The organism is Streptomyces sp. PTY087I2, assembly GCF_001687325.1.
In the GTDB taxonomy this organism is placed as follows: domain Bacteria; phylum Actinomycetota; class Actinomycetes; order Streptomycetales; family Streptomycetaceae; genus Streptomyces.
Genome location: NZ_LZRD01000006.1, coordinates 113,904 through 171,574 on the forward strand (window position 1 = coordinate 113,904; position 57,671 = coordinate 171,574).

Annotated in this window: 25 protein-coding genes (2 of these 25 cut by a window edge); 12 read left to right on the forward strand and 13 right to left on the reverse strand. The window is 73.6% G+C overall.

The window, feature by feature from the left end:
- The 3 genes in view from A3Q37_RS08030 to A3Q37_RS08040 are tightly spaced (each overlapping or abutting the next) and all read left to right on the forward strand, a layout consistent with a single transcriptional unit that may run on beyond the window.
- A protein-coding gene (locus A3Q37_RS08030) for a non-ribosomal peptide synthetase (RefSeq protein WP_065479827.1) crosses the window boundary here: on the forward strand, positions 1 to 3,669 show its 3' portion. The gene continues 13,692 nt to the left of window position 1, outside the view; only the last 3,669 of its 17,361 coding nucleotides appear in the window; the start codon falls outside the window, past its left edge; its stop codon occupies positions 3,667 to 3,669.
- On the forward strand, positions 3,666 to 19,232 hold the full coding sequence (locus tag A3Q37_RS08035) for a non-ribosomal peptide synthetase (RefSeq protein WP_065479830.1): 15,567 nt from the start codon (positions 3,666 to 3,668) through the stop codon (positions 19,230 to 19,232). The genes A3Q37_RS08030 and A3Q37_RS08035 overlap by 4 nt, the downstream gene beginning before the upstream one ends.
- Complete coding sequence (locus A3Q37_RS08040) at positions 19,229 to 34,765, forward strand: non-ribosomal peptide synthetase (RefSeq protein ID WP_065480251.1); 15,537 nt, start codon at positions 19,229 to 19,231, stop codon at positions 34,763 to 34,765. The genes A3Q37_RS08035 and A3Q37_RS08040 overlap by 4 nt, the downstream gene beginning before the upstream one ends.
- Before the next feature lie 130 nt (positions 34,766 to 34,895).
- Here the strand turns inward: A3Q37_RS08040 and A3Q37_RS08045 are convergent, their stop codons facing one another.
- Positions 34,896 to 35,885: an ABC transporter substrate-binding protein gene (locus A3Q37_RS08045; RefSeq protein WP_079137700.1), complete on the reverse strand. Its 990-nt coding sequence runs from the start codon at positions 35,883 to 35,885 to the stop codon at positions 34,896 to 34,898.
- 140 nt (positions 35,886 to 36,025) lie between these two features.
- Here A3Q37_RS08045 and A3Q37_RS08050 point away from each other — a divergent pair, with 140 nt between their 5' ends.
- The 7 genes from A3Q37_RS08050 to A3Q37_RS08080 all read left to right on the forward strand — a co-directional run bounded on the left by A3Q37_RS08050 (position 36,026) and on the right by A3Q37_RS08080 (position 42,780).
- Positions 36,026 to 36,823, forward strand: coding sequence for a siderophore-interacting protein (locus A3Q37_RS08050; RefSeq protein ID WP_065479833.1), 798 nt, complete (start codon positions 36,026 to 36,028; stop codon positions 36,821 to 36,823).
- An 8-nt stretch (positions 36,824 to 36,831) separates the two neighbouring features.
- Positions 36,832 to 37,704: an alpha/beta fold hydrolase gene (locus tag A3Q37_RS08055; protein ID WP_065479836.1), complete on the forward strand. Its 873-nt coding sequence runs from the start codon at positions 36,832 to 36,834 to the stop codon at positions 37,702 to 37,704.
- Positions 37,701 to 39,416, forward strand: coding sequence for an ABC transporter ATP-binding protein (locus tag A3Q37_RS08060; RefSeq protein WP_065479840.1), 1,716 nt, complete (start codon positions 37,701 to 37,703; stop codon positions 39,414 to 39,416). The genes A3Q37_RS08055 and A3Q37_RS08060 overlap by 4 nt, the downstream gene beginning before the upstream one ends.
- Entirely contained in the window at positions 39,409 to 41,148 is a 1,740-nt protein-coding gene (locus A3Q37_RS08065) for an ABC transporter ATP-binding protein (RefSeq protein WP_065479842.1), read from the forward strand. The genes A3Q37_RS08060 and A3Q37_RS08065 overlap by 8 nt, the downstream gene beginning before the upstream one ends.
- A gap of 112 nt (positions 41,149 to 41,260) precedes the next feature.
- Positions 41,261 to 41,824 carry an FABP family protein gene (locus A3Q37_RS08070; RefSeq protein WP_065479845.1) on the forward strand — a complete coding sequence of 188 codons (564 nt, stop codon included), beginning with the start codon at positions 41,261 to 41,263 and terminating at the stop codon, positions 41,822 to 41,824.
- 88 nt (positions 41,825 to 41,912) lie between these two features.
- Positions 41,913 to 42,341 (forward strand): DUF4190 domain-containing protein, encoded by a 429-nt coding sequence (locus A3Q37_RS08075; RefSeq protein WP_065479848.1) that lies wholly within the window; start codon positions 41,913 to 41,915, stop codon positions 42,339 to 42,341.
- 52 nt (positions 42,342 to 42,393) lie between these two features.
- Entirely contained in the window at positions 42,394 to 42,780 is a 387-nt protein-coding gene (locus tag A3Q37_RS08080) for a VOC family protein (protein WP_065479851.1), read from the forward strand.
- On the opposite strand, the gene A3Q37_RS08085 is transcribed toward A3Q37_RS08080, so the two are convergent.
- Positions 42,768 to 43,652, reverse strand: a complete 885-nt coding sequence (locus A3Q37_RS08085; RefSeq protein ID WP_065479854.1) for an NAD(P)H-binding protein — start codon at positions 43,650 to 43,652, stop codon at positions 42,768 to 42,770. The two genes, A3Q37_RS08080 and A3Q37_RS08085, sit on opposite strands and share 13 nt — an antisense overlap.
- An 89-nt stretch (positions 43,653 to 43,741) precedes the next feature.
- On the opposite strand from A3Q37_RS08085, the gene A3Q37_RS08090 reads away from it, so the two are divergent.
- A complete protein-coding gene (locus A3Q37_RS08090) occupies positions 43,742 to 44,335 on the forward strand; it encodes a TetR/AcrR family transcriptional regulator (protein WP_065479857.1) in 594 nt (197 codons plus the stop codon).
- Between the two features lie 362 nt (positions 44,336 to 44,697).
- On the opposite strand, the gene A3Q37_RS08095 is transcribed toward A3Q37_RS08090, so the two are convergent.
- From A3Q37_RS08095 to A3Q37_RS08130, 8 genes are all read right to left on the reverse strand, one after another.
- A complete protein-coding gene (locus A3Q37_RS08095) occupies positions 44,698 to 45,642 on the reverse strand; it encodes a PfkB family carbohydrate kinase (RefSeq protein WP_065479860.1) in 945 nt (314 codons plus the stop codon).
- Positions 45,639 to 46,628 carry a zinc-dependent alcohol dehydrogenase family protein gene (locus A3Q37_RS08100; protein WP_065479863.1) on the reverse strand — a complete coding sequence of 330 codons (990 nt, stop codon included), beginning with the start codon at positions 46,626 to 46,628 and terminating at the stop codon, positions 45,639 to 45,641. Before A3Q37_RS08100 ends, A3Q37_RS08095 begins: the two co-directional genes overlap by 4 nt.
- The gene (locus A3Q37_RS08105) at positions 46,625 to 47,509 is read right to left on the reverse strand and encodes a carbohydrate ABC transporter permease (RefSeq protein WP_065479866.1); all 885 of its coding nucleotides are present in this window, start codon (positions 47,507 to 47,509) and stop codon (positions 46,625 to 46,627) included. The genes A3Q37_RS08100 and A3Q37_RS08105 overlap by 4 nt, the downstream gene beginning before the upstream one ends.
- Entirely contained in the window at positions 47,506 to 48,468 is a 963-nt protein-coding gene (locus A3Q37_RS08110) for a carbohydrate ABC transporter permease (RefSeq protein ID WP_065479868.1), read from the reverse strand. Before A3Q37_RS08110 ends, A3Q37_RS08105 begins: the two co-directional genes overlap by 4 nt.
- Positions 48,465 to 49,832, reverse strand: a complete 1,368-nt coding sequence (locus tag A3Q37_RS08115) for a sugar ABC transporter substrate-binding protein (RefSeq protein ID WP_065479871.1) — start codon at positions 49,830 to 49,832, stop codon at positions 48,465 to 48,467. The genes A3Q37_RS08110 and A3Q37_RS08115 overlap by 4 nt, the downstream gene beginning before the upstream one ends.
- Positions 49,833 to 49,952: 120 nt before the next feature.
- A complete protein-coding gene (locus A3Q37_RS08120; RefSeq protein ID WP_010059206.1) occupies positions 49,953 to 50,714 on the reverse strand; it encodes a DeoR/GlpR family DNA-binding transcription regulator in 762 nt (253 codons plus the stop codon).
- 262 nt (positions 50,715 to 50,976) lie between these two features.
- The gene (locus A3Q37_RS08125) at positions 50,977 to 51,876 is read right to left on the reverse strand and encodes a TIGR03620 family F420-dependent LLM class oxidoreductase (RefSeq protein ID WP_065479874.1); all 900 of its coding nucleotides are present in this window, start codon (positions 51,874 to 51,876) and stop codon (positions 50,977 to 50,979) included.
- Between the two features lie 101 nt (positions 51,877 to 51,977).
- On the reverse strand, positions 51,978 to 53,171 hold the full coding sequence (locus tag A3Q37_RS08130; protein ID WP_065479877.1) for an erythromycin esterase family protein: 1,194 nt from the start codon (positions 53,169 to 53,171) through the stop codon (positions 51,978 to 51,980).
- Positions 53,172 to 53,229: 58 nt separating this feature from the next.
- Between A3Q37_RS08130 and A3Q37_RS08135 the strand changes: the two genes are divergently transcribed.
- Positions 53,230 to 53,964, forward strand: coding sequence for a TioE family transcriptional regulator (locus A3Q37_RS08135; protein WP_065479880.1), 735 nt, complete (start codon positions 53,230 to 53,232; stop codon positions 53,962 to 53,964).
- Positions 53,965 to 54,117: 153 nt separating this feature from the next.
- Here the strand turns inward: A3Q37_RS08135 and A3Q37_RS08140 are convergent, their stop codons facing one another.
- The 3 genes from A3Q37_RS08140 to A3Q37_RS08150 all read right to left on the reverse strand — a co-directional run.
- Positions 54,118 to 55,776, reverse strand: coding sequence for an acyl-CoA dehydrogenase family protein (locus A3Q37_RS08140; protein WP_065479883.1), 1,659 nt, complete (start codon positions 55,774 to 55,776; stop codon positions 54,118 to 54,120).
- A gap of 73 nt (positions 55,777 to 55,849) precedes the next feature.
- Positions 55,850 to 56,455: a TetR/AcrR family transcriptional regulator gene (locus A3Q37_RS08145; RefSeq protein WP_065479885.1), complete on the reverse strand. Its 606-nt coding sequence runs from the start codon at positions 56,453 to 56,455 to the stop codon at positions 55,850 to 55,852.
- A gap of 55 nt (positions 56,456 to 56,510) precedes the next feature.
- On the reverse strand, positions 56,511 to 57,671 hold the 3' portion of the coding sequence (locus A3Q37_RS08150; RefSeq protein WP_065479888.1) for a metallophosphoesterase. 72 nt of this gene lie beyond the right edge of the window; 1,161 of the gene's 1,233 nt are visible here — the last part of the coding sequence; its start codon lies off the right edge, out of view; it ends in the stop codon at positions 56,511 to 56,513.

A 57,671-nucleotide genomic window follows, 5' to 3' on the forward strand; every position in this document is an offset into this window, starting at 1 on the left:
CCCGAGGAAACGCTCGCCGCTCTCGCGGCCCGCGTACAGGACGAGTTCGCCGCCCTGCTGCCCCACCACCATCTGGGCCTCGCCGCCATCCAGCGCGCCGCCGGACACGGCGTTCTCTTCGACACCCTCACCGCGCTGGAGAACTACCCGGCCGACGGCGTCCCCGCGCTCGCCGAGGCCACCGGGCTCAACCTGGAGGAGATCCGGGGCCGGGACGCCACCCACTACCCGCTGACCTTCGCCGCCGTGCCCGGCGAACGGCTCACCCTGCGCCTCACCTACCGCCCGGCGGCCGTCACCCCCGCACGCGCGGAGGAACTCGCCGCACGCGTCGAACACCTGCTGCGGACACTCGTCGCCGCCCCGGACACCCGCATCGCCGCGCTGGACCCGCTGACGGACCCGGAACGGGACGCGCTCGCCGCACACCGCGCCGGACCGCCGGCCCCGGCCGCCCGCAGCTGGGCGGAGCTCTTCGCCGAACAGTGCGCCCGCAGGCCGGACGCCGTGGCCGTGGACGCGCCGGACGAGTCTCTGACGTACGCCGAACTCAACGGGAGAGCATGGGAGTTGGGTGGCTCGCTCCATGACTCCGGGATCCGTCCCGGGGAGCTCGTCGCGGTGATCCTGCCGCGCTCCGTCGACCTGGTCGTGGCCCAGCTCGCCGTCCAGCAGGTCGGCGCCGCCCATCTGCCCATCGACCCGGACTACCCCGAGGACCGGATCGCCGCGATGCTCCAGGACGCCCGCCCGGCGGGGATCCTCACGCACGGTGCGCTCGCCGACCGTTATCCGGACGCGCTCCTGACCGACGCACCAATACGTCCTGGGGGCGTGCCGGCCCCGGACGCCGCCGTCACCCCCGACCACCCCGCGTACGTCATCTTCACCTCGGGCTCCACCGGCCGCCCCAAGGGGGTGATCACCCCGCACCGGGGCCTCGCCGCCCTCGCCACCGCGCAGGCGGAGCGGCTGGGCATCGACGACGGCAGCCGGGTCCTCCAGCTGGCCTCCCCGTCCTTCGACGCCTCCGTCATGGAGACGCTGATGGCCCTGGCGACCGGCGCGACCCTCGTCGTCCCCGAACCCGGACCGCTCGCCGGACCGCTCCTCGGCGAGACGATCGCCCGGCGTCGCGTCAGCCACGCCCTGATCCCGCCCACCGCCCTCACCGGGCTCGAACCGGACGGGCTCGACTGCCTGCGCACCCTGATCGTCGGCGGCGAGGCGTGCACCGCCCCGCTGACCGCCCGCTGGGCACCCGGCCGCCGCATGGTCAACGCCTACGGGCCCACCGAGGCCACCGCCTGCGTCACCATGAGCGCGCCCCTCCTACCCGGCGCGACCCCGCCCATCGGCACCCCGTTGCACGGCGTACGCGCGCATGTCCTGGACACCCTGCTCCGGCCCGTACCGCCCGGCGCGACCGGCGAACTGTATGTGGCCGGGCCCGGCGTCGCCCACGGCTACCTGGGCCGCCCGGGGCTGACCGCCGAACGCTTCACCGCCGAGCCCGGCGGCCCGCCCGGCAGCCGCATGTACCGCACCGGCGACCTGGTCTCCCGTACGCCGGACGGCTCCCTGCTGTACCACGGGCGCGCCGACGACCAGGTGAAGGTCCGGGGCTTCCGGGTCGAGCCCGGCGAGATCGTCGCCGCGCTCCAGGCCCGCCCGGAGATCCGCGCGGCGGCCGTCGTACTCCGCCAGGACGACCCGGCGGGGCCGCGCCGGCTGGTGGCCTACCTGGTCCCGGCGGGGGACTCGGCGGCCGGGGTCGACCCGGCCGACCTGCGCACCGCCCTCGCTCGCGTCCTGCCCGACCACATGGTGCCCAGCGCCTTCGTGACTGTTCCCGGGCTGCCCGTCACCGCCAACGGCAAGCTCGACCACGACGCCCTGCCCGCCCCCGACTTCGGCGCGGCCACCGGCGACACCGCCCTCGAAGGGCCGGTGGAGGAGACGTTGGCCGCGCTCTTCGCCGAGGTACTGGCCCTGCCCTCGGTGGGCGCGGAGGACAGCTTCTTCACCCTCGGCGGCGACAGCATCCTCTCCATGCAGCTGGTGGCCCGCGCCCGCGCCGCCGGGCTGCGCCTCACCCCGCGCGAGGTCTTCGAGCAGACCTCGGTCCGGGCCCTGGCCGCGCTCGTCTCCGGCCGGTCGTCGGACCCGGGGGTTGGCCCATCGGCCCCCGCCCTCCCGGACACCGGAACCGCGCCCCTCACGCCGATCATGCGCTGGATCGCCGAACGGCCCGGCCCCACCGGCAGGTTCAGCCAGTCCATGCTGCTGACCCTGCCGTCCGCCATCGCCCCGGCCGAGACGGCGGAGGTCCTGGGCGCGGTCCTGCGCCACCACTCCGTGCTGCGCGCCCGCATCGACCTGGACGCCGGGGCCTTCACGATCCCGGAGCCGGAGGCGGGAGCCGAGCCGGCGCTGGACGAAGGCCCGTCCGGTACGGGGGCGACCCCCGAGGCGCTGGCCCGCGAGGTCGACGAACTCGCCGCCCAACTCGACCCGGCAGCGGGACTGATGGTGAGGGCCCGCAGTTACCCCGGGCACGCCGGACAGCCCGGCAGGCTGCTGCTCGTCGTCCACCACCTGGCCGTCGATGGCGTCTCCTGGCGTATCCTCCTCGACGACCTGGCCCAGGCCTGGAGCGACATCGAGCAGGGCCGGACCCCTCAACTTCCGCCCGTCACCACCTCGTTCCGGAGCTGGGCCCACACGCTGCGACGGCAGACGGCCACCCGCACCGCCGAACTCCCGCTCTGGGACGACATTCTCGCCGCCCCCGACCGGCTGCCGACCCCGCCCGGTGCCCCTTCCGTTGAGCCGCACGGCCTGGGCACGGTCGCCCAGGCCCGCCACCTGGTCCGGACCCTGGAGAGCACGCCCACCCGCACCCTGCTCACCGGGGCGGCAGATCGCCACGGCGCCCGCGTCCAGGATCTCCTGCTCGCCGCGCTGGCCCGTGCCGTACGCGAGTGGAGCGGGCGCGACGGGGTGGACTTCGCCGCCCATGTGGAGGGCCACGGCCGGGAACAGCAGATCGAGGACGGCGCCGACCTCTCCCGTACCGTCGGCTGGTTCACCAGCCTCTACCCCGTACGGCTGACCGCGACGGCCACCGAACCGCCCGCCGACACCCTCGCGCGGACCCGTGACCACCTGGAACGTCTCCCCGACAACGGCATCGGCTACGGCCTGCTGCGCTATGGGGCGGACACGGCGCGGGAGCCGGAACCTGCCGGCGCACCCCTCGTCGCGTTCAACTACCTGGGGCGGTTCGGTACGTCACCGGCCGGCGGGGGAGCGGCCTGGACCCCGGCTCCCGAGGCGGGCGTGCTCGGGGGAGCGATCAACGACACGCTCGCCATGGCCCACGCGGTCGAGATCAACGCGCTCACGCGGGACACCCCCGAGGGCCCCCTGCTGGACACCCGGCTCACCTGGTCACCGGCCGCCCTCGACGACAGGTCAGCGCACCACCTCGCCGACTGCTGGCAGCGCGCGCTGACCACCCTGGCCGTGGACGGACCCGATCTCAGGGACGGACCGGAGCCCACCACCGGCCCCGCCGACCCGCCCACCGGCAGGCCCGCCCACGGCCTGTCCCCGCTCAGCCCCGAACAGACAGCCATGCTCGAAGCACGTTGGAGGAACCGGTGAGTGCGGACCACGGCCTGGAAGACATCCTTCCCCTGGCGCCCCTTCAGGAAGGCCTGCTCTTCCACGCGGACCTCTCCGACACCGGAGGAACCCCCGGTGCGACCGATGGGCTCGACGTCTACACTATGCGTCTCGTCTTCCGCCTCGACGGGGACCTCGACACCACTGCCCTCCGCCGCGCCGCCGACACCGTGCTGGACCGCCACCCCCACCTGCGGGCGGCGTTCCTCCAGGAAGGGCTGGACCGGGCGGTCCAGGTGATTCCCCGCACGGCGGAGGTGCCGTGGCGGGAGGTCGACCTGCGGGACGCCGACCCCGTACGGCAGCGGGCCGAGGAGCAGCGGATCCTGGACGAGGAGCGCGCCCACCGCTTCGATCTGACCCGGCCCCCGCTGCTGCGTCTCACCCTGCTGCGCCACGGCGACCAGGACCACACCCTCGTCCTGACGGCACATCACATCCTGCTGGACGGCTGGTCGGTTCCTCTGCTCGGCAAGGAACTGTTCGCCGCCTACGCCCAGCACACCAAGGCCCCCGCTGCTCCCGCCCTGCCCACGGTCCGCCCCTACCGGGACTTCCTGGCCTGGCTGGCCGCGCAGGACCGGCCCGCCGCCGAGACCGCCTGGCGCGAAGCCCTCGCCCCGCTGCCCGAGCCCACCCTCCTCGCCCCGACCGCCGCAGGCGGAGCCGCCGCCGTCCCCGAGCCGCCCGTCCAGCTCGATCTGCGGCTCTCCGTCCAAGTCGGCGAAGGGCTCGCCGCGTTCGCGGCCGCCCGGCAGGTCACCACGGCGACCGTCCACCAGGCGGCCTGGGGCGTCGCCCTGGCCCGGCTGACCGGCCGCGCGAACGTGGCGTTCGGCACCACCGTCTCCGGCCGGCCCGCCGACCTCGACGGTGCCGAGTCCATGATCGGCCTGTTCATCAACACCCTGCCCGTCGCCGTGCACGCACCGCCCCACGCCCCGCTCGCGGACATCGCCACCGCCCTCCAGGCCGGCCGCACGAAGCTCCTCGGACATGAACACCTCGGCTTGCCGCATATCCAGCAACTGGCCGGACTGGGCGAGCTGTTCGACACCTTGCTGGTGGTGGAGAACTTCGGCGTCGACAGTCAGGGCCTCGCCGAAGCCCAGGCGGCTGGCGGGCTCACCGTGCGGTCCGTGCGCGGCGAGGACGCCACCCACTACCCCGTCACCGTCGTCGTCCACCCCGGCCCCGAGACCCGCATCGCCCTGCGCTACCGGCCCGACCTCCTCACCGCCGACCGGGCCCGCGCCCTCGGCACCGCCTACGTCCGCGTCCTGGAGACCCTGGCGGCCGACTCCACCGCCCCGGCGGGGAGTGTGGGACTGCTCACCGCACAGGACCGCCGCCGCGTTCTGGAGGACGGCGAGGCCCTGGCCCCCGAGAGCGAAACCCCGTCCGGGTCCATCCCGGACCGCTTCGCGGCGGCCGCCGCTCTGGACCCCGACGCCATCGCCGTAACGGACGGCGACCGTGCGTTGAGCTACCGGGAACTCGACGCCCTGTCCGACCGGATCGCCCGCCTGCTGGACGCACAGGGCGCGGGCCCCGGGACCTTTGTCGCCCTTTCCGTTGAACCGTCCGCCGAGCAGATCGCCGCGATCCTCGGCGTCCTCAAGACCGGCGCGGCCTACCTGCCGCAGCCCGCCGACGCCCCCGCCGACCGGGTCGGCTTCCAACTCGCCTCCGCGCGACCGGTGGTGGGCCTGGCGACCTCGTCGGCGCACCGGGACAGCCTGCCCGCCACCGACGGGTCCGCCGACCGTCCCGGCGTGGGCTGGCTGACCCTCGACGACATCCCGGCGGCGGCCCCGGGCGACGCCGCGTACACCGCCCCCGGCATCTCCCCGCACGCCGCCGCCTACGTCATCCACACCTCCGGATCCACCGGGCGCCCCAAGGGTGTGGTCGTCGAACACCACAATGTGCTGCGGCTGTTGGACGCCACCAACGACGATTTCGGATTCGGCCCGGACGACGTCTGGACCCTCTTCCACTCCTACGCCTTCGACTTCTCCGTCTGGGAGATCTTCGGGGCGCTGCTGTACGGGGGACGCCTCGTCGTCGTCCCGCGCGCCACGACCCGCGCGCCCGAGGAGTTCGCCGCCCTTCTGCGCCGCGAACGCGTCACCGTGCTCAACCAGACCCCGTCCGCCTTCCATCAGCTCGCCGACGTCCTGCTCGGCCAGGAGGAGACCTCCGGCGAAGGCGAACTCGCCCTCCATACCGTCGTTTTCGGCGGCGAAGCGCTCGACCCGGCACGGCTCACCGGCTGGTTCGAGCGGTACGGGGACGACGGCCCCGAGCTCGTGAACATGTACGGCATCACCGAGACCACCGTGCACGTCACCCACCGGGTGCTGGAAGCCGACGAGGCGTCCGGGCCGGACGCCGCCCCGCTCAGTCCCGTCGGCCGGCCCCTCGACGACCTCTCCGCGCGGCTGCTCGACTCCGCCCTGCACCCCGTCGCCCCCGGTGCCACCGGCGAGCTGTACGTCGCCGGGCCCGGCCTGGCCCGCGGCTACCTCGGCCGGCACGCCCTCACCGCCATCCGCTTCGTCGCCGACCCGTACGGCCCGCCCGGCACCCGCATGTACCGCACCGGGGACCTGGCCCGCTGGACGGCCGACGGTGAACTCGACTACCTCGGGCGAGCCGACGAGCAGGTGCAGATCCGGGGCTTCCGCGTCGAACCCGGTGAGGCCCGCGCCGCACTCGCCGCCCTCGACGAGGTGGCCGACGCCGTCGTCCTGGCCCGCCCCGCACCCGGCGGCGGCACCCGCCTCCTCGCCTACGCCACCCCCGCCGCCGGCCCGCTCGCCCCGGACCGCCTCCGCGAGGCCCTGCGCGAACGGCTGCCCGACTACCTCGTCCCGGCCGCCGTCATCCCCGTCGACCACTGGCCGCTCACCGGCAACGGCAAGCTCGACCGCAACGCCCTGCCCGATCCCGAGGAAGCCACAACCCTCGGCGGGCGCGCCCCGGCGACCCCGCAGGAAGAGATCATCGCCCACCTCTTCGCGGCGGTCCTCGAACGCGAACACATCGGAGCCGACGACGACTTCTTTGCCCTCGGCGGCCACTCCCTGCTCGCGACCCGCATCGCCTCCCGGATCCGGGCAGCCCTGAACGTAACCCTGTCCGTACGCGACGTCTTCGAAGCCCCCACCGTTGCTGCTCTCGCCCGCCGCGTCCACCACGCGGGCCGGGCCCCGGAACCGCTCCGGCCACGGCCGCGCCCCACCACCCTGCCGCTCTCCCCGGCCCAACGCCGACTGTGGTTCCTCCAGCAGCTCCACGGCGTCGGCTCCGACTACACCATCCCCTTCGCCGCCCGGCTGACAGGACCCCTGGACGTTCCTGCCCTGCGCGCCGCCGTCCTCGACGTGATGGCCCGTCACGAAAGCCTGCGCACGGTGTTCCCCGCCACCGACGGGCAGCCGCGCCAGCACATCGTCGACGTATCCGACCTGCCCGATCCGCTCACGGTCACCGACGCCACCGGGGTGGAGGACGAACTCCGCCTGTACGTCGAGGAGATGGCCCGCACGTCCATCGACGTCGAGCGGGACGTACCGCTGCGCGCGGGTCTGCTGCGGATCGGCCCCGACCAGCACGTCGTCGTGCTGGTCGTCCACCACATCGCCGCCGACCAGTGGTCCGCCCGCCCGCTCCTCACCGACCTCGCCACCGCCTACGCCGCCCGCACCGGAGGCGAAGCCCCGGCCTGGCCGCCGCTGCCCGTCCAGTACGCCGACTTCACCCTGTGGCAGCGCGCCACCCTCGGCTGGGACGACGACGCACCGCACCCGGACGGCGTCGTCGCCGCCCAGCTCGACCACTGGCGGGAGGCCCTGCGCGACCTCCCCGCCGAACTTCCCCTGCCCACCGACCGGCCACGTCCGCCGGTCCCGAGCCACCGGGGCGGCTTCGCCCGGTTCACCGTGCCGCCCGCCGTGCACACCGCGATGCGCACCCTGGCCCGCACCGAGTCCACCTCGCTGTTCATGGTCGCCCACGCGGCGCTCGCCGCCCTGCTCGCCCGCACCGGGGCCGGCCAGGACATCGTTATCGGCACGCCGGTCGCAGGACGCCACGACAGCGCACTGGACGATCTCGTCGGCTTCTTCGTCAACAACCTCGTCCTGCGCACCGACCTGTCCGGCGACCCGTCCTTCCGCGACCTCCTGCACCGGGTCCGGGACACCGACCTCGCCGCCTACGCCCACGCGGATGTGCCCTTCGAGCACCTGGTCGACGCGCTCGCCCCGCACCGCTCCCTCTCCCGCCACCCGCTCTTCCAGGTGATGCTGGCGTACGAGAACCGGCAGGCGGGCGAGATCGGGCTGCCCGGACTCACCACCACGACCGTCCCGGCGTTCGGCCGTTCCGCCAAGTTCGACCTGACCTTCACCCTCGCCGAGCGCGACGGAGCGGACGGCATCGAAGGCGTCCTCGAATACGCCGAGGACCTCTTCGAACCCGCGACCGCGCGTGCTCTCGCCGACCGGCTCGTCCGTCTCCTGGCCGAGGCTGTCGCCGATCCCACGACACCCCTGCACCGGCTGGAGATCCTCAGCCCCGCCGAGCGCACCGCGCTCCTCGGCCGCCATGAGGACACCGCCGTACCGCACGGCGACGCCACCGCCACCCTGCCCGGCCTCTTCGCCGCCGCCGTCGCTGCCCACCCCGACGCCCCTGCCCTCGCCGGACCGGACCTCGCCACGGGAGACCGGACGGAACTGGACTACCGGCAGCTCGACGCCGCCGCGAACGCCCTGGCCCACGACCTCATCGCCCATGGGGTACGGCCGCAGGACCGGGTCGCGGTCATGCTGCCCCGCACCGTTGAGGCCGTCGTCGCCCTCCTCGCCGTCGCCAAGACCGGAGCCGTCTACCTCCCGGTCGACCCGGACTACCCGGCCGACCGGATCGCCCACATGCTCACCGACGCGGCCCCCGCTCTCGTCCTGACCGGCCCCGGGACAGGTCTCGGAACAGCCTCCGGAACAGCCGCCGCCGACGGCGTACCCCGGCTGGAGATCGACGGTTCCCTGCGCGTCCGGTCCGCCGACGACCCCGGCCTCTGGCGCACCCAGCGGCCCGACGCGGTGGCGTACATCATCTACACCTCCGGCTCCACCGGCCGCCCCAAGGGCGTGGCCGTCACCCACACCGGGCTGCCCGCGCTGGCCCGCACCCTCGCCGACGCCTTCGGGGCCGGGCCCGGCGACCGGGTCCTCCAGTTCGCCTCGCTGAGCTTCGACACGTCGGTGTGGGAGATCGTCATGGCGCTGTTCTCCGGCGCGGCCCTGGAGATCGTGCCCGCCGACCGACGCCTGGGCGAACCGCTCGCGGAATTCCTCACCGAACACCGCGTCACCCACCTCACCGTCCCGCCCGCCGTCCTCGCCGCACTCCCCGAGGACGCCATCGCCCCCGGCACTACGCTCATCGTCGCCGGAGAGGCCTGCACCCCCGCCCTCGTCCGCGCCTGGGCTCCCCGCACCCGCATGTTCAACTCCTACGGGCCCACGGAGACCACCGTCGACGCCACACTCTGGCGCTGCGACCCCGACCTCCTGCGCGCCGAGGACACCAGCCCCGTCCCCGTCGGCACCGCCGTCGCCGGGACAGCGGCCCTCGTCCTGGACGCGGCGCTGCGACCGGTCCCGCCCGGCACCCCGGGTGAGCTGTACGTCGCCGGGTCCGGGCTCGCCCGCGGCTACCTGGGCCGCCCCGGCCTCACCGCGACCCGTTTCGTCGCCGACCCGTACGGTCCGCCCGGCACCCGGATGTACCGCACCGGCGACCTGGCCCGCCGCCGCGCCGACGGTGAGCTGGAGTATCTGGGCCGCGCCGACCACCAGGTGAAGCTGCGCGGATTCCGTATCGAACTCGGCGAGATCGAGTCCGCCCTGACCGCCCTGGACGGCGTATGCCAAGCCGCCGCCGTGCTCCGCGAGGACCGGCCGGGCAACAAGCTCATCGCCGCCTACGCCGTCGCCCGGCCCGGAGCGGACCTCGACCCCGACCGGCTGCGTACAGAGCTGGCCCGTACCCTGCCCGACTACGCCGTCCCCGCCACCCTGACCGTGCTGCCCGCCCTGCCGCTCGGCCCCACCGGCAAGGTGGACCGCGCTGCCCTGCCCGTCCCGCTCGTCGCCACCGCCGACGACACCCCGCTGACGGGGACGGCCGCCACGCTGGCGGACCTGTTCGCGGACGTTCTGCGGCTGGACGGGCCGCCCGGCGGCGACGACTCCTTCTTCGCGCTCGGCGGCGACAGCATCTCCTCCATCCAACTCGTCTCCCGCGCACGGAAGTCGGGCCTCGCGCTCAGCGCCCGGCAGATCTTCGAGCACCCCACCCCGCGCGCCCTCGCCGATGTCGTCGCCCCGCACGCGGACACCGAGCCCGCACCGGACAGCGACGTTGACCGGAAAGCCGCGCCGGCCCTGTTCACCCCGCTCATGCACTGGCTGCGCCGGCAGCCCGACCACTGGCGCGGCTTCCATCAGTCGATGCTGGTCACCGTCGAGTCCACGCTCACCGAGGACCGCCTGCGGACCGCGCTCGGGCACCTCTTGGCCACCCACGACCTGCTGCGCGCCCGCGTCACCACCGACCACCCCGACGGCCGCCCCCGGCTCACCCCCTCCGATGCCGCACCCGACCCGGCGACCCTCCTCACCGTCGTCCCCGTCGACGGCGACGACACCGAACTACGCCGGGCCGTGGAGGCCCAGTCCCGTGCCCGTGCGGCCGAACTCGACCCGTCGCAGGGTGTGTTGATGCGGGCCGTCTGGTTCCCGCGCGGGCCCGGCCGGGACGGTCGGCTGCTGCTCCTCGTTCACCACCTGGCCGTGGACGGCGTGTCCTGGCGGATCCTGCTGCCCGACCTCGCGCACGCCGTCGCCACCGGCACCCCGCCGGCCCGGACCGGCACCTCCTTCGCCCACTGGTCGGGTGAGTTGTACGAGGACCCCGAGCGCTTCGCCGCCGAACGGCCCCACTGGGACGGCGTCCTGGCCGACCGGCCCACCCCGCTCGCCCCCGACGACGCGGCGAACACCCCGCACACCCCCGGCGAATTGCGCACCGAACTCGCCCCCGATCTCACCGCGCCGCTCCTTGCCGCCACCGCCGCCGCGTTCCACGCACGCCCCGACGAACTCCTCCTTGCCGCACTCGTCCACGCCGTCGGCGGCGACACTCCGGTCCTGGTCGACCTCGAATCCCACGGCCGCCATGAGGAGTTGGCTCCAGGAGCCGGTCTCTCCCGTACCGTGGGCTGGTTCACCACCCAGTACCCCGTCCGGCTGGACCCCGGCACCGGAGGAGTCGGCCAGGACGTCAAGCGGGTCCGGGACCGGCTCGCGGCCGTTCCCGGCCGGGGGACGGGGTACGGGGCGCTGTACGGGCAGGCCCCCAGCGGGGCCCAGGCCGCCTTCAACTACCTCGGCCGGTTCACCGCCGACACCCCGGACGGGCACTGGGTCCCCGCGTCCGAATCCGACGCGGTCCACCCGGGACCGCAGCCCGTGCTCCTCGACGGGCACGTCCTGGACCTCAACGCCTCGACTCTGGACGGCCCCGAGGGTCCCATCCTCACCGTCCGCTGGACGTACGCCACCGATGTCATCGATCTCGAGCGGATGCGGGCCCTCGCCGACCGGTTCACCTCCGCCCTCACCGAACTCGTCCACCGCCGCGACGAACCCGGCTTCGCGGGACACAGCCCGGGCGACTTCCCGGTGTCCCTCGACCAGCACGAGATCGCCGAGCTGGAAGCGGCGAGCCCCGCACTCGACGGCGTACTGCCACTGACGCCACTCCAACACGGTCTCGCCTACCACGCGTTGGCCGTGGAGCCCGGAGCTGATCCGTACGTCGTCCAGCTGGAGTTGGAGATCAGCGGACCGCTCGACCCCGGCCGTCTGCGCGACGCCGCGCGGGCCGTCGTGGACCGGCACGCCAACCTCCGCGCCGGATTCCGCCGCCTCAGCACCGGCCGCCTGGTCCAGTACACGACCGCCGACACCGCACCGGAGTGGACCGAACACGACCTGCGCGCGTGCCCGGGCGCCCCGGTGACGGATGCCCTGGCCGCCTTGGTTTCCGCAGACCGCGTCCGCCCCTTCGCCCCGGACCAGCCACCACTGCTCCGCTTCACCCTGATCCGCACCGCCGACGACCGGTGGCGGCTGCTGTTCACCAGTCACCACCTGCTGCTCGACGGCTGGTCCGCGCCGCTCCTGCTCACCGACCTGTTCGACGCCTATGCCGGACGCCCCCCGGTCCGCCGCCGCCCCTTCGCCGACTACGCGCGCTGGCTCGCCGACCGCGACCGCCCCGCCGCCGAAGCCGCATGGCGCACCGCGCTCGACGGAGTCACCGAGCCCACCCTCATCGCCCCCGGCGACACCCCGGCCGCCGCCCTGATCCCCGAGGAGACCGCCACCGTCCTCGACTCCGCCCTCACGGCCGCGCTCCAGAACCGCGCCCGCACCACCGGCACCACCCTGAACACCGTCGTCCAGACGGGCTGGGGGCTCGTCCTGTCCCGGCTCACCGGACGCGACGACGTCGTCTTCGGCGGTGCGGTCTCCGGCCGGCCCGCCGAACTCGACGGCGTGGAAGGGATGCTGGGACTCTTCGTCAACACCCTGCCCACTCGCGTACGTGCGGCTCCCGCCCGCACCCTGGGCGACGCGGTGGCCGATCTCCACGCCCGCCAGGTGGCCCTGCTCGACCACCAGCACCTCGGCCTCGCCGACATCCAGCAACTCGTCGGCCTGCCCGCACTGCTGGACACCATGACCGTCTTCGAGAACTACCCCTTCGACGACGACGCGCTCTCTGGAAGTGAACGCGCCGCAGGGCTCGACGTACGCGGCGTCGGCGGGCGCGACGCCACCCACTACCCGCTGACCCTCGCGATCACCCTCCAGGGCGGCCGGCTGCGGCTCGTCCTCAAGCACCGCCCCGACCTGTACGACAGCGCGGCAGCCCGTGCCGTCCTCGACTGGCTGACGCGCGCCCTGGACCTCCTCGCCCACCGGCCCGACCTCCCCGCCGGACAGGTGGACCTCGCCCCGGACGCCTCCGCCACACTCAGCGGCCGGCCGGGCATCCCCGCCGCCCTGGGCTGTGCCGGAACGGTCGCGGCCGTCGCCGCCGACACGCCCGACGCCATCGCCGTACGGCCCCTCGACGGCGGGCAGCAGCCGGTGACGTACGCGGAACTCGTCGCGCGAGCAGCCGAGTTCGCGGGGCGGCTGCGGGAGGTGGGGGCCGGACCCGAGTCCGTCGTGGCCCTCCTGCTGCCACGCTCGGTGGACCTCGTCGTCGCCGAACTCGCCGTGGCCTGGGCCGGAGCCGCCTACTTGCCCCTGCACCCCGACTGGCCCGCCGAACGCATCCGCACCGTCCTCGGCGCAGCCGACGCGGTCGCCCTGATCTGCCGCTCCGGCACCGGCACCGACGCCTTCGGACCGGTCCCGGTGCTCCACCCGTACGGCGGGAGCACGCCCTCAGCTCCTCGTACGCTCCCGGCACCTCCCGCCCCGCACCGGCTCGCCTACGTCATGTACACCTCCGGCTCCACCGGCGAGCCCAAGGGCGTCGCCGTCCCCGAGAGCGCCGTCCTCGCCCTTGCCGAGGACAGCCGGTTCGCGGGCGACGCCCACCGGCGGGTCCTCGTGCACTCCCCGCACTCCTTCGACGCGGCCACCCACGAGATCTGGGGCACCCTGCTGCGCGGCGGCGAACTCGTCCTGGCTCCCGACGCGCCCCTCGACCCGGCACGCTGGCGCGAGCTGCTGACCGGCGGCGCGGGCCGGGGCGGGGGAGTGGGCAGCGCCTGGTTCACCGCCGGACTGTTCGCGCTCCTCGCCCAGGACGCACCGGAGACCTTCACCGCCCTGCGCGAGGTGTGGACCGGCGGCGACGTCGTCTCCCCCGGGGCGGTGGCCGCCGCCCACGCCGCCGCTCCGCACCTCCGCGTCGTGAACGGCTACGGACCCACCGAGACCACCACGTTCGCCACCGCCCACCTCCTCGACCCCGAGGCATCCGACGCCGGCCCGCTGCCCATCGGACGGCCGCTCGACGGCATGACCCTGAGGGTGCTCGACACAGCCCTGCGCCCTGTGCTGCCCGGTGTCCCCGGCGAGCTGTACATCGGCGGGGCCGGCCTCGCCCGTGGCTACCACGGCCGACCCGGCCGCACAGCCGAACGCTTCGTCGCCGACCCGCACGGGAGCCCGGGGGAGCGGCTGTACCGCACCGGCGACCTGGTGCGCATCCGGCCGGACGGGGCCCTGGACTTCCTGGGCCGCACCGACGACCAGATCAAACTGCGCGGCCACCGCGTCGAGCCCGGAGAGACAGAGGCGGGCCTCCTCGCCGAACCGGGCGTCGCCCGCGCCGCCGTGACCCTGCGCACCGACCTCCCCGGCGGCCCCGCCCTCGTTGGATACGCGGTTCCCGCTCCGGGCACCACCCTGGACACCGAAGCGCTGCGCCGACGCCTCGCCGCTCGCCTCCCCGACTACCAGGTCCCCGCCCACCTCATCGCCGTCGACGCGCTCCCGCTCACCGAGAACGGCAAGGTCGACCGCGCCGCCCTGCCCGCCCCCGATTCCTCCGCCCCGGCGGGCCCCGACCACCGGCCACCGGCCGATCAGCGCACCGAACTCCTCTGCCACGCCTTCGCCGACGCCCTCGGGCTCCCCTCCTTCGGCCCGCACGAGGACTTCTTCGAACGCGGCGGTCACTCGCTGTCCGCGATGAGCCTGGTGGGCCGGGCCCGTACGCTCCTCGACGCGGACCTCTCCGTCGGCGACCTCTTTACCGCTCGCACCCCGGCCGCCACCGCAGCCCTGCTGCGCGCAGCACGTACGCCCGCCCGGCCCTCGGCGGCCGTCGACCGACCGCGCCCCGCCGAACCGCCGCTCTCCGCCGCCCAGCAGCGCCTCTGGTTCCTCCACCGGCTGGAGGAGGAACCCACCGCCGCGTACAACGTGCCCATCGCCCTCCGCCTCACCGGGACGCTTGACGAACGGGCGCTGGAGCGGGCACTCGCCGATCTCACCGCCCGCCACGAGGTGCTGCGCACGGTGTTCCCCGAGCGCGAGGGCCGCGCCGTGCAGCACATCCTCGCCCCGGGCGACGCCCCCGTACCCCTCACCGTCCGGACGACGACCCCCGACGCCCTGGACGCCGCGCTGGCCGAGGCCGCGAGCCTGCCCTTCGCCCTGGACCGGGAGACGCCGCTGCGCGCCGGCCTGTTCCGGGTGGCCGCCGAGGACGGGACGAGCGACGTGCTGCTTCTCGTCCTGCACCACATCGCCGGGGACGAGTGGTCCGTACGCCCCCTGCTCGACGACCTGTCGACCGCCCTCGCCGCCCGCTGCGACGGCCGGTCCCCACAGTGGACGCCGCTGCCCCTCCAGTACGCCGACCACACCCTGCGGCAACAGGAGCTGCTCGGCGACGAGACCGACGAGGACAGCGAGATCAGCCGGCAGGTCCGCTACTGGAAGGACCAACTCGCCGGACTCGCACCGGAACTGCCTCTCCCCATGGACCGGCCGCGCCGCCCGGACACCGGCCACGACGGAGGCATCGTCGAATTCGGGCTCTCCCCGCAGGTCACCGCCGGACTCCGCCGGCTCGCCTCCCGCACCGGCGCGACCCCGTTCATGGTCGCCCACGCGGCCCTCGCCGTTCTGCTCCACCGGATCGGCGGCACCGACGACGTCCCCGTGGGCACGCTCGTCGCCGGACGCGACGACGCGGCAGTGCACGACCTCGTCGGCTTCTTCGTCAACACCCTCGTCCTGCGCACCGACGTCGGCGGCGACCCGACCCCGGCCCAGCTCGTCGCCCGCGCCCGGGCCGCCACGCTCGACGCACTCGACCACGCCGACGTCCCCTTCGAGCGCCTCGTCGACCTGCTCGACGTCGAACGCTCCCTGGAACGCCACCCGTTGTTCCAGGTCATGCTGAACTACCAGACGCGCACCGCCGAAGGCCCGGAACTGGGCGGTCTGAACAGCGAGCCGGTCGCCGTCCACACCCGTACGGCCAAGTTCGACCTCACGTTCACCCTGGTCCAGGAACCGGGAGCCGACGGTCCGTTGAACGGCGGCATCACCTACCGCACCGGCCTCTTCGACGCGGCGACCGTACGCAGGATCGCCGACTGGTACGAACGGGTCCTGGTCGCCTTCGCGGACCACCCGGACCGGCCCGTCGGCGGCTGCCGTCTGCTCACCGACACCGAGCGGCACCAGCTCCTCACCACCTGGAACAGCGCCGAGGAGCCCGTCCAACCCGTCTCGCCCGCCCGGGAGTTCGCCGAGCGAGCCGGTCTCGCGCCCGATGCGCCCGCCGTGATCGACGGCGACCGCACCATCCCGTACGGCGAACTCCTCGCGGACGTCCGGTCGCTGGCCGCCCGCCTCCGCGAGCACGGAGTGCGGCGCGGCGAACCCGTCGCGGTCCTTCTGCCCCGGTCGGCGGAGCTGGTCACCGCCGTGCACGCCGTGCTCCAAGCGGGCGGAGCGTATCTGCCGCTGGACCCGGACCACCCGGCCGCACGCCTCTCCGTGATGCTCGGCGACAACCCGCCCCCCGTGCTCCTCACCGACCGCGCGCGGCTGGATCTGCTGCCCGACGGCTTCGACCGGCCGGTGGTGCTGCTCGACGACCCGCGCCCGGCGGCCCCCGCCGATTTCGCCCCTGCCGAACCCCACCCCGCGCAGCCCGCGTACATCCTGCACACCTCCGGCTCCACCTGCCGCCCCAAGGCCGTCTCCGTCCCCCACGGGGCGCTCGGCAACCGGCTCGCCTGGACACAGCGGCGGTTCCCGCTCGGGCCGGGGGACCGCATGCTGGCCAAGGCGGCCCCCGGGTTCGACGTCTCGGTCTGGGAGCTGACCGGCCCCCTCCTCGCCGGAGCCACCGTCGTCCTCGCCGGACCGGACGCGCACCGCGACCCCGCCCAACTCGCCCGGCTGATCAGCGAACACACCGTCCACGCGGTCCATTTCGTGCCGTCGATGCTCACCCTGTTCGCCGCCGAGCCGGAAGCGGCGCGCTGCACCTCGCTGCGGTGGATCTTCAGCGGCGGCGAAGCCCTCACCGACACCCTCGTACGACGCTGCGCGGAGGTGTTCACGGCCCCCGTCGTCAACCAGTACGGGCCGACGGAGGCGGCCGTCGACGTCACCGCCCGTACCGCCGTTCCCGGCGAACAGCCCCTCGCCCCGCTCGGAGCCCCGGGAGCGGGAACCCGCGCCTACGTCCTGGACGCGGCCCTGCGGCCTGTACCGCCCGGAGTGAGCGGCGAACTGTATCTGGGCGGGCAGCAGTTGGCGCTCGGCTACCTCGGCCGGACCGCGCAGACCGCCGAACGCTTCGTCGCCGACCCGTTCGGAGCCCCGGGGGAGCGGCTGTACCGTACCGGCGACCTGGCCCGCTGGAACGTGCGCGGCGAGCTGGAGTATCTGCGCCGCGCCGACGACCAGGTGAAGCTGCGCGGCGTACGGATCGAGCCGGAGGAGGTGCGCAGTGTCCTCCTCGGCCACCCGGATGTCCGGGATGCCCTCGTCCTCGTACGCGACGATCTGCGCGGAGCGGCACGGCTGGTCGGGTACGTCACCCCCGAGGGCCCGGCCGCGCCACCCACGCCCGACGGTCTGATCGCGCACTGCGCCGGCCTGCTGCCCGGGGCCCTGGTGCCCTCCGACGTCGTCGTCCTGGACCGCTTCCCGCTCACCGTGAGCGGCAAGGTGGACCGCTCGGCGCTCCCCGCGCCCGCCGTCGCGGACCCGGCCGGGGACGGGGAGCTGCCGGAGGACGCGACCGAGCGGGTCCTCGCCGAACTGATCGCCGATCTGCTGAAGCTGCCCGCCGTCGGACGGCACGACAGCTTCTTCGGACTCGGTGGCGACAGCATCACCTCCATCGTGCTGGTCAGCGCCGCCCGGCGACGCGGACTCGTGATCAGCCCCCGTGACGTCTTCGAACAGCGGACCGTCTCGGCCCTCGCCCGCGTGGCCCGGCGGGAGGAGACCGCGGCCCTGGTGCACGACTCGGGGGCCGGGGCCGTGCCGCTCACGCCCGTCATGCACGCGCTGCGCCTTCGTGGCGGCGACCATCGCGCCTACCACCAGTCCCTCCTGGTGACCACGCCGCCCGGCCTCACCGCCGGGCGGCTGCGCCCGGCGCTCGGCCGGCTCGTCGCGCACCACCCCGTGCTGGCCGCCCGGCTGGACGACGCGTGGACGCTGCACGTTCCGGAGGGCCCAGACCTTGCTGACGACGTGCTGAGCGTCGTACGGGCGGGCGCGTCCCTCACCGACACGATCACCGACGCCTCACGGAGCGCCATCGGAGAACTCGACCCGCACAGCGGCCGCATGCTGCGCGCCGTCCTCCTCGAACCCGAGGACGGGGAGCCGGGCCGGCTGCTGCTGGTCGCCCATCACCTGGTGGTCGACGCGGTGTCCTGGCGGATCCTCCTCCCCGACCTCGCCCAGCTGTGTGCCGACCCGGACGCGCCGCTGCCCCCGGTGGAGACCTCCTTCCGCACCTGGTCCCGGGCCCTGACCGGAACCGTCGCCGACCGCCGGACCGAACTCCCTTACTGGAGCCGGGTGCTGGGCGAGCCGGGGCCCACCCCGTACGGCCGGGAACCCGACCCCGCCACCGACACCCCGGACACCGTCCACCGGCTGATCACCACCGTCCCCGCCGACCTGGCCGAACCCGCCCTGAACGAGGTGACCGCCGCGTTCCACTGCACCGAACAGGACGTCCTGCTCACCGCGTTCGTCCTCGCCCACAGCCGCTGGCGCAGCGACGACAGCACCCTCGTGCTGCTCGAAGGGCACGGCCGCGACGGCGCACTCCCCGAAGTCGCCGCCCCCGCAAGGGCGGTGGGCTGGTTCACCAGCCAGTACCCGTTCCGGGGCCGGCTCACGGAGGCCGGAGCCGACGCCGCCATCGCCGACCCCAACGCGGCCGGACGGCTCCTCAAGCAGATCAAGGAGCAGCTGCGCGCCGTCCCCGACCATGGCATCGGCTACGGCCAACTGCGGTACCTGGATGCCGCATCCGGGGCCGCCCTCGCCGCCCGCCCCGAACCCCTGACCGGCTTCAACTACCTGGGCCGCTACGACGTCGGCGAGACCGACGCCGCCCCCGAACCCTGGACCCCGAGCCCCGAGTCGGCCGCCGTATGGCGCCCGGCCCCCGCGCTCGGCGTCCACACCGCGGTGGACCTCGACATCACCGCACTGCGCCGCCCCTCGGGCACCGAGCTCTCCGTCAGCTGGCACCACGCGAGCCGCCTGGTGAGCGACGAGGAGATCGCGGTCCTGGACCGCTGGTGGCGCACCGCCCTGGACACCCTGGTGGCGGCCGCCCGCACCCAGGCCGCCGGGCACACCCCGTCCGACCTCGGCCTGCTGTCGCTGAGCCAGGACGAAATCGACGAGTTCGAAGACGAGTGGAGGACCACGTGACCGGCGCACCCCAGGGATTGCAGGACATTCTCCCGCTGTCCCCGCTCCAGCAGGGGCTCTACTTCCTGTCGTCCTACGACGACAGCGCGCTGGACGTGTACAACGTGCAGCTCGGCCTGGACCTGACGGGGCCGCTCGACGCTGACCGGCTGCGCCGCGCCGCCGGCGCCCTCCTGACCCGGCACCCCAACCTCAAGGCCGCCTTCCGCACCCGGCGCAACGGCGACCCCGTCACCGTCGTCCCGCACACGGTGGACATCCCCTGGCAGGACGTCGACCTCTCCGGCCTCGACGCGGCCGAGCGCGACCGGCGCGTCGGACGCCTCACCGACGCCGACCGGCACACCCGCTTCGACCTGGCCCGGCCGCCCCTGATCCGCTTCACCGCGATCCGGCTGGCCCCCGAACGGCACCGGCTGCTCTTCACCCACCACCACCTGCTGCTCGACGGCTGGTCCACGGCCCGCGTCGTCCAGGAACTCTTCGCCCTGTACGCGGCCGACGGCGCCACCGACGGCCTGCCCGAAGTCCGCCCGTACCGCGACTACCTGGCCTGGGCCGCCGCCCAGGACACCGAGGCGGACGAGCGCGCCTGGCGCGACGCGCTGGCCGGTCTCGACGGGCCGACCGTCATCGCCCCGGCCCTCGACGGCCAGCCGGAAGCCGAACCAGCGTCCCAGAATGTCGAGTTGGCACCCGAGTCGGGCGCGGCCCTGGTCGCCGTCGCCCGGAAGCTGGACGCCACCGTGCCCGTCGTCGTCCAGACCCTGTGGTCCCTGGTCCTCGCCGATATGACCGGGCGGCAGGACATCGTGTCCGGCACCACCGTCTCCGGCAGGCCCGCCGAACTGGCCGGTGCCGAGTCCATGGTCGGGCTGTTCATCAACACCCTTCCGGTACGGGTCAGGGTCCGGCACGACGAGACCCTCGCCGAGCTCGTCCGGCGCACCGCCGACGAACAAGCCGCGCTGCTGGCCCACCACCATGTCGCGCTCGCCCGGATCCAGAAGCTCACCGACACCGGCGGCCCGCTGTTCGACACCCTCTGCGTCTTCGAGAACTACCTCGTCGACACCGGAACCGAGGAGCAAGCGGCCGGGGAGGCGAAGGAGTTCGCCGGGCTGCGCGTCGAAGCCGTCACCGGCCGGGACGCCACCCACTACCCGCTCACCCTGGTCGCTGCCCCCGGGCCCGACGGAGGCCCCGTCCTGCGGCTGCGCTACCGTACCGACGCCCTGAGCGAGGCCGACGCCGCCCGTGTCGCCGCCCGACTGCGCCGCGCCGTCGAGGAGTTCACCGCCGACCCGCACCGCCCGCTGCCCCGCACCGACCTCCTCACCCCCGAGGAACGCGACCGGGTGCTGCGTACCTTCAACGCCGACACCACCGACGTCGAACCCGCCACCCTCCCCGTCCTCTTCGAGCGGCAGGCCGTCGCCCACCCCGACCGGCCCGCCGTCGACGACGCCGGACCTGTCCTCACGTACACCGAGCTGAACACCCGGGCCAACCGGCTCGCCCACGCCCTCATCGCTGCGGGCACCGGCCCCGAGGACGTCGTCGGCGTCGCCCTGCGACGCGGGGCCGACGTCTACGTGGCCCAGCTCGCCGTCGGCAAGGCGGGCGGCGTCTTCGCCCCGCTCGACCCGGACCAGCCCGCCGACCGCCTCGCCGGCCTCGTCGCCGACAGCGGGGCCACCGTCGTCCTCGCCCACTCCGGCACCGACCACACCCCGTGGTCGGGCGGTACGACCGTCGTCGCGACCGACCGGCTGCCCGCAGGCCTGCCCGACCACAACCCCACCGACGCCGACCGGCGGGCTCCGCTGCGGCTCCACAACGGGGCCTACCTCATCTACACCTCCGGCTCCACCGGCCGCCCCAAGGGCGTCCTCGTCGAACACCGGCCGGTCGTCGACCTGATCGCCTGGGCCAACGCCTGCTTCGCCACCGGGCCCGGCGACCGCGTCACCCAGTTCGCCTCGCCCAGCTACGACGTCACCTTCTGTGAACTCGCCAACTCCCTGTTTTCCGGGGCGACTCTGGTGATCGTCCCGGAGGAGGAACGGGCCGGAGCGCCGCTCGCCGACTTCCTCAACCGGGCGCGGATCACCCTCGCCGTGATCCCGCCGACCGTCGTCGCCTCCCTGCCGTCGGACGCCCTGCTCCCCGCAGGCATGAGCCTGATCGTCGGCACCGAGGCCCTGCCCCCGGAGACCGTCCGCACCTGGGCCCGCCGCCACCGCCTCTTCAACGCTTACGGGCCCACCGAGGCCGTGGTGAACTCCGCGACCTGGGAGGTGCCCGAGGAGTGGACCGGTGGACCCGTGCCGATCGGGCCTCCGGACGTGAACAAGCGTGCCTACGTACTCGATTCCTCCCTGCGTCCCGTCGCGCCCGGTGTCCTGGGCGAGCTGTACATCGGCGGGCCCGGCCTGGCCCGTGGTTACCTCGGCCGCCCGCTCATCACCGCGGACCGCTTCGTCGCCGACCTGTACGGGCCGCCGGGGGCTCGCATGTACCGCACGGGGGACCTGGCCCGCTGGAACGAGCGGGGGGAGCTGGAGTACGCGGGCCGGACGGACCACCAGCTGAAGATCCGTGGCTTCCGCGTCGAACCCGGTGAGGTCGAGGCCCGTCTCACCGCCCACCCCGCCATCGCCCAGGCCGTCGTGACCGGTCACACCGACCACCGGGGCGTCCGCCGGCTCGTCGCCCACGCCGTCCCGGCACCGGGGTGCGACCCCCGGCCCGCCGATGTCATCGCCTGGGCGGCCGAGAGCCTGCCCGACCACATGGTCCCCGCGGCCGTCGTCCTCCTCGACGCGCTGCCGCTCACCGCCGCCAACAAGACCGACCGATCGGCTCTGCCCGCCCCCGACTTCACCGCCACCGGCGGCGGCACCGCACCGCGCACCGACCGGGAGAAGGAACTCGCCGCCCTGTTCGCCGAGATCCTCCATCTGCCCGAAGTCGGCGTGGAGGACAGCTTCTTCGCCCTCGGCGGCGACTCCATCTCCGCCATCCAGCTCGTCGGAGCCGCCCGCCGCCGTGGCCTGCGCCTCAGCCCCCGCGATGTCTTCGAACGGCGTACGGTCGAACAACTCGCCGCCCTCGCCCGCACGGTGGACGAAGCCGCCGCCCCAGTCGAACGCACCGCGCGCAGCGCACCCCTCACCCCCATCCTGCGGTGGCTCGTGGAGCGCGGCGGCCCCATCGCCGACTACCACCAGTCCACCGTGCTGCACACCCCGGCCGGGGCGACCGCCGAACAGCTCACGGCCGGTCTGCGGCGCGTCCTCGACCACCACGACGTCCTGCGCGCCCGGCTCACCGGCCACAGCCTGGAGATCCCGGCCCCCGGCAGTGACTCCGGGCCGACGCCGCTGACCCGGATCGACGCCGTCGAGACGGCCGACGCCGACCTGCTGCCCACCTTGCGCGACGAGGCCCGCGAGGCCGCCCGGCAGCTCGACCCGTACGCCGGGACCATGATCCGGGCCGTCTGGCTGGACGCCGGACCCGACCGGGGCGGACTGCTCGCCCTGCTCATCCACCACGCGGTCGTCGACGGGGTCTCCTGGCGCATCCTCACCCAGGACCTCGCCGCCTCGCTCGACGCCGCACGCCACGGCCGTACCGCCGAACTCCCGCCCGTGGAAACCTCCTTCGCCGACTGGGCGCAGGGCCTGGAGCGGGCGGCCCAGACCCCCGAACGGAGCGCCGAAGCCGCTCACTGGACCGCCGTCCTGGGCGATGGGGGAGCGGCACTGCCCGCTCTCGACCCGGCCGTGGACACCCTCGCCACCGTGACCACGGTCTCCGCCGAACTCGCGCCCGAGCACACCCTGCCCCTCCTCACCGACCTGCCCGAACGTTTCCACACCGGCCCCGACGCCTTCCTCGTCACCGCCCTCGCCCTGGCCCTCGCGGCCTGGCGCGGCGACACCGAACCGGTTCTCGTCGACATCGAGGGCCACGGCCGCGCCGAACAGCTCGTGCCCGACGCCGAACTGTCCCGTACCGTCGGCTGGTTCACCGCCGTCCACCCCGTACGGCTGGACCTCGGCGGCCTCGGCTCCCCGGCCGGCGAAGGGCTGGCCGACGCGGTCAAGCGGATCAAGGAGCAGCTGGGGGCGGCCCCCGACGGCGGCCTCGGATTCGGGCTGCTGCGCCACCTCAACCCCGAACTGCGCGACACCCTCGCTGCCCTTCCCGAACCCCGCATCGCCTACAACTATCTGGGCCGCTTCGGGAGTTCCGATGCGCAGGAGCGGTCAGGGCCGCCTGCCCCGTGGAGTCCGGCCCTGACCGGGTCGCTCGGCGGGGGAGCGGACGACGCGCTGCCCGCCTCGCACACCCTCACCCTCAACGCCTCCGTCGTGGACGGACCCCAGGGACCCGCCCTCCAGGTCGGATTCAGCTTCCCCGCGCGGCTGCTGGAAGCCGCGGAGGTCGAGCGTCTGGCTACTCTCTGGACCGCCGCTCTGCGGGCCCTCGGCCGGCTCCTGGACGACCCGGAGGCAGGCGGCCACACCCCCGGCGACTTCCCGCTCGTCGAGGTCGACCAGCCGGAGATCGACGCCCTGGAAGCCCGCGCACCCCTCGCGGACCTGCTGCCGCTCTCCCCGCTCCAGGCCGGGCTGTACTTCCTCACCGGCTTCGGCGCGGAGGGCGACGGGCCCGACGTCTACACCACCCAGACCGTCCTCGACCTCGACGGCGACCTCGACACCGAACGGCTTCGCCGCGCCGGACGCGCCCTCCTGGCCCGCCACCCCAACCTCCGGGCCGGATTCCACGGCCGCCGGGGAGCCGACCCGCTCCAGGTCATCCCCGCCGACGCCGAGATCCCCGTCCACGCCTACGACCTGGCATCGGCCGACCTGCCCGAAGGGCTGCGGCAGGGCCGGGCGCAGAACATCCTGGCCGCCGACCGACGCCAGGGCTTCGACCTGACCGCCCCGCCGCTGCTGCGCCTCACCGCCGTCCGCCTCGGGGAGCGCCGTCACCTCCTCGCCGTCACCTCCCACCACATCCTGCTCGACGGCTGGTCGGGACCGCTCCTCGTCCGCGACCTGCTCGCCCTCTACCGGGGCGCGCCCGGTCCCGCCCCCCGTCCCTACCGTGACTACCTGCTCTGGCTGAAGGACCGCGACCGCGCCACCACCCAGAGCCTGTGGCAGAACGCGCTCGCCGGGATCGACGGCCCCACCCGGCTCGTCCCGGAAGCCGCCGCGATGCCCGCGGGCGCCCCCGAACGCGTGGACATTCCCCTGCCCGACGACCTGGTGGCCCGCGTCCACGCCTTCGCCCGCGCCCACGACGTCACTGTCAGCACTGTGCTCCAGAGCGCCTGGGGGCTGCTGCTGGGCCGCCTCACCGGCCGCACCGACGTGACGTTCGGCGTCACCGTCTCCGGCCGCCCCGCCGACCTCGACGGCGCGCACGACATGATCGGCCTGTTCATCAACACGGTGCCCACCCGGGTCACCCTGCGCCCGGACCAGACCCTCGTCGACTCCGTACGAGAACTCAGCGCGCAGCAGGCTGTGCTGATGGATCATCAGTACGAGCCGCTGGTCGAGCTTCAGCGTCTCGCAGGGCACCGCGAGCTCTTCGACACCCTCGTCCTCTTCGAGAACTTCCCCGTCGACGCCGAGCAGTTGCGCCGTACCGAGGAAGCCGCCGGACTGCTCGTCACCGGGGCGCGCGGGCACGACGCGACCCACTATCCGCTGGTCCTGGTCGCCCTGCCCGGCCGCGACCGTCTCGCGCTCGCCCTGGACCACCGACCCGAACTCCTCACCGCCGACCAGGTCGCCACCATCGGCACGCAGTTGCTCTCTGTGCTCGAACAGCTCGTCGAGCGCCCCGGCAGCAGCGTCGCCGCCGTCCTGCCCGGCCTCGCCGACCCCTCCCGCCTCGACGGGCCCACCCGCGACATCACCCCGCTCGGCCTCGCCGGGCGCTTCCTGCGCCAGGCCGACGCGACCCCCGATGCGCCCGCACTGATCGCGGGCGGCGAGAAGTGGAGCTACGCCGTCCTTGCCGCCCGGGTCACCGCCGTCGCCGGACGCCTGCGGGACCTGGGAGCCGGCCCCGAGCGGCTGATCGCCGTCGCGCTGCCCCGGAGCGCCGACCTGGTCGCCGTGCTCCTCGCGGTCTCCGCCACCGGAGCGGCCTACGTCCCCGTGGACCCGGACTTCCCGGCCGACCGCGTCGCCTACCTCCTGGAGGACTCCGACCCGCTGCTGGTCATTCGCCCCGGACACGAGGTCCTGGACCCGGGACCGTACGACGGCCCGTCGGGCGGGCAGCCCGGGACCGCCTCTGCTTTCAAGGGCGAGGGCTCGGTGACCCGGCTGCCCGGCATCGCCCCGGACTCCGAGGCGGCGGCGTACGTGATCCACACCTCGGGCTCCACCGGCAACCCCAAGGGTGTCGTCATCAGCCACCGGGCCCTCGCCAACCTCCTCGACGCCATCGCGGAGAGCCTCGGCTCCGGCCCCGGACACCGGCTGCTCGCCGTCACCACCGTCAGCTTCGACATCGCCGCCCTGGAACTCTTCGTCCCGCTCGTCACCGGGGCCGCCGTCGTCCTCGCCGAACGCGAAGAAGTCCTCGACCCGCTGCTCCTGTCCGCGCTCGCCGAGCGCACCGCCGCCACCCACCTCCAGGCCACCCCGTCCCTGTGGCGCGGCATCATCGACGCCGCCCCCGGGCTGCTCGACGGCCTCTGCGTGATGAGCGGCGGCGAACCGCTCCCCGCCGACCTCGCCGAGCGCCTGGCCGACGGGGGAGCGCGGCTGCTCAACCTCTACGGGCCGACCGAGACCACCATCTGGTCCACCGCCGCCGACCTCGCCCCCGACAGCGGAACCCCGCACGTCGGGCACGCTCTGCACAACACCACCCTGCGCGTCCTGGACCCCTGGCTGCGGCCCGTGCCGCCCGGCGTGCCCGGCGAGCTGTACATCGGCGGCGCGGGCCTCGCCCGCGGCTACCTCGGCCGGGGCGCGCTGACCGCCTCCCGGTTCACCGCCGACCCGTACGGCGCACCCGGTGACCGGATGTACCGCACCGGCGACCTCGCCCGCGTCCAGGACGACGGCGCCCTCCGCGTCCTCGGCCGCACCGACCACCAGCTGAAGGTGCGCGGCCACCGCGTCGAACCCGGCGAGATCGAGGCCGTCCTGCGCGGCCACCCCGACGTGACGGACACCGTCGTCGTCGGCCTGCCCGACCCGAGCGGCGCGGTGCGCCTGATCGCGTACGTCACCGGAACCGCCACCTCCAACCACCTGCGCCCCTACCTGGCCGAGCGGCTCCCCGAGCATCTTGTCCCCTCGGTGATCATGGAGCTGCCAGCGCTGCCACTGACCCCGAACGGCAAGGTCGACCGGGCGGCCCTGCCAGCGCCGCAGGCCTCCGGCGGGGAGCGCGCCCGCGCGCCCCGGGATGCCCGCGAGGCGGTCCTCGGGGAGCTGTTCGCCGACGTCCTCGGCCTCGACCGCACCGGACCCGACGACGACTTCTTCCACCTCGGCGGCCACTCGCTGCTCGCCATGCAGCTCGCCAACCGGCTCCGCTCCACCCTCGGCGTCGAGGTCGCCCTCCGCGACATCTTCGAGCACCCCACCCCGGCCGCCCTCGCCCGGACCGTGCTGCCGCGCCCGGTCGCCCGCACCGCCCCCGTACGGCGGGAACGGCACCCGGGCGAGCCGATCCCGCTGTCGTTCGCGCAGAGCCGCCTGTGGTTCCTGCACCGCCTCGACGGGCCCAGCGCCACCTACAACCTGTTCATCGTGGTCCGCCTCGGCGGGGAGCTGGACCGCGAGGCGCTGCGGCTGGCCGTCGGCGACGTCGTCGTACGCCACGAGAGCCTGCGGACGGTCTACCCGGACGCCGACGGGCTTCCCCATCAGCACATCCTCGACGCGGACGCCGCCCGCGCCGCCTGCGATCCGTATCTCGCGGAGGCCGCCGAGGTCGCGGAGGCGGATCTCGAAGCGGCGCTGCGGGCCCGGGTGACCCAACCCATCGACATCATCGAGGAGATCCCGCTGAGGGCGCAGCTCCTGCGAACCGGGACCGACCACGTCCTCGCGCTGACACTGCATCACATCGCGGGCGACGAATGGTCGATGCGGCCCCTCGTCGACGACCTGCGCGCCGCCTACACCGCCCGGGTCACCGGGACCGACCCCGACTGGCAGCCGCTCCCGGTCGACTACGCCGACTACGCGCTCTGGCAGCGCGACGTCCTGGGCGAGCTGAGCGATCCGGCCAGCCAGGTCGCCCGCCAGGCCGCGTTCTGGGAGCGGACGCTCGCCGGATCGCCCGACGAACTCGCCCTGCCCTACGACCGGCCGCGCCCCGCCGAGGAGACCCACGAAGGGGCCACCGTCACCTTCGCCGTCGACCCGGCGGTCCACGCGGAGCTGCGGAGCCTCGCCGCCCGCAACGGCACCAGCGTCTTCATGGCGGTCCAGGCGGCCCTGGCCGTCCTCCTCTCCGCCCACGGAGCCGGCACCGACATTCCGCTCGGCACCCCCGTCGCCGGACGCACCGACGAGCAGTTCGACGACCTCATCGGCTTCTTCGTCAACACCCTTGTCCTGCGCACCGATCTGAGCGGCCGTCCCACCTTCCATGAACTCCTCGCCCGGGTCCGGGACACCGACCTGGCCGCCTTCGACCACGCCGACCTGCCCTTCGAGCAGCTCGTCGACATCGTCGCCCCCGAGCGCACCCTCGCCCGCAACCCGCTCTTCCAGGTGCTGCTGGTCTTCCAGAACGTCTCCGACGACACCTTCACCCTGCCCGGGCTCGATGTCACCCCCGTCAGCGCGGACCCCGGAGTCGCCAAGCTGGACCTCCAGTTCACCCTGGCCGAGCGGCCCGACGGGGCCGGGATCAACGGCATGCTGATCTATCAGACCAGCCTGTTCGACCGTGCCACCGCCCAGGCGCTCGCCGACCGTTACGTCACCCTCCTCGCCGCCCTGGTCGCCCGCCCCGAACTCCCCGTACACCGGGCCGCCGTGCTCAGCGCCCCGCAGCGGGCCCGGGTGCTCGCGGCGTCCACCGGCGAGGAACGTCCCCTGTCGGACCAGCCGTTGCCGGTGCTCCTCGCCGAGCGGTACGCGACGGAGACGGCAGCCCCCGCCCTGATCGACGACGAAAGCACCCTCTCCTACGAGCAGTTCGACCGGCAGGTGGGTCAACTCGGCGCTCTTCTACGGGACCGGGGCGTCGGACCCGAGGTGCGCGTCGCCGTGGTGCTGCCCCGGAGCGCCGATCTCGTCGTGGCCCTGCACTCCGTCCAGCGGGCGGGCGGAGCCTATGTGCCCGTCGACCCGGAGTACCCCGCCGAACGCGTCGCCCACATGCTCGCCGACGCCGAACCGCGCCTCCTGATCACCCTCACCACGCTGCGCGGCAGGCTGCCCGTCCCCGACGGCCTCGCCGTGCTGGAGCTGGACGCCCCGGACGTACGGGCATCACGCGCGGCGGCCGCCCCGGCAGGCGTCCACCCCGGGCTGCGCCCCGAGCATGCCGCGTACGTCCTCTACACCTCCGGTTCCACCGGCCGCCCCAAGGCCGTCGTCATCACCCACACCGCCCTCGTCAACCGGCTGAGCTGGATGGCCGAACACTTCCCGTTCGGGCCCGATGACCGGGTTCTTCAGAAGACCCCGGCCGGATTCGACGTCTCCGTATGGGAGTTCTTCCTGCCGATACTCACCGGCTCGGCCCTCGTGGTCCTGCCCGACGGGGCCCATCGCGACCCGGCCGAGGTCGCGGACGCGATCGTCCGGCACGGCATCACCACCGTCCACTTCGTCCCCTCGATGCTGGCCGCCTTCGCCGCCGAACCCCGTGCCGCCGACTGCACCGGACTGCGCCGGATCATCGCCAGCGGCGAGGCGCTGCCCACCGCCCTGGCCCGCACGGTGCGCGACGTGCTGCCCGGCGTGAGCCTGCACAACCTGTACGGGCCCACCGAGGCGGCCATCGACGTCACCGCCTGGGAGGCCGCCGACGAGCCGGGCGGCAGCGTGCCCATCGGCCGCCCCGTCCACAACACCGGAACGTACGTCCTCGACGTCGGCCTGCGACCCGTCCCGGACGGGGTCACCGGCGAGCTGTACCTGAGCGGCCCGCAACTCGCCCGCGGCTACCACGGCCGCCCCGCCCTCACCGCCGGACGCTTCGTCGCCCACCCGTTCGGCGCCCCCGGCGAACGCCTCTACCGCACCGGCGACCTCGTACGCCGACGGGCCGACGGCGCACTCGTCTACATCGGGCGCACCGACGGCCAGATCAAGCTGCGCGGTCTGCGCGTCGAACTCGGCGAGATCGAGGCCGTCATCGCCGAGGACCCCCAGATCGCCGCCTCGGCCGTCGTCCTGCGCGAGGACACCCCCGGACGGCCGGTGCTCACCGGCTACCTCGTCCCGGCCACCGGCACCTCACCCGACACCGGGGAGATCACCGAACGCATCGCCCGTCGCCTCCCCGACCACATGGTGCCCACCGCCCTGATCAGCCTGGACGCCCTCCCGCTCACCCCCAGCGGCAAGCTCGACCGGGCCGCCCTGCCCGCCCCCGATCTCGCTTCCACCGCCACCGCCGTCGCCCCGCGCGGCATCCGCGAGGCGGTGCTGACCACGCTCTTCGCGGAGTTGCTCGGCATCCCGGAGGCCGGGGCGGAGGACAGCTTCTTCGCGCTCGGCGGCGACAGTATCCTCTCCATCCAACTGGTCGCCCGCGCCCGCAAGGCCGGAATGACCCTCACCCCGCGTGATGTCTTCGAGCACAAGACCCCCGCCGCCCTCGCCCGCGCCGCCGCGACCGCCGGACCCGCCGCCGTACCCCGGCTGGACCCCGCAGGGCGGGCCCCGCTCACCCCCATCATGCGGTGGGCGCTCCAGCAGGGCCCGATCGACGGACTCCACCAGTACGCCCATCTCGTCACCCCGCCCGAGGCGACCCGGGCCACCCTCACCGCAGCCGTCGCGAGGCTGATGGAGCGTCACCCCATGGTGCGGGCCGCCCTGGTGGGGGAGCCGGGCCGCCAGGTCCTGCACATCCCCGGCCCCGACGAGCCGCCCGCCGAACCGGTGCTGCTCCGCGTGGACGCGGCGGAGGAGACGGCCGAGCGGGCGGTGGAACTGACCGCCGCCCGTGCCGCGGAAGCCGTCGATCAACTCAACCCTTCGGAAGGTGAGTTGGTTCGGGCCGTCTGGTGCGACCGGGGTCCCGGCCGCAGCGGCCGCCTCGTCCTGGTCGTCCACCACCTCGCCGTGGACGGGGTCTCCTGGCGGATCATCACCGCCGACCTCGCCGCCGCCCACGACGACGTCCTCGCCGGAAAGCCGCCCGCCCCGCCCGGCGACTCCACCTCCTTCCGGCAGTGGGCCCTGGGGCTCGCCGACGCCGCGACCGCCCCGGCCCGCCGCGCCGAGGCCCCCACCTGGCGCGCCCGCGAGGAACGCGACGCCCCCGCCCTCGGGGCCCGCCCCCTCGACCCGGCGCGCGACACCCGGGACACCGTCGCCCACCTCGAACGCACCCTGGACCCCGACCTCACCCGCGCCCTGATCACCCGCGTCCCCGCCGCCGTCCACGGCTCCGTCCACGACGTCCTCGTCGCCGCCACCGCCCTCGCCCTCGCCCGCTGGCGCGAGGAACGCGCCGAGCGCGCGGGGCGTGACGTGATCGCCGTCGAAGGGCACGGGCGCGAGGAGAACGTCGTGCCCGGGTCCGAACTGTCCACCACCGTCGGATGGTTCACCAGCTGGTACCCGGTCGCCCCGGACCTCTCCACACCGTCGGGGCCGGGCGGTGACGTGGCGCGCCGCGCGCTGATGGCCGTCAAGGAACACCTGCGCGAGACCCCCGACCAGGGCATCGGACACGGGCTGCTGCACCACCTGGACGACCCGGCGGGCCCCTCCCGGACCCCGGAGATCGTGCTCAACTACCTCGGCCGCTTCACCGGCCCCGGGGACACCCCCGACACCGGACCGGCCCCCTGGTCGCCCGCCCCGGAGGCGCTGCCCGCCCTGCGGCCCGTCCGTAACACCGTCCCCGTGCTCTTCCCGCTGGAGATCATCTCCTCCACGGTCGACGGGCCCGAAGGACCGAGGCTCGCCACCCGCTGGACGTACGCCACCGGCATCCTCGACGCCGAGAGCGCCGAACGCCTGCTGGACCTGTGGTGCGAGGCGCTGAACACCCTCGCCGAGGCCCCGGCCGACCCGGTGCACACCCCGTCCGACTTCCCCCTCGTACGACTGGACCAGGCCCAGGTCGACGCGTTCCAGGGGCGGTGGCCCGCACTGCGGGACGTCTGGCCGCTCACCCCGCTCCAGGAAGGGCTGTACGCCCTCACCCTGCTGGCGGGCGACGACATCGACGTCTACACCATGCAGCTCGCCCTGCGCCTCACCGGCGACCTCGACCCGGCCGCTCTGCGCCGGGCCGCCGCCGCCCTGCTCGACCGCAACCCCGGACTGCGCACCGCCTTCGTCGACGCGGGCGGCCGCCCCGTACAGGTCGTGCTCGACGACGTGACCCCCGACTGGGCCGAGAACGACCTGCGCGCCGACCCCGGTGGCGTACGCGAGAACGGCCTGCGGCGCGACCCCGCCGGCGTGACGGAGACCGCGCTCCGCGCCCTCGCCGAGGCCGACCGCACCCGGCCCTTCGACCTCACCGCACCACCCCTGCTGCGCCTGCGGCTGGTCCGGCTGGGGGAGCGGGAACACGCCCTGCTGGTCACCAACCACCACGTGATCCTCGACGGCTGGTCCGTGCCCGTTCTCGTACAGGAACTGCTGTCGCTGTACGCCTCCGACACCGGAACCGCCCAACTCCCCCCACTGCGCCGGTCGTTCCGGGACTTTCTGGCCTGGCGAACCGCCCAGGACCAGCAGGCTGCCGAAGCCGCCTGGCGGGCGGCCCTGGAAGGGGTCACCGAGCCGACCCTCATCGCCCCCGCCGACCCCGGCCGGCGCCCCGCCCTCTCCGACCGGATTCCGCACCAGCTCGACGCCACGCTGCGGGAACGCCTCCAGAGCCTCGCCCGGAGCGCGGACGTCACCCTCAACACGGTGATCCAGTTCGCCTGGGGGCTGTTGCTGGCCCGCCACACCGGACGCGAGGACGTCGTCTTCGGGGCCACCGTCTCCGGCCGGCCCCCGGAGATCGAGGACGTCGAGACCATGACCGGTCTCTTCATCAACACCCTGCCGGTCCGCGTCGACCTGCGCGCGGGCGGCACCGTACGCCAGGCGCTGGCCCGTCTCCAGGCGGAACAGGCGAAGCTCTCCGCCCACCAGCACCTGGGGCTCGCCGACATCCAGCGGAGCGCCGGAACGGGTGAACTCTTCGACACCCTGCTGGTGTTCGAGAACTACTTCGTCGACGGGGAAGGGCTGCGGCGAGCCGAGCGGTCCGGGGAACTCACCGTCACCGGCAGCGAGCACACCGACGCCACCCACTACCCGCTCACCCTCGCCGTCGTCCCGGGCGGGCACCTCACCCTGGAGTACCGGCCCGACCTCTTCGGACCGGAGCAGGCGGCCGCCCTGATGGGCCGGCTCGTCCACCTGCTCGCCGAGGTCGGCAGCCGGCCCGACACCCGCGTCCACCGGCTCCAGGCCCTGACGCCCGACGAGCGCAGCCGCATCCTGACGGACTGGAACCCCGCTCCCCGGCCCCACCCGGAGCAGACCCTGCCCGGGCTCTTCGCCGAGGCGGCCGCCCGTGACCCGGAGGCGCTGGCGCTGGTCTGCGGCGACACCACCCTGAGCTTCCGGGACGTCGCCGCGCGCTCCGCCCGCCTCGCCCACGAGCTGATCGCCCGGGGCGTCGGGCCGGAGGACCTCGTGGCGCTGATGCTGCCGCGTACCGAGGAGATGCTGATCAGCATCCTGGCCGTGCACCAGGCCGGAGCCGCCTATCTGCCGCTCGACCCCGACTACCCGGCCGAACGGCTCGCGTTCATGCTGGCGGACGCCTCGCCCGCCCTCCTGCTCACCACGACCGCCCTCGCCGGACGGGCCCGGCACCCGGTCACCGTGCTCCTCGACGACTCCGCCACGGCGGACACGATCGCCGGGCGACCCGGCCAACCGCCCACCGACGCCGACCGGTTGCGCCCGCTGCGGCCGGAGAACCCGGCCTACCTCATCTACACCTCCGGCTCCACCGGCACCCCCAAGGGCGTCGTGATCACCCACCGGGGCGTGGTCAACCTCTTCCACAGCCATCGCCGGGCCCTGTACGAGCCGGTCGTCGAGCGGACCGGCCGCTCCCGCCTCCACGTGGGGCACGCCTGGTCGTTCTCCTTCGACGCCTCCTGGCAGCCCCAGCTGTGGCTGTTCCACGGCCACTGCGTCCATGTCCTGGCCGAGGACATCCAGCGCGACCCGGAGCAGCTCCACCGCTATCTGCGGGCGAACGCCATCGACTTCATCGAGGTCGCACCCACCGTGCTCGCCCAGCTGGAGCAGGCCGGACTGACCGAGGGCGGGACGTGCCCGCTGCCGCTGCTCGGCGTCGGCGGCGAGGCCGTGCCCGACAGCCAGTGGGCCCGGCTGCGGGAGCTGCCCGGCACCGACGTCGTCAACCTGTACGGTCCCACCGAAGGCACCGTGGACGCGATGGTCGCCCATGTCCGCGACAGCGAAGCCCAGTTGATCGGGCGGCCGGTCGACAACGCCCGCGTGCACCTGCTCGACGCCGGACTGCGGCCCGTACCGCCCGGGGTGCCGGGGGAGATGTACCTCGCGGGAGCCGGCCTCGCCCGGGGCTACCGGGGCCGGGCCGCGCTCACCGCCGAGCGGTTCGTCGCCGACCCGTTCGCCGGCGACGGCAGCCGGCTCTACCGGACCGGGGACCTGGCGCGCTGGACCGAGGACGGGGCGGTGGAATTCCTCGGCCGGGTCGACGACCAGGTGAAGATCCGGGGCTTCCGCATCGAGCCCGGCGAGATCGAGACCGTGGCCACCGCCCACCCGGACCTGGCCCGGGCGGTCGTCGTCGCCCGGGAGGACGGCGGGGTGCGCCGCCTGGTCGCGTACGGGGTGCCCCGGCCGGGCAGCGCCCCCGACCCGGCCGTACTGCGGGCGTGGCTCGCCGAGCGGCTGCCCGCGCACCTCGTCCCGGCGGCGGTCGTGCTGCTGGCGGAGCTGCCGATGACCGCCAACGCCAAGCTGGACCGGGACCGGCTGCCCGCTCCCGACTTCGGCGCGGCGGCCGGCGGCCGGAAGCCGGCGGGGGAGCGGGAGAGCGCCGTGTGCGCCGCCATGGCCCAGGTGCTGTCGCTGCCCGGGGTCGGGGCCGACGACGACTTCTTCGCCCTCGGCGGGGACAGCATCGTCACCGTACGGCTGGCCGGGGTCCTGCGGGCCGCGGGCTGGGATGCCGCCCCCAGGGACGTCTTCCGGCACCGCACGGCCGCCGCGCTCGCCGCCGGGCTGCGGCGCCATGACGGGAGCGGCCGGGCAGATGGCTGACCGGCCGCTCCACACCCGAGGGGGATCCGGCCGGTGCCGGATCCCCCTCGGGGACGCCCCGCGGACCGGGCGCACGCATCGGCCCGTCGGCGGCACACGCCGCCGACGGGCCGAGAGGCTCAGCAGTCCGCTACATCTTTTTCAGCATGTCTTCGATCTCGTCGACCGTGGCGATAGCGAAGGTGTAGTTGGCCATCACGAAGTGCCGCGAGGGGAAGGCCCGTCCGGCCTTGACAGCGGGCACGCCCTTCCACAGTTTGTGGTCCAGGAGCGCCTGCGTGGTGGGCGTCGGCTTGCCGTCGGCCTGCACCGAGTAGATCAGGGCGTCGCAGTCCTTGAGGACGTCCATCTCCTCGTAACTCTTCGGCACGAAGCCCGCCTCCTTCTCGGGCAGCCCGGCGCCGATCCGCAGACCCACATCGCGCATCACGGTGACCAGCGGCGTTCCGAGGAAGAATTTGCCGTTCGGACCACCGCTCAGCGGGGCCCAGGTGGTCGTCTCGATCTGCTTGCGGTAGGCGGTTTTCACCTCCGCGAGCCGGTCCTCGTACTCCTTCTTCTTCGCCGCCAGCTCGCTCTCGCGGTTGACCGCCTTCGCCACCTTGGCGATCTGCTCGTTCCAGAACGCCCCACTGGTGTGCCAGTCGAAGTAGGCCACCGGTGCGATGGTCTTGAGCGGAGCCGACTTCTCCTTGTAGAACTGATCGATGATCAGATCCGGCTTCAGGGCCGCGATGGCCTGGGAGTTGGGCGTCCCCGACGCGCCGATCGTGTCGACGCCCTTGAGCTGCTCGTAGCTCTTCTCGGGCAGCAGCTGGGGGTTGGCCGCCCCGTCGGGGATGCCGACGGGCGCGATCCCGAGATCGAGGAGCATCAGCGCGTCGTAGTTCTCCAGAACCACCACCCGCTTGGGGTTCTCCGGGACCTTCACCGTCCCGTTGTCCGTCTCCAGGCTGCGGGTCGCCGCACCGGCCGGCTCCTTGGAACCGCCGTCCGAGGCCTTGCCGTCGGACTCGCTCACGCCACAGGCCGTCAGCCCTAACGCCGCCGCGGCACCCGTGAGTCCGCCGAGGAAACGCCTGCGCTCCACCGGGCCGGACAGGACACGTGAACGTGCCATGGTCACTCCTTCGTCGAGAAACAGAAAGATCTTCCGGCCGCACGAGGGCGCGGCCAGAAGTAAGGTATGCCTAACCTATCGCTTCCGGGCAGGATTCAGGGAGCCGACCATCCCGATCAGCAACGAGGAGTCCGCACGTCATGAGCACGGTCGCGACCGACGAACAACGAAACCGCAGGCCAGGGCGCATCCACGTGACCACCGTGCGCAGGCTGCGGCACATCACTCCCCGAATGATCAGGCTGACACTCGGAGGTGACGATCTGTCAGAGTTCAGCAGCAATGGGAGCGATCAGCATGTCGCCCTCTATTTCTACGAACCCGGCGTCGAACTGCCCCGGCCGTTCACGAGCGAGGCGGCCCGCGCCCTGCTGCCCACCGCCAAACCGCGTCTGCGCCGCTACACCATCCGCGACCACCGCCCCGAACTCCACGAGGTCGACATGGACTTCGTGCTGCACGGCCCCGATCAGCTCGCCTCCGGATGGGCTGAGCGCGTCCGGCCGGGGGACGAGGTGATCTGGTTCGGCCCGAGCCCCGCCTACCCGGTCGCCCCGGCCACCGACTGGACCCTCCTCCTGGGCGACGAGACCGCGCTGCCCGCCATCGGCGCGATCCTCGAAGAACTCCCCCCGGGACACCGCGTCCTGGCCGCCGTCGAGGCCGCCGACCGGGCGGAGGAACAACCCCTGCCCACCCGGGCCGACGCCACCGTGACCTGGCTCCACCGCCACGACCGCGCCCACGGAGACCTCCTGCGCGAACACGCCACCGGCCTTCAACTCCCGGACGGGAAGGGGCGGGTGTGGGGCGGCGCGGAACGCGGCGTCATGCGGGACCTGCGCCACCACTTCGTCCACGTCCGCGGACTCGACCGCTCGGACACCCACCTGACCGCCTACTGGACCCAGGGCGAAACCCAGGACAGCGAGGTCTGACCCCCACCATGCCTTCCGCACCCCTCAACGGAATCGACGTCGTCTTCGACGACACCGGCGGCGACGGCGAACCCGTGGTCCTCGTCAACGGCACCGGCGCCACCCGCACCGCCTGGCGCGCCCACCAGACCCCCGCCCTGGCCGCCGCCGGCTACCGGGTCATCGCCCCCGACAACCGCGGCATCCCGCCGAACGCCTTACCGCCCGGCGGCATCACCGTGGAAGCCATGGCCGCCGACCTGGCGGCCCTGATCGAACACCTGGCCCTCCCGCCCTGCCGCGTCGTCGGCTTCTCGCTCGGGGCGTCGATCGTCGGCGAACTCTGCCTCACCCGGCCCGAACTCGTCTCCCAGGCCGTCCTGATGGCCGGACGGGCCCGCGTCGACACCTTCGGCGACGCCGTCTCCCGCGCGGCCGCCGACCTGTACGACAGCGGAGCCGCCGTCCCCGCCACCCACGACGCCGTCTTCCGGGCCCTGTGCTACCTGTCGCCCCACACCCTGCGCGACCCCGGCGCCGTACAGGACTGGCTCGACGTCTTCACGTACGCCCGGGCGGCGACCGGCCCCGGCGTCCGCGCCCAGTACGACGCCATGCGCCACGTCGACCAACTGCCCCGGTACGCCACGCTCGACGTACCGCTGCTCTGCATCGGCTTCGCCGACGACGTCATGATCCCGGCGGCGGCCGGCCGCGAGATCGCCGACACCGCCCCCGGCGCCCGCTACACCGAGATCGAACGCTGCGGCCACTACGGCCACCTCGAACGCCCCGCGGAGGTCAACGCCGCCATGCTCGACTTCTTCGCCCGCCGCCCCGAGGCCGCGCACGCCGCAGGCCGGGGCGAGAGCCCCCGCACCACCGGGCGGGGTGGCGCGTGAACGCCACGACCGAGCAGCGCGTGTACGAGCCCACCACCCGCGACGGGCTGAGACTCCTCGCGGGCTGCCTCCGGGACCGCCCCGCCCTCGCCGTCCTCGCCGTACTCGGCGGACTCGTCTACCAGCTTGCCCTGATCGCCCTGCCCTGGTTCATCGAACGCGCCGTCGACCAGGGCATCGTCCAGGACGACCACTCCGCCCTCCTGCGCTGGGCCCTGATCATCGTCGGTGCCGGAATCCTCGCCGCCGCCGCCGAGATGGTCCTCGGCTGGTACTCCACCCTGCTCGCCACGACCCAGGGCAACCGGCTCTACATCGCCCTCGCCGACCGCGTCTCCCGCCTCGACGCCCGCGCCGTCGCCCGGTACGGGGAGGGCGACCTCGGCATGCGCGGCACCCGGGACGTGGACCTGGTCCGCGGCTGGCTCTCCGGCGTCGCCTCGTTCCTCACCGGCGTCACCGGGTTCGTCGTCATGATCGTCGCGATCATGCGGCTCGACCCGCTCCTCGCCCTGATCTGCCTGCTGTGCGTACCGCCCCTGGTGTGGATCAACACCTACTGGTTCCCCAAGCGGTTCGGCGCTGCCAACACCGCCCTCTCGGCCGCCCACGGCAGCCGCGCCGACGCCGTCGAGGAACTGCTCTCCGCCAGCGCCGCCGTCCGCGGCCTCGGCGGCGAACCCGCACTCGTCCGCCGCCACCACGAGCGCAGCGCCACCGTCACCGAACACACCCTGACCACCGGCCGGGTCTCCGCCGGCTGGGCCGCCCTCTCGCCCTTCGTGCCCGCCCTCGCCATCGGCGCGGGCCTCGGCCTCGGCGGCGTCGCCGTACTGCGCGGCACCATGTCCGTCGGCGGCATCGTCGCCTTCACCAGCTGGATGAGCATGCTCGTCCTCTGGGTCGGCGTCATCACCCTGCGGATCAGCCAGCTCAGCCAGGCCACCACCGCGGCCCGCCGCCTCCAGGACGTTCTGCTGCCGCACCCCACCGACCGGGCCCCCGGCACAGCCCCGCTGCCCGCGACCGGCGACCTCACCGCCGAAGGCGTCGCCCACAGCGCGGGCGGACACCCGATCCTGGCCCCCGTCGACCTCACCGTCCGCCCCGGCGAACTCGTCGCCGTGACCGGCCCCACCGGCTCCGGCAAGACCACCCTGCTGCGCGTCCTCGCCGGACTCCTCCCGCCCACCGCCGGCACCGTGCGCTTCGGCGGCCAGTCCCTGGAGGAGGCCGACCCCGCCGAGGTCCACGCCCGGCTCGGCTTCGTCCCCCAACGCCCCGTCACCGTCAGCGGAACCCTCGCCGACAACCTCCGCCTCGGCTCCGCCCACACCGACGACGAACTGCGCGCCGCCTGCCGTACGGCCGCCCTCGACGACTACCTCGACGCGGCTCCCGACGGGCTCGACACCCTCGTCGGCGAACGCGGCAGCACCCTCTCCGGCGGCCAGCTCCAACGCCTCGCCCTCGCCCGCGCCGTCCTGCGCAGGCCCCCCGTCCTCCTCCTGGACGACATCACCTCCGCGGTCGACACCACCACCGAACGCACCCTGCTGGAACGGCTGCGCGCCTGGTCCGGCGAGACCGCGATCGTCTGCGCCACCCACCGCGGCGGCTTCCTCGACGCGGCCGACCGCACCCTGACCCTCGCCCCGGCCAAGGCGGCCGCCCCCGACGACACGGAAGAGCGGGTGACCACCGGTGGCTGAGCACCAGCGCCTGACCGCGACCCCCGACCAGCGCCGCGTCCTGCGCAGAGCCTGGCCGTACATGCGCCCCGAACGCCGGGGCATCACCCTGGCCCTGCTGGCCGGCGCCGCCGCGACCGCCACCACCGTCGCCGTACCCGCCGTCATCGGCGCGGGCGTCGACCAGATCCTCCAGCGGGACCGCACCGGCCTGTTCACCGCCGTCGCCGCCCTCACCGCACTGGCCCTGCTGCGTCTTGTCCTGTTCCGCCAGTCCGAACTGCTGCTCATCTCCGTCGGCGAACGCGTCGTGCGCACCCTGCGCGAACTGGCCGTCACCAGGCTCTCCCGGGCCCCGCTCCGCTTCCTCGAAGCCCACCCCTCCGGCGACCTCCTCCGACGTACCACCACCGAGATCGCCGACCTCGCCAACTTCGTCCGCAGCCAGCTCCCCGACGTCCTCACCGTCGCCGCGTACCTCCTCTTCACGACCGTGCTGCTGCTCACCTACTCGCCGCTGCTGACCCTCGCCCTGGCCGTGGTGTTCGTCCCGGCCATCGTCATGGTCCTGCGGCTGTTCAAGAAGGCCGCCAACCCGGCCTTCGCCGCCGAGGCCGCCGCCGCCGGAACCGTCGCGACGACCTACCGCGAACTCGTCCAGTCCCGCGAGATGCTCCGGACCGGCGGGGGCATCGGCTTCTGGCGCGAGCGGTTCCTCGCCGACAACGAACGGCGCTACCGCGCGGCCCGCCGCAGTCAGCGCAGCCTGTTCCTGATCAGCCTCGCCCGTATCGTCCAGAGCCTCACCACGGCCGTGCTCCTGCTGGTCGGCGGCTGGCTCGCCGCCCGGGGCTCCATCAGCGTCGGCACCGTCGTCGTCTTCATCCTCGCCACCCGCCAGCTCTTCGACTCCGCCACCCAGGCGTCCAACCTCGTCGGACAGGTGCAGATCTCCCTCGTCGGCCTCGCCCGGCTCCTCGACCTGCTGACCACCACCGCCCCCCGCGCCGGGATCCACGCCCCCCGGCCCGCACCCGACGACGCCGGACCGGCGCCCGTCACCGCCGGACCGGCGCCCGTCACCGCCGAACGCGGCGACCTGGAGATCGACAACCTCCGCTACTCCTACGTGGCAGGCACCGAAGTCCTGGGCGGACTCTCCGTACGGGTGGAGGCGGGCGAACGCGTCGGACTCGTCGGCCCCACCGGCTCCGGCAAGACCACCCTCGCCAAACTGATGACCGGCCTCTACACCCCCGACAGCGGCACCGTCCGCTACGACGGCCACGACCTCGCCGCCCTCGACCCCGCCGAACTCCGCCGCCGGATCGTCCTGATCCCACAGCGCGTCCACCTGATCGAGGGCACCCTCCTCGACAACCTCCGGCTGGTGCCCGGCGACCCCGACGAGCGGCGCATCGCGGAGGCCGTCGACCACCTGGGCCTCGCCGACTGGGTCCGCTCGCTCGACGAGGGGCTGCACACCGGCCTCGGACGCGGTACGGGCCGGCTCTCGGCCGGTGAACTCCAGCTCATCGGCCTGGTCCGCGCGGCGCTCCTGGACCCGGCGGTCCTCGTCCTCGACGAGGCCACCGCCGACATCGACCCCGAGACGGCACGCACCCTGGAGACGGCCATCGACACCCTGCGCACCGACCGCACCCTCATCGTCATCGCCCACCGCGAAGCCACCATCAAACGGCTGCCCCGCATCATCCGCCTCGACGAGAACGCCCTGCTGGCCCACAACTGAACTCCCGTCGACGGCAGCCCGCACACCCGTGCGGGCTGCCGTCGTTACCCGCTCCCACCGCCTAGGCTGCGACCCGGCACCGGCCCCGACGGATTCAGGAGCGCACCCCCGTATGAACCACCCCGTCCGCGACGTCCCCCTCCCCTTCCCCGACGCGCTGAGCACCGACGCGTCCCCCGCGCCGCACCCCCTGCTCGCCCCGGTGACCGGACTCCTCGGCACCTGGCGGGGCACGGGCAGCGGCGGGTATCCGACGCTGGAGGCGGACTTCACGTACGCGCAGGAGGTCACCTTCAGCCACGACGGGCGGCCCTTCCTCGCGTACGAGGCCCGGGCCTGGCTGCTCGACGCGGACGGGAAACCCCTGCGGCCGTCCGCCCGGGAGACCGGCTGGTGGCGGCTCCAGCCGGACGGCCGGGTGGAAGCCCTGATCACCCAGCCCACCGGCATCGCGGAGATCCTGTCCGGCCACGCCCGCGACGGCGCCGCCGACCTCGCCACCGAACAGGTCTCCCTCGCCCCCACCGCCAAACAGGTCGACGCCACCCGCCGCCGCTACACCCTGACGGACCCGGACACGCTCGCCTTCGTCCACGACCTCGCCGCGGTCGGCCGCCCGCTCCAGCACCACCTGTCCGCCGAACTCCGCCGCACAGCGCCTGGCCAGCGCATTTAGTTGCCGGAGCGTGACCGAACCGGCGGCATGGCGGCCGGGCCACGGGGCAGGTGGACGGGAAGCACAGGAGAACAGGAGCACCTTCCCGATGTCCCTTCCCTCATACCCGGATTCCCCGTACTCGGCGCCGCCCGCGGCCGGCCACGACCCCTACGGCGGGCCACCGCCCGCCCGGACGAACGGCTTCGCCGTCGCCGCCCTGGTGCTCGGCCTCCTCGCCTGCCTGTTCTTCTGGACCATCGTGGGCGGACTGCTCCTTGGGCTGCTCGCCGTCGTCTTCGGCGTCATCGCCGCGCTCCGCACCCGCCAGGGCCGCGCACCGCGCCGCGTGATGGCCATAGTCGGCGCCGCGTTCGGCGCGCTCGGGCTCATCGGGTCGGCGGTCTTCCTCGTGGTGGCGATCTCCGTGTTCGACTCCCAGGAATTCAAGGACTTCGAGAACTGCATGGACCGGGCCTACGGGCGGGCCGCCGAGGACCGGTGCACGGAGGACTTCATCGACGAACTGACCAACTGACCGGTCCCACGGGAGCCGCCGTCCCGCGGGGCGGCGGCGTACGCTCGGGCTCATGGTGCATGTACTGGGCAGCAGGATCCTGCTCCACCCCACCGACCCCGACCGCTCCCGCGCCTTCTACGGCGAGGCCCTGGGCCTCGCCGTGTACCGGGAATTCGGTACGGGCCCCGAGCGCGGCACGGTCTACTTCCTCGGCGGCGGATTCCTGGAGGTCTCCGGCCGGAGCGAGGAGCCGCCCTCGTCGGCCATCCGGATCTGGCTCCAGGTCGACGACGCCGAGGCCGCCCACGAGGAACTGCGGGCGAAGGGCGTCACCGTCCTGCGACCGCCGAAACGCGAGCCCTGGGGGCTGGTCGAGATGTGGATCGAGGACCCCGACGGGGTGCGGATCGCCGTCGTCCAGGTGCCCGACGACCACCCCCTGCGCTACCGGCCCTGAGCGACGGCCCCGCCCGTCGACGGCCGCAACTCCCGCGCCACGAACGCGTCGAAGTCACCCGGCGGCCGCCCGGTGACGCGCAGCACGGTGTCGGTGACCCGGTCCTCGGCCCCGTCGGCGATGGCGCGGTCCAGTCCGGCGAGCAGCTCCGCGAACGGGGCGGGCATCCCGGAGGCGGCCAGCCGGTCGCGCATCGCCTCGTACCCCAAGCGCTCATGGACCACCGGGCGTCCGGTGCCCCGGCCGACGGCCTCCGCGACCTCGTCGTAACTCAGCGTCCCGGGACCGGTGATGACCAGGTCGGTGTCGGGGGCCTGCTCGTCGGTCAGGGCGTGTACGGCGACGGCGGCGATGTCCTCCGCGTCCACGAACCCGACCCGCCCGCCGCCCGTGGCCGTCCTGATGACCCCGGCCTCGCGGATGCTCAGCGCGTGCACATGAGCGCCGGCGAAGTTCTGCATGAACCAGGACGGCCGCAGCACCGCCCACGCCCCGAAGAGGTCCGGCAGAGCCTGGTGGACGACACCGGTCGCGGGCCCACCCATGGAGATCGCCGAGGAACTGAGCAGCACCGCCCGGCCCACACCGGCGTCGCGGGCCCGCTCCAGGAAGGGCAGCATCAGCCCGGCCGGCTCCGGGTGGCCGACCGGCGGCACCAGATAGACCCGGTCCACGCCGGTCAGCGCCGGGCCGTGGCTGGTGGAGTCCTCCCAGTCGAAGCGGACCCCCTCGGTGCCGAGGGCCGCGCGAGCGGTCCGGGAGGCGGCGCGCACCCGGTGGCCCGCGGCGGAGAGCCGGGCCGCGACGCGGCTTCCGGTGGTGCCGGTCGCGCCGATGACCAGGGTTGCGCCGGGGGCTGCGTCGGGGTTCATGAAGGCTCCGTCACTTAGTATGTGGACCCTGGGTCCGTTTTGCGGTCGACGATACGGACCGCTGGTCCGTTTTGCAATCGAGGAGCGCCATGACCGCCCGCACACCCCGCAAGGACGCCGTCCGCAACCGTGCGGCCGTCCTCGCCGCGGCCGATGAGCTCTTCGCCCGCAGCGAGAGCCCCGCGACCATCACGATGGCCGACATCGCGGCGGCGGCCGGAGTCGGCAAGGCGACCCTCTTCCGCGGCTTCGGCGACCGCACCGGGCTGATCCAGGCGCTGTTCGCCACCCGCCTCGAACCGATCAGGGCCGCCGTGGAGGACGGCCCTCCGCCGCTGGGCCCCGCGACCCCACCGCACCGGCGGATCCCCGCCCTGCTCGATGCCGTCCTGTGCTTCAAGCTCGACAACCGGCACCTCGCCCTCGCCCTGGAGGACACCGGCGACGCGGGCCCCTACCGGGCCGAGCACTACGAACGCTGGCACCGTGTCCTGCGGGACATGCTGGACCGGATCGACGGCCGGACCGACAGCGCGTTCGCCGCCCATGCCCTGCTGGCCGCCACCCGCGCGGATCTCGTCGAGCATCTGATCACCCGCCAGGGCATGTCGCACGAGGAGATCCGCGCCCAACTGGCGCGGTACGCGGTCCAGGTGATCGGGTCCGGTACGCCGGACGCCTGACCGGCGGTCTCCGCACATCAGTCCACCCCCGCCCGCCGCCGCACCGCCGGTTGCACGCGCACCGGGTGTTTGCCACGGTGTGGGTGGGTAGGCGGCCCGGTGATCACCGGGCGACCCCGCCCGTTGGCCGTCCGCAATGGAGCACCGAGCAGATAAGGAGGGTTCGATGTCCTCGAAGCGACGTCGCAAGAAGAAGGCCCGCCGCAAGAACGCCGCGAACCACGGCAGGCGTCCGCAGAGCTGAGACGACGCCGCGGCCCCACCGGACTCCTGAGCCCGGTGGGGCCGCGGCGGTTCCCGTGGGCCGGGGGAGGGCCGTGCGGAACTCGGGTCCTCCTCCTGATGCCCGGTGGGCGCCCGATTCACACCCCAAGCGGGGCCGTGGGTTCCGTTCCCGCCCTGGCGCAGACCGAGGCGGCCGTCGCGGCCGCGTATTCCAGCATCGCCTGCGCCTCCTCGCCGGACAGTTCGGTCCGCCACCCGGTCTCCGCCCCGAGCCAGGTCAGCACCCCCGCCATGAACGCGTCACCCGCGCCGATGGTGTTCACCACCCGCACCGGACGGGCGGGCACGGAGATCGCCGGGGCGTCCTGGACGTACGCGACGGCACCCCGCGCACCCCGGGTCAGCACCACCAGCCGCCCCTGCGCGGCAAGCCTGCGGCAGCTCGCCTCCGGCTCCGCGTCCGGCCACAGCCGTACCAGATCCTCGTCGCTCGCCTTCACGACCCGCGCGAGCGCGCACAGCTCGCGCAGCCGCTCCACGCTCCGTACGGGGTCCAGGGTGCGGTCCTCGCGCACATTGGGGTCCACCGCGAGCACCCCGCCCCGCGCCGCCGCCCGCGCGGTGGCGGCCACGACCTCCGCCGCCGGTCCGACGACTGCGGCGAGCCCGCCCGCGTACACCGCGCCGAAACGCGTGACCTCCGCCGCGCGGTCGGGCAGCGCGAAGGTCGCCGTGTCCCCGAGATGGAAGCGGTACGTGTTCCCGTGGACACCCGGGTCGGCCACCGCGAGCGCCGTGGGCAGCGGCGAGCGGGCGCTCAGCGAGAGATCGACGCCCGCACCGGTCAGCCACGCCTCGATGTCGTCCGCGAAGGCGTCGTCGCCGAGCCCGCCCACGAAGGACGGCCGCCCGCCGAGGCGGGCCAGACCCACCGCGACGTTCGCCGGCGCACCGCCCGGCTGGGCCACCCGGACCGCGGCGTCGTCCCCGGCCGGCACCAGATCCACCAGCGCCTCGCCGAGCACGAGGACCGGGCCGGGGTCCCGGGCGGGGCCGGGACCCGAGGGCGAGGTGTCCGTCACGGCTGCACCACGATCTTGCGGCCGATACCCGCCTGGAAGCGCTCGATCGCCTGCGGATACTGCTCCAGCGGCAGCCGGTCGCTGATGAACACCGACGGGTCCAGCACCCCGCTCGCGAAGAGCGCGGCGGCCCGCTCGTAACTGTGCAGGACCGCCATCGACCCGGTGATGGTGATCTCCTGGTTGTAGATCCGGTACGGCTCGATCACCGCCGTCGTCGCGTAGTCGGAGACCCCGAACTGGAGGAACGTACCGCCCTTGGCGACCCTCCCCAGCCCGTCCTGGATCGCGGCGGCGTTGCCGGTGGCGTCGATGACGACGTCCCAGCCGCCCGGCCGTTCCAGCTCCTCGGCGCGGGCCGCGGCGCCGGTGCAGCCGAGCGTCGTCGCGGTGGCGAGGCGCTGGGGGTTGACGTCCAGCATGTCCACCGACGCCGCGCCGGTGCGCTTGGCCAGCTCCAGCATCATCAGCCCCATGGTCCCGGAGCCGTAGATCAGCACCTGGGCCCCGAGATTGCCGTTGAGGACGTCGTAGCCGCGCACCGCGCAGGACAGCGGCTCGATCAGCGCCGCGTCCCGGACGTCGATGTGCTCCGGCAGCCGTACGCAGTTGGCGACGGGCGCCACCGCGTACTCGGCCGCACCTCCGGGCACGGTGACGCCGATCGCCGCCCAGTTGTCGCAGAGGTTGCCCCGGCCGGAGCGGCAGTAGCGGCACTCGTGACAGTGCAACGAGGGGTCCACGGCCACCTTGTCGCCGACGGCCAGCTCGGTGACGTCCGCACCGAGCCCCACGACCTCCCCGGCGAACTCGTGCCCCGGCACGATCGGCAGCGTCGGCGCGAACTCGCCCTGGAGGATGTGGAGATCGGTCCCGCACAGCCCGCACGACGCCACCTTGACGACCACGTCACGCGGACCGGGCGTGGGGTCCGGCACGGTGGTCACGGAGACCTTGCCGACGGCTTCGACGATGGCTGCCCTCATTTGACTGCTCCCAGCGAGAGGCCCTGGACGAGTTTGTCCTGGGCGGCGTAGCCGGCGACGAGCACCGGCAGGGACACGACCACGGACGCCGCGCACAGCTGGGCGAGGAAGAGACCCTGGCTGGTGACGAAGGTGGTCAGATGGACGGGGGCGGTTCCGGCGACCACACCGGTCAGCACCCGTGCGAACAACAGCTCGTTCCAGCTGAAGATGAAGCAGATCAGGGCGGTCGCGGCGATCCCGGGACCGGCGACCGGGGCGACGACCCGGCGCAGCACCGTCGGCAGCCGGGCCCCGTCGACCTGCGCCGCCTCGATGATGGAGACGGGCACGTCCGCGAGGAAGGACTGCATCATCCACACCGCGATCGGCAGGTTCATCGAGGTGTAGAGCAGGACCAGCAGCCAGATGTTGTCCAGCAGCCCCGTGTTCTTCGCGAACAGATACACCGGCAGCAGCCCGGCGACGACGGGCAGCATCTTGGTGGACAGGAAGAAGAACATCACGTCCGTCCACTTGCGCACCCGGCGGATCGACAGCGCGTACGCGGCGGGCAGCGCGAGCAGCAGCACCAGCACGGTCGAGAAGAACGACGCGGCCAGCGAGTTGACCAGCGGGGGCCACGGGGTCGGGCCGCCCCCGCCGCCGAAGAACGTGCGGTAGCCGTCCAGGGTCAGGGCGGCGGCGAGCGACGGCGGGTTGGTCGCCGCGTCGGCCTCCGCGTGGAAGGACGTCAGCACCATCCACAGGGCCGGCAGACAGAAGCCGATGCCCACCACCCAGGCGACCACGCCCAGGGCCGCCGAGCGCCGACGGGCCTTGCGCTCGGGCCCGTTGACGGGCGAGGTGACGGACGGGGAAGTCACGGTCGAGGCGCTCATGCGCGGCTCGCCTCCTCACGGAAGAGGGAGGAGACCACCCGGAGCGCGAAGGTGGCGATGATGATCGTGCCGATCACCACGACCACGCCCGCCGCCGACGCCAGCCCGTACTCATGGGCCCGGTAGAAGGTCTCGTAGACGGTGTACGGGAGGTTGGCGGTGCCCAGACCGCCTGAGGTGATCGTGAACACCGCGTCGAAGTTCTGCACGATGTACACCGACCCGAGCAGGATGCCGAGTTCGAGGTAGCGACGCAGATGCGGCAGGGTCAGATGGCGGAATATCTGCCAGGGCCCGGCCCCGTCCAGCCGCGCGGCCTCGATGATCTCCGCCGGCCGGCTTTGCAGTCCGGCCAGCAGGATCAGCATCATGAACGGCGTCCACTGCCACACGAGCGACGCCTCGATGGCGATCAGCGGCATCTCGGAGGTCCACTCCGGCTGGGCGATCGACTCGATGCCGAACAGCTCGCCGAACCAGGTGAGCGCCCCGTTGAACAGCCCGTACTCCGGGTTGTAGAGCGCGTGCTTCCACAGCAGCGCCGCGGAGACCGGCACCAGCAGGAACGGAGTGATCAGCAGGGTGCGCACGAACCCCCGGCCGAAGAAGGTGCGGTCCAGGAGCAGCGCGAAGACCAGTCCCAGCACGACGCTGACGATCACGACGGTCGCGGTCAGGACGACGGTCGTCACGACCGATTCGCGCAACGCCTCGTCGGTGAAGACGGACGCGTAGTTGGACAGACCGGTGAAGTGGCGCTTCTCCGGCTTGAGGGAGTTCCAGTCGAAGAGCGAGATCACCAGCGTGGCCACGAAGGGCAGTTGGGTGACGGCGATCAGGAAGATCAGCGCGGGCAGCAGAGGCGCGCGGGTCGCCCAGGCGCGCCGCCTGCCGCCGTCCGGCTGCTTCGCCGGGGCCTGCGGGGAGGCCGTGGTCTCTCTCGTTGCGGTGACGGTCATCGGTACTCCTCCGCGACCTTCTCGGCCAGCTTCTGGGAGGCGTCGAGCGCGGCGTCCACCGACTGGCGGCCCGCGATGGCGGCGCTGATCTCCTGCGCCACCCGGGTGCCCAGATCGGTGAACTCCGGTACGCCGACGAACTGGATGCCCGCCGTCGGGCGGGGCTGGGTGCCCGGGTTCTTCGGGTCGGCCTCGGAGATCGCCAGCTCGGTGACATCGGCGAACGCCCCCGCCTCCGCCCGGTAGTCGGGGTTGGCGTAGGTCGAAGCCCGTTTGCCCGCCGGGACGTTGGACCAGCCGCTGGTGGCGCCGACGAGCTCCTCGTACTCCTTGCTGGAGGCCCAGGACACGAACTTCCAGGCGTCGTCGGCCTTCTTGGACGCCTTCTGGAGACCCCAGGCCCAGGTGTAGAGCCAGCCCGAGCTCTTGGTGCGCTCGACGGGGGCGGGGACGTACCCGATCTTCCCCTTCACCGGGGAGCCCTTCGCCTCCAGGGATCCGGCGCCCGCCGTGGCGTCGTACCACATGGCGGTCTTGCCCTGCGTCATGTTGTTCAGGCACTCCGCGTACCCGGACTGCGGTGCGCCCAGCTCTCCGTGCTCGCGCACGAGATCGACGTAGAACTTCGTCGCCTTCTTGAACTCCGGTGCGGTCAGGCGCGGTTCCCAGTCCTCGGTGAACCAGGTGCCGCCCATCGTGTTGACGACGGTGGTCAGCGGGGCGATGACCTCGCCCCAGCCGGGCAGCCCGCGCAGACAGATGCCCTTCATCCCGCGCTCCGCGCCGTCCGTCTGCTCGGCGAGCTTCGCCACCTGCTCCCAGGTCGGCTTCGCGGGCATCGTGAGGCCCTGCTTCTCGAAGACGTCCTTGCGGTACATCAGGAAGGACGACTCGCCGTAGAAGGGCTGGGCGTAGAGCTTGCCGTCCTCGGCGGTCAGCGAGTCCTGGAGCGGTTGAAGAATGTCCTCCTGGTCGAAGGCCGTATCGGCCTTCGTGTAGTCGTCGAGGGGGTGCAGCCAGCCGTTCTTCGCGAAGAACGGCAGCTCGAAGTTGCTGATGGTGGCGATGTCGTACTGGCCGGCCTGGTTGGAGAAGTCCTGGCTGATCTTGTCGCGTACGTCGTTCTCGGGCAGCACCGTGAAGTGGACCTTGATGCCGGTCTCCTTCGTGAAGTGCTTCGCGGTGAGCTTCTGGAGCTCGACCATCTGCGGGTTGTTCACCATCAGTACGTTCAGCGCGTCACCGCCCCCGAAGGAGGTCCCGCCCGCTCCGGCGCAGCCGGTGGCGAGCAGGGCCAGTGCGGCGGTCACGGCGCACGCGCGCCCCCGCATACGTGGTCGGCGGCGGCGTCCTGGATGAGGCATGGGGGCTCCTGATCAGTCGTAGCGGCTCGGTGATCGGGTGGATGCGGGCATGGCGGACCACGCCCCGGCGGACGGGGGGAGTGGAGCGGTGGTGGGGCTTCCTGCGGGCGATGGGGACCGTCAGACGCGGATGACCTGGGGGCCGAGCAGGGAGTAGCGCTGGGCCTCGGCCGAGGGGAGTCCGGCGTCGGTGACGATCGCCTCGAAGTCACCGACCCCGGCGAACCGGCAGAAGCTCACCGCACCGAACTTGCTGTGGATCCCGGCGAAGATCCTCCGCCGCGAACTGCGCAGCGCCTGCGCCTTGACCTCGGCGACGGCGGGATCCGGGGTGGTGAGACCGTACTCGCGGGAGATGCCGTTGGCCCCGACGTACGCCAGGTCGATCACGAATTCCGAGAGCATCCGGGAGGCCCAGTGATCGACGGTCGCCATCGTCGAGCCCCGGACCCGGCCGCCCAGCAGCAGCACCGAGGTCTTCTCGACCGCGGCGAGGGAGGTGGCGACGGCCAGGGACGCGGTGACCACGGTCAGCGGCCGGTCCTGGGGAAGCGCCTCGGCGACGAGCTGCGGGGTGAAGCCCTCGTCGACGAAGACCGTCTCGGCGTCACCGAGGAGATCGGCCGCGGCGGCCGCGATGCGCGACTTCTGCGGAACGTTACGGGTGGTGCGGACAGCGAGCGTGGTCTCGAAACCGGCCGACTCCACCGGGTAGGCGCCCCCGTGGGTCCGGCGGACGAGCCCGTGCTCCTCCAGTACGTGCAGATCGCGGCGGACGGTCTCCTTCGCCACCTTGAACAGGTCGGCGAGGGCGTTCACCCCGACCGAACCCTCCCGCCGGGCCGTGTCCAGAATTCCCCGACGGCGTTCCTCGGTGTCCACGGCGCACTTCCCTGGTCGCTGCTGCGCCCGTTTCGGGCGGAGCCCGCATGTCCGTTCGGGCTCATGTGTCGTTTGTACAAGCAGTCCAGGGGCCACGACCAGCTGCTTCACCGAATCCCCTCGGCCCGTTCGTGCCCGCTTTCCGGGGGTGAACATGCTGGTCAGGCCCGGACGGCCGCCGCGTCAGCTGTCCGGGCCGCCCGCTTTCCCGTCTTCGTCGCCCGAATGGTGCCCGAAGTGCGGGACGCGGGTGCGCCGGCTGTCAGAGTCCGGTGCCGAACGCCTCGGCCAGCTGACGCCATTCGGCGCGCGGCAGGCCGGCGCCGCCCTCGTCGGCGGTGAGGACCTGCAACGCGACATGGTCAGCGCCCGCGTCGAGGTACTCCCGCGTCCGGCGCGTCACGTGCTCGGCGTCGCCCAGCGCGAAGAGGGCGTCGAGGAGACGGACGCTGCCGCCGCCGTCGAAGTCGCCTTCCGTGAACCCGAGGCGCAGCAGATTGGCCGTGTAGTTGGGCAGTTGGAGATACATCCCCAGCATGGTCCGCGCGGTCGTGCGGGCCCGGTCGAGGTCGGTGTCCAGCACCACGGTCAGCTCCGGGGCGAGCAGCGCGCCGGGGCCGAGCGCCGCACGGGCCTCAGCGGTGTGCTCGGTGGTGACGAGATACGGGTGCGCGCCCAGCGACCGGTCGGCCGCGAGCTTCAGCATCTTCGGCCCGAGAGCCGCCAGGACCCGGTGCCCGGAGCCCACGGACGGTTCGGCGGCGTCGAGCGCGTCGAGATAGGCCACCATCGCGCTGTACGGCTTCGCGTACTGCGGCGCCATCGGACCGTGGCTGACGCCCAGCCCGAGGACGAAGCGGCGGCGCGCGTCCGGGTCGATCGCCGAGACCGCGGCCGCCACCTCCTCCGCCGTGTGGTTCCAGATGCTCAGGATGCCGGTGGCCACGGTGATCGAGCGGGTGGCTGCCACGACGGCGGCGGCGTCCCCGGGCGTCGGACTGCCCCCGACCCAGACGGTGCCGTACCCCAGCTCATCGAGTTCGGCGAGTGCGTCGGCGATCGCCTTCCCGCCCGCGTCGTCCACGCGCGACGCGTGCAGAGCGCTGCTCCAGATCCCCACGCGTCCGAAGGTGCTGCCCGTTCCGGTCGTCTCAGAAGTCATGGTGTCATCAACAATGACCTGGCCCGGCTATTCCTGCCGGGAGGGTCATTCACCCGACCGGATGCGCGGGCCCGATCCCGCCGGGGCCGTGACGAGCGGTCTCAGTCCTCGGGGACGTCCTTCATGAACACGATCCCGTCGATGCGCGCCAGATGCGCCGGATCGAGCGGGGCATAGCCGAAGTACGGGGACGTGCGCTGTACGGGGCCCGTGGCGGCGGCCGCCTGAGAAGCGTCCACCAGGCAGGTCGCGGCCGGCAGCGCGTACAGGGCCCCTTCGAGGGTGTCCGGCGGCGGGACGCCGACCCCCTGATGCCGCATCGTGCCGAACGCGGTGGCCAAAAAGCCGTACTCATCGCCCAGGCGAGTGTTCACGATGGCGCCCGCGCTCCACCACTCCAGCCGCTGCCCGCCCATCCGCATCGAGCTGATGTCGCGCTGGAGATGGCTGTTGTGTGCGTGGACCAGAACCGGCCCCCGCTCGGCGAGCGCCAGGAGGTTGTCGGCCATCATCTGGTCCCGCAGGCCCGTCAGTCGCGCCAGCCGACTCGGCGAGGCGTCGGCCATCCAGTGGTGGTACCGCAGCAGCCCCGAGGCGGCGCGGGCTTGGAGCCGCGCCCGGTCGAACGCATCCCGTGAGGTCGCCGCGATCAGATGCGGCGTCCAGGCATGGAGCAGCGCCTCCAGGTCGTCGGCGAGCAGCCGCAGTTCCCCGGCCTCCGCCGACCGTCCGAAGGACGCGGACGGGTCCAGCATCGCGGCGGGGTCGGTCCACCGGTCGTCGGGGCCCAGCAGACGATCGAGCGTTTCGGCGGTGCAGGGAATCAGCCCCGGGTCGACATGGTCGGTGAGGGTGCGGTGGAGTGCGGTGAGGGTCGCGCGGGGGCTCGCGGCCCAGGCCATCTCCAGCGGGCCGTCGAAGCCGGCGAACCGGACCTGGTCGGACGCGGGCCGGCCGTCGTTGAACGCGCGCATCCAGCACACCAGTTCACGACTGGCGGCGGATGCCCCGAGCCCGTGGGTGAACCCCCGCTCCAGTACGTCGTCCAGGGCGCCCGCGCCCGTCGTCACGTAGTCGTCCACCAGCAGTCCCGCCACGCAGTCGCTCTCGACGGCGATGGCCCGGTACCCCTCCTGCTCGACCAACTGCCGGAAGAGGGCGTTACGCAGGCGGAGCGGGGCGTCCACCCCGTGGGTGGGCTCGCCCAGGGTCAGCAGCCGGGGCGGGGAGGCGAACAGCCTCATGACGGAGGCGGCGTCGACGGCGTGGGCGATGTCCTTGATGTCGTTGGCCATGGCTTCCACCGTATCGTTGAACCCTCGGTGGAAACTTTCGCGCGATATCCTCGGGTGTATGAGGCAGAACCCTCAAACACGAGGTCGCCTGCGCCCCGTCGATCTGGCCCGCAGGCACGGTCTGTCGATGCAGGCGGTGAGGAACTACGAGGAGGCGGGGATCCTCCCGACCGCCGGACGCACCGCGAATGGCTACCGCACCTACACGCCGCTGCACGCGCAGGCGCTGGGGACGTTTCTCGCCCTGATCCCCGGCCATGGGCACGCGACCGCGACGGCGATCATGCGGGCGGTGAACCGCGACGAGCCGGCGGAGGCGTTCCGGCTCGTCGACGAGAGCCACGCCCAGCTCCTGGAGGACCGCAGGACGCTGGATGCCGTCGAGCGGGCCCTCCGCGACCTGGGCCCCGCACGCGACGACGGGGCGGGCCCCGGCGCGATGTTCGTCGGACCGCTGGCGGGAAAGCTGGGCATCAAACCCGCCACGCTGCGGAAGTGGGAGCGCGCCGGGCTCGTGACCCCGCGCCGCGACCCGCGTACCGGATACCGGGTGTACGACGCGGCCGACGTACGGGACGCGGCACTGGCCCACCAGCTCCGGCGGGGCGGGTACCGCCTGGAGCAGATCGCACCGCTCATCGCCCAGGTGCGGGCGGCCGGCGGTCTGGGACCGCTGGCCGCTGCCCTGCACGACTGGCACGCCCGGCTGGCCGCCCGTGGGCGCGCGATGCTGGCCGGGGCCGCCGAGCTGGATGCCTACCTGCGCGAACGGGAAGGGCCGGCGCGGGCGTAGGCCCGCACCGGCCGCACGGCACATGAGCGGATGGGCCAGGCGGCACCGGCTCCCCGGCACGTGAGCGGATCGGCCGGGCGGCGCACCGGTCGCACGGCACATGAGCGGACCGGTCGGCCTGCGAACCGGCCGCATGGCACGTGATCGGACCGGTCAGGCGGGCAGCCGCTCCAGCAGGCCCGCGAAATCCGTGCCCGCCGGAAGGGTGCCGAACGCCAGCCCCTGGTCCCCGGCGAGGCGGGACGCGCAGAACGCGTCGGCCACCGCCGCCGGAGCGTGGCGTACCAGCAGCGAGCCCTGGAGGACGAGAGCGGCCCGTTCGACGACCCGGCGGGCCCGGAGCTGCGCGTCCTCGGGGCGGGCCAGCTCGGCCCGCAGCTCCCGCCAGGCCGCGTCGAGGCGCGCGTCCGCACCGGCGGCCGCCCCGATCTCCGCGCTCAGGGCCTCCAGGGACTCGGGCTCCCGCGTCAACGCCCGCAGCATGTCGAGGGCGTTGACGTTGCCGGAGCCCTCCCAGATGCCGTTGAGCGGGGCCTCGCGGTACAGCCGGGGCATCCCGGAGGCCTCGTCGTAACCGTTGCCGCCCAGGCACTCCAGCGCCTCGGCGACCGCGACGGGCTGCCGCTTGCACACCCAGTACTTGCCGATGGCGGTGGCCAGCCGGAGAAAGGCGCGCTCCCCGGCGTCGCCCCGGTGCGCGCGGTCGGCGGCCCCCGCCAGGCGCAGGGCGAGAGTCGTGGCGGCCTCGGATTCCAGGGACAGATCCGCCAGGACGTTGCGCATCAGCGGCTGGTCGATCAACTCGACGCCGAACACCGAGCGGTGGCGCGCGTGGTGGGCCGCCTGCGCGAGCGCGGCACGGATCCCGGCGGCCGACCCGAGCACACAGTCGAGCCGGGTCATCGTCACCATGTCGATGATGGTGCGCACGCCCTTGCCCTCGTCACCGACCAGCCAGGCCACGGTGTCGTCGAACTCCGGCTCGCTGGACGCGTTGGACCGGTTGCCGAGCTTGTCCTTGAGCCGCTGGATACGGAAGGTGTTCCGGCTCCCGTCCGGCAGCACACGCGGCACCAGGAAGCACGACAGACCGCCGGGCGACTGGGCAAGCACCAGGAACAGGTCGTTCATCGGCGCGCTCGTGAACCACTTGTGCCCGCGCAGCCGCCAGGTGCCGTCGGCCTGCTCGACGGCGGCCGTGGTGTTGGCACGCACATCGGTGCCGCCCTGCTTCTCCGTCATCCCCATCCCGGCGAGCAGACCGCGCTTTGCGGCGGGGGCGCTCAGCCCCGGCTCGTACACCCGGCTGGTCAGCAGAGGCTCGTACGTCTTCGCGAGGTCGGGGGAGCGGCGCAGCGCCGGGACGACGGCGTACGTCATCGAGACCGGGCACAGATGCCCCTGCTCCAGCATCGTGGCCAGCATGAAACCGCCGGCCCGGGCGACATGGGCCCCGGGGCGCTCGTCGGCCCAGGCGGCGCCCGCCAGCCCGGCCCGCACCGAGGCGTCCATCAGCGCGTGGTACGCCGGGTGGAACTCGACCTCGTCGATCCGGTGGCCGAAACGGTCGTGGGTGCGCAGCTCCGGCTCGTGCCGGTTGGCCTGGTCGGCCCAGTGCTGCGCCTCCTCGCCGCCGACGTACCGCCCGAAGCGGTGCAACTCCTCGACGTGCCACTCGGCGCCCTCGCGGCGTACCCCTTCGAGCAGCACCGCGTCGTCGGCCGCGTCGTGACCGGTGAGCGGAGGCGGCTGATTGGTCACCTCGTGCGTCACTGCGGTCGGGTTGCTGCGTGGTGCGGTGGGCGTGGACATCGGATCTCCTCCGGGAGGCGGGACGGCGGGGCGGGACACACCGGGTGCGGGGACGGGGAGGGAGCGGACCGGGTCACGGAGCCGCGCCGGCGCAGCGCAGGGCCACGGCGGTCAGCTCGGCGACGAGCAGGTCCGCGTCCTGCGCGGCCGAGGTGCTCAGCGGATACACGAGGACCTCGCCGATGGCGCCGGTGAGCGCGGCGGCGGTGATCTCCGCGTCCTGGCCGGGAAACTCGCCCGCGGCGACCCCCTCGTCGATCACCGAGGCGAACAGCGCCCGGTAGCGGCGTCGGAAGGCCAGGCGCTCCGCGCCGACCGCCGGCTCGGCGGGCGCCGCGAGCAGCGCGTACGCCAGACCGTGGTTCTCCAGGGCACGGCGGGCGAACCCCCCCCCCCCCCGCCGCAACCGGTCGGCCGGATCACCGTCGCCCTCCAGGACATCGCCCAGCACCTCCACCTCGCGCTGCGCGGCGCGCCGGAAGACCTCCACGGCCAGCGCGGACTTGGACGAGAAGTGCTGGTAGACGGAGCCGGCGGCCATGCCGGCCGCGTCGGCGACCGCGGTCACGGACGCCTGCGCCCAGCCGACCTCGGCCACGACCTCGGTGGCACGGACGACGAGATGCTCCCGGGCGGCTTCGAGGCGCCGCGTCTCGGCGGGGGTCTTGCGGTAGGCCATGAAAGAAGTGAACCATCATTCAGGGCTTCCCGCCATGGCCGGTGCGCCTTCCGCCTCAGGCCGTGGAAGCCCCCTGCGGGGACCGGAGGACGAGCAGGGTGATCTCGCTGGGGGCGAAGACCCGGAAGGGCGGGCCCCAGAAGCCGGTGCCACGGCTGGTGTAGAGGAGGGTGCGTGCGCCGTGGCTGCTGAGCCCGGCGACTGCCGGCTGGTCGACGCGGACCAGGTAGTGGAACGGCCAGATCTGGCCGCCGTGCGTGTGGCCGGAGAGCTGGAGGTCGATGCCGTGGGCCGCCGCCCGGTCGATGAACTTGGGCTGATGGGCGAGGAGCAGGACGGGGAGATCCGGATCGGCGCCGTCGAGGGCTCCCGCGAGGTGGGCGCGGTGGCCCGCCAGCCCGGAGGATTCGGCGGTCACGTCGTCGACGCCGGCGACCACGAGGCTGTCACCACCGCGTTCGAGCAGCAGATGGCGGTTGCGCAGGGGCTCCCACCCCAGCTCGTCCATCAGGTCGACCCAGCCCTGGGCCTCGCTGTAGTACTCGTGGTTGCCGGTGACGTAGACCCGGGCCCGGGTGGCCCGCACCGTGCCCAGGGGAGCGGCCTGGGCACGGCGGCGTTCGGCCGTGCCGTCCGCGATGTCGCCGGTGTGGCAGACGAGATCGGCGTCCAGCGTGTTCACGGTGTCGCAGACGCGTGCGGACCAGCGGGCGCGGTCGAGCGGGCCGTAGTGCGTGTCGGTGATCAGGGCGACCCGGGTGCCGTCCAACCCGGCCCCCAGACGCGGGAGTTCCACGTCGAGACGGCGGACCCGTGGCACGCGTCGGGCCTCGGCGTACCCCCAGGCCAGCAGCGCGGCGGCGACGCCGAGGACGGCCCAGGTGACGATGCGCGCCCGGTCCTGCCCGTCGCCGACACTGGCCACGGTCAGGGCGAGCCGCAACAGGACGCCGAGCAGAACGGACCAGGTGAACAGGACCCATATACCGCCGAGCAGCGTGTCCCCGACGATCGCCGCCCGGTCCTGCTGACGCCGGCCGTGGCCCCGCGCCATCGCGACAGGCATCCCGACCAGCCCGAGGACGAACAGCGAGGTGCCGGCCAGTGAGACGGGGAGGGGCCAGTGCTGACCGCCGTACAGGAGCACCCAGCACGGCACGGCCCACAGCAGGACGGGGGCGACCAGGGGGATGTAGCGCATCAGCCGCTGTAGCCG

Coding starts and splice junctions, on each gene's coding strand:
- A3Q37_RS08045 (WP_079137700.1), bottom strand. CDS start 35,885: ATGGCACGTTCACGTGTCCTGTCCGGCCCGGTGGAGCGCAGGCGTTTC.
- A3Q37_RS08050 (WP_065479833.1), top strand. CDS start 36,026: ATGAGCACGGTCGCGACCGACGAACAACGAAACCGCAGGCCAGGGCGC.
- A3Q37_RS08055 (WP_065479836.1), top strand. CDS start 36,832: ATGCCTTCCGCACCCCTCAACGGAATCGACGTCGTCTTCGACGACACC.
- A3Q37_RS08070 (WP_065479845.1), top strand. CDS start 41,261: ATGAACCACCCCGTCCGCGACGTCCCCCTCCCCTTCCCCGACGCGCTG.
- A3Q37_RS08075 (WP_065479848.1), top strand. CDS start 41,913: ATGTCCCTTCCCTCATACCCGGATTCCCCGTACTCGGCGCCGCCCGCG.
- A3Q37_RS08080 (WP_065479851.1), top strand. CDS start 42,394: ATGGTGCATGTACTGGGCAGCAGGATCCTGCTCCACCCCACCGACCCC.
- A3Q37_RS08085 (WP_065479854.1), bottom strand. CDS start 43,652: ATGAACCCCGACGCAGCCCCCGGCGCAACCCTGGTCATCGGCGCGACC.
- A3Q37_RS08090 (WP_065479857.1), top strand. CDS start 43,742: ATGACCGCCCGCACACCCCGCAAGGACGCCGTCCGCAACCGTGCGGCC.
- A3Q37_RS08100 (WP_065479863.1), bottom strand. CDS start 46,628: ATGAGGGCAGCCATCGTCGAAGCCGTCGGCAAGGTCTCCGTGACCACC.
- A3Q37_RS08105 (WP_065479866.1), bottom strand. CDS start 47,509: ATGAGCGCCTCGACCGTGACTTCCCCGTCCGTCACCTCGCCCGTCAAC.
- A3Q37_RS08110 (WP_065479868.1), bottom strand. CDS start 48,468: ATGACCGTCACCGCAACGAGAGAGACCACGGCCTCCCCGCAGGCCCCG.
- A3Q37_RS08115 (WP_065479871.1), bottom strand. CDS start 49,832: ATGCCTCATCCAGGACGCCGCCGCCGACCACGTATGCGGGGGCGCGCG.
- A3Q37_RS08125 (WP_065479874.1), bottom strand. CDS start 51,876: ATGACTTCTGAGACGACCGGAACGGGCAGCACCTTCGGACGCGTGGGG.
- A3Q37_RS08130 (WP_065479877.1), bottom strand. CDS start 53,171: ATGGCCAACGACATCAAGGACATCGCCCACGCCGTCGACGCCGCCTCC.
- A3Q37_RS08135 (WP_065479880.1), top strand. CDS start 53,230: ATGAGGCAGAACCCTCAAACACGAGGTCGCCTGCGCCCCGTCGATCTG.
- A3Q37_RS08140 (WP_065479883.1), bottom strand. CDS start 55,776: ATGTCCACGCCCACCGCACCACGCAGCAACCCGACCGCAGTGACGCAC.
- A3Q37_RS08145 (WP_065479885.1), bottom strand. CDS start 56,455: ATGGCCTACCGCAAGACCCCCGCCGAGACGCGGCGCCTCGAAGCCGCC.